The organism is Pseudomonas sp. RGM 3321 (assembly GCF_022836805.1).
GTDB lineage: Bacteria > Pseudomonadota > Gammaproteobacteria > Pseudomonadales > Pseudomonadaceae > Aquipseudomonas.
The window spans coordinates 1-57,671 of the sequence record NZ_JALHBH010000113.1 but is presented as its reverse complement, the minus strand read 5'-3'; the positions used below and the strand labels follow the sequence as shown (position 1 = coordinate 57,671).

Here is a 57,671-nt window from a genome sequence, read left to right as displayed (position 1 = left end):
TTGCGGGTGATGTGTTTCATGAAAACTCCTGTCGTCATAATCAGGTTCAGAACTGGTAACCCACGCCTGCGTAATATCCCCAGCCTTCGGAGCGCGCGCGAAAGTTGCCTTCGCCGAAGTTCAGCTCGCTGCCGTCCTGCCAGTTGCCGCCGTTATGGAAGTAACGACCCACCAGCGTGAAACGCAGGTGGGTAAAGGCGTAAAGCAGCACGTTGGTGGCGACTGTGGAGTTGCCAGTGCGTGCCGGATCGTTCTTGAGGTCCGAGCCGAAATCGAAGTTGGTGAAGCCGATGTAAGTCAGCGAGGCGCCGTTGTCGAATTTGCTGATCGGCACAATGTATTTGAGCTGGGCCCGATAGCCATCCCACGAGTATTCATTGCTGGCACCGTAGTTCTCCCACTGGTAGCGGCCATAGAAATTGGCCGACAGATTGACTCGCGAGTGGGTGTCGATGTCAGTGCCAAGGCCGCTGTACAGGGTGTTAGCGCGGTTGGCCGAGTTGCTGCCGTGGTCGTAGATCCAGTCAAAGGCGACGTACCATTCCTTGAACGGCCCGACGGCCAGACTGCGCCCGGCCAGGTAGTCGATGGAGATACGCGGCTCATGCTCCATGAACAGCGGCGAGCCATGGTCCCAGACGCCTTTGTCATTATCATTGCCGATACCAAGGATCTTCGGCACGTCGACATAGCCATAGAGCTCAAACGGCCCTTTGCGGCCGAAATACTCGTACTCCAGGTAAATGTCATCGTTGGGCTTGGGGCCGAAGCTGATGTCCTTGCTGCCGATCAGCGTCAGGTCCTGGTTGAACCAGTCTGAAAAGTACGCGCCTTTGCCTTCCTTGGGTGAGGCGGGCGGGCTGAGCGCTTCGCCTTGAGCCGAGTCTTCGGCAGCGGCGGGCTGTGCCAGGACGCTGGTGCATGGCAACGCCGCAGCGGCGGCTAACAACAGAGGCATGAGGAATCTTGAGGGCGTTGCGGATCGAGTGAATGGCGGCTGTGGCATTGAAGCTCCTTTTCGTGGGCGCGTACTGCTGATCGCAAACGTTTGCACAGCCCATGCCAAAGTGTTTCAAGATGTTGAATGGCTTGGATATCGTGCACAGAAGATGACCGATCGGGCAGGAAACTGCCCGCAAGCTGTGCGCGGTGTCACCGCCAGTGCCCCGCGATGTTCCGTTTTGCCTCAAAGGCCCGGACGGGCGGCTGCCAATATCACTACTGCCAGGCCGATAATCAGGTTGATGCCGACCAGCCGGCGAATGTGACCGAGTGCTGCTGCGCCGTCGGCCCATTGTTCGGCGTCCACGGCGCGACGCAATTCCGGCAACTGCAATGAATGGATACGCAGGAACAGCGCAACCATCACCACGTACAGGCCCATCATGATCTGCACATAGCGCGGCGCGGTTTCAAAGCCGGTGAAATTCAGCTGGATCATGCCGATGCCGGTAATCGGCAGCAGCACCACGGCCGCCCAGACCCAGACGAAGAAGCGTGGAAACACCTGGACCCACACTTTCAAGCGAGAAGGACCTTCAAGTGCTGCAATGACTGCTGGACGCAAGACCATCCAGGCGAAAAACATCCCGCCAACCCACACCAGGGCAGCCAGCAGATGCAGCGTATAGACGGTAGAAAAAGCGGTCATCAGACACTCCGTTCTGCGCGGATGGATTTAGCGCGCTATGATAGCGCCCACTCAGAACTACTGAAAATTTATCCAGCCTTTTTAGCCGTGCCCCCGAACCGAAGCCAATGATCAGTACCGAACTAAAAACCCAGATCCAGGGCGCTTACTCGCGTTTCCTCGAAGCCAAGAGCCTCAAGCCACGCTATGGCCAGCGATTGATGATCGCTGAAGTTGCCAAGGTGCTGGGGGACATTGACACCGATGAAGAGGGCCGTCGTTCGGGCGATCCTGCGGTCGTGGCTGTCGAGGCCGGGACGGGGACCGGCAAGACCGTGGCGTATGCCATCGCGTCGATCCCCACCGCCAAGGCGGCAGGCAAGCGGCTGGTAATCGCCACCGCGACCGTCGCCTTGCAGGAGCAGATCGTCTACAAGGACCTGCCGGACCTGATGCGCAATAGCGGTCTGAATTTTACCTTCGCGCTGGCCAAGGGCCGCGGCCGTTACATGTGTCTGTCGAAACTCGACGCGTTGCTGCAGGAGAGCGATGCGACCAACGCGACTGCGCAGCTGTTCGAGGAAGAAGGCTTCAAGATCGAAGTCGATGAAGCCAGTCAGAAGCTTTTCACCAGCATGCTGCAGAAACTGGCAGGCAACAAGTGGGACGGAGATCGTGACAGCTGGCCACAGGAACTCGCCGATCAGGACTGGGCGCGGCTGACCACCGATCACAGCCAGTGCACCAACCGGCATTGCCCGAACTTTCAGCAGTGCGCTTTCTATAAGGCGCGCGAAGGCATGGGCAAGGTCGACGTGATTGTCACCAACCATGACATGGTGCTGGCCGACCTCGCGCTGGGTGGCGGCGCCGTGCTGCCCGATCCACGTGACACGCTGTACGTGTTCGATGAAGGCCATCACCTGCCCGACAAGGCTATCGGCCACTTTGCCCATTACACCCGGCTGAAATCCACCGCTGACTGGCTGGAACAGACCGCCAAGAACCTCGCCAAGCTGCTGGCCCAGCACCCGCTGCCCGGCGATCTGGGCAAGCTGATCGAGCAGGTGCCGGAGCTGGCCCGCGAGATCAAGGGGCATCAGCAGTTCATGTTCGGTGCCTGCGAGCAACTGGCAGACTTCCGCGCTGGTGAAGACATGCAGGGCCGCGAGCGGCCCCGTCACCGGTTTGTCGGCGGCGTGATTCCCGAGCACATCCGCGAGATGGGCATTGAGCTCAAGAAGGGCTTTGCGCGCTTGGACGATCTGTTTACACGCCTGACCGAGCTGCTCAAGGAAGGCATGGATGGCGAGGTCAACATCGGTATCGCCAGCCATCAGGCTGAAGAGTGGTACCCGCTGTTCGGCAGCCTGCTGGCCCGCGCGCATGGTAACTGGGAATTGTGGACAGCCTTCACCGCCGAAGACCCGGAAGACAGCCCGCCCATGGCGCGCTGGCTGACCTTGGCCGACAGCGGTGCAATGTTCGATATCGAGGTCAATGCCAGCCCGATCCTGGCGGCGGAAATGCTGCGTCGCAACTTGTGGAACATCGCCTACGGGGCGCTGGTGACTTCAGCGACGCTGACCGCGCTGGGCAAGTTTGACCGCTACCGCATGCGTGCCGGTCTGCCCAAAGGGGCGGTTACCGCCGTGGTGCCAAGCCCGTTCCATCACGCTGATGCTGGTGTGCTGCGCGTACCGGACCTCAAGGCCGATCCGCGTGACTCGGTGGCGCATACCGCAGCGATCATTCGCGACCTGCCCGGGCTGGTGGAAGGTTCGCGAGGCACGCTGGTGTTGTATTCGTCGCGCAAGCAGATGCAGGACGTTTTCGACGGCCTGGACCGTGACTGGCGCAAGCAGGTGTTCATCCAGGGCAATCTGTCCAAACAGGAAACCCTCAACAAGCACAAGGCCCGCGTCGACAGCGGCGAGTCCAGCGTACTGTTCGGGCTGGCCAGCTTCGCCGAGGGTGTGGACTTGCCCGGTGCGTACTGCGAGCACGTGGTCATCGCCAAGATTCCGTTCGCGGTGCCCGACGACCCGGTCGAGGCTGCGTTGGCCGAGTGGATCGAAGCGCGTGGTGGCAACCCGTTCATGGAAATCGCCGTACCCGATGCGTCGTTGCGTCTGGTGCAGGCCTGCGGCCGCCTGCTGCGTACCGAAGAAGACCGCGGCACTATCACGCTGCTGGACCGACGCGTCGTCACCCAGCGTTATGGCAAGGCGATTCTCAACGCATTGCCGCCGTTTCGCCGCGAAATTTCCTGAATAACAGCTGTCGGTTGACTCGGGTCTGTTCCCAAAGCGCCCGATCGCTGGAACAATATGCGCCCATTCGGCCTGTCATCAGGCCCAGTACCGTCAGTCAGGAGTCAGCCGTTGCAGATCCAGGGTCATTACGAACTTCAATTCGAAGCAGTACGTGAAGCCTTTGCGGCGCTTTTTGACGATCCTCAGGAGCGTGGAGCCGCCTTGTGCATCCAGGTCGGCGGCCAGACGGTCGTTGATCTTTGGGCTGGCACCGCGGACAAGGACGCTGCCGAAGCCTGGCACACCGACACCATCGCCAATCTGTTCTCGTGCACCAAGACTTTCACCAGCGTGGCGGTATTGCAGCTGGTTGAAGAAGGCAAGTTGAAGCTGGACGAACCCGTCGCCAGACTCTGGCCCGAATTCGCCGCGGCGGGCAAGGCATCGATCACTTTGCGTCAACTGCTCTGCCATCAGGCCGGTTTGCCTGCGCTGCGCGAGCAACTGCCTGCCGAAGCGCTTTACGAGTGGGATACCATGACGGCGGCGCTGGCGGCCGAAGAACCTTGGTGGACGCCGGGGCAGGGCCACGGTTATGCGGCAATCACCTATGGCTGGCTGGTGGGCGAGGTGCTGCGTCGGGCCGACGGTCGAGGCCCTGGGGAATCCATTGCCGCGCGTATTTCTCGCCCGCTGGGGCTGGATTTTCATGTGGGCCTGGCGGATGACCAGTTTCATCGTGTTGCCCATATCGCTCGCGGCAAAGGCAACACCGGTGACGATGCCGCTCAGCGCGTACTCCAAGCGACGATGCGCGAGCCAGCCTCCATCACTGCCAAGGCGTTCACTAATCCGCCGTCGATCATGACCAGCACCAACAAACCCGAATGGCGCCGCATGCAGCAACCGGCGGCCAACGGCCATGGCAATGCGCGCAGTCTTGCCGGGTTCTATAACGGTTTGCTGGATGGCAGCCTGCTTGAAGCAGACATGCTCAACGAGCTGACCCGTGAGCACAGCCTCGGTCAGGACAAGACTCTGCTGACCTCGACCCGTCTGGGCCTGGGCTGCATGCTTGACCAACCGACCGTTGCCAACGCGACCTATGGTCTTGGCCCCAAAGCGTTTGGCCATCCCGGAGCGGGTGGTTCGGTCGGGTTCGCCGATCCTGATTATGAGGTCGCTTTTGGCTTCGTTACCAATACCCTGGGGCCGTACATTCTGATGGACCCGCGTGCGCAAAAACTGGTCGGGATCCTGCGTGAGTGTTTGCAGTAAGTATCGGCCATAAGTGCTTGTTTCATACCGACTGTCAGTTAAATGGCTGTAACAGGAACCGTACGACGGTTTCTTTTTCCAACTGCATCTTTATGCATGTTATACCGGCGTAGTCACGTCCTTCTGTCTGATCAAAACCGTTGCGGGTTATCCATGTCGTCTAATAAAAGCCTCGTTCTCGCCCTGTGCATCGCCGTTACCGGCTGTGCTCAAACCCCTCAATCCGACTCTGCTGCAACCGGAGGCCATTGGTGGCAGTTCGGTTCAGGCAGCGAGTCTGCTGATGCAGGCGCTGCTGCAAAGGCTCCGGCACCTGCTCCGGTCGCCAAGGCCGCTGCGGCACCAGCAGCACCTGCGGCTGGCGCTGAAAGCAGTGCGCCTTGGTACTGGCCGTTCGGCTCGAAAGATAACGCGCAGGCCAAACCTGATGCCGTGGCCGACAAGCCTGCCGACAAGCCAGCTGCGCCTGCGCTGGTAGCCAAGTCGGAAACCGACAGCAAGTGGTGGTGGCCGTTCGGTAGCGAGGGCAAGAAGGACGAGCCTAAAGCGTTGCCGATGCCTGATCCGAAAGTGACCCAGGCTTGGCTGGACGAGTACGAGCCGCGCCTGCGCGCTGCAATCAAGGACAGCCCGTTCCAGCTGGAGCGCCGCGAAGACCTGCTGGCAATCACTGCGCCAGTCGACAGCTCGTTCAACCCGGACCGCCCAGCAATGTTGCTGCCCAACACACTCGGCCCTATCACCCGACTCGCCAAGGCGGTCGAAGGCGATCAGAAAACTGCCGTGCTGATTCTCGGGCATGCCGACACGTCGGGGCCTACCGAAGCCAACCAGAAGATCAGTCAGGAACGCGCGCAGTCTGTTGCCGCGATTTTCCGTCTCAGTGGCCTGGAGCGTAATCGCCTGAGCCAGCGCGGGATGGGTGCCGTGATGCCACGTGCCGCAAACGACAGCCTGCAAGGCCGTGCACTCAATCGTCGTGTTGAAATCCTCATGACGCCGCAGGACACCATGCGCGCGCTGATGGTCCGTTATGCGCTGCCGCCGGTTGCTCCGGTCATGGTTGCCACCCAGGACGTCAAGCCGGTAGCGCCAGCACCTGCTGCCGCGCCTGCCAAGAAAGCCGCCGTGGCGAAGAAAGACACTGCCAAGAAAGCGCCGGCCAAGGCCAGCACTGCCAAAAAGGCAGCGCCTGCCAAGACCACCGCAGCAGCTAAAAAACCAGCAGCGACCAAGGCCAAGGCGCCCGCCAAGAAAGATGACAGCCAGGCCAGTAACTGAGGCCTGGTTACCTCACGACTTTCGTCTCCACGCTCCGCGCTTTGCGTTGTGCACAAGTCCTGAATAGCCTGAAAAACAAGGCTTTCAGGCTTCTGCCCGGAGGGCGTGGGAGCGAACTTGTTCGCGAAAAGGCCGGTACAGTCTGCGAAACGTATCGTCTGAATCACCGTCTTCGCGAACAAGTTCGCTCCCACGGCCTTCGGCCAGAATCAAAAACAAATGTGTGATAACGGCGAGCGCCGAGCCTCGTAACGAGAGTTAGCTAACGTTCATGATATCTGCGCAGGAATGAAACCATGACTCAGACCCTGGCCGACATGCGCCGTGATTACACCCGCGACGGCTTGACCGAGGCGCAATCACCGGACGAGCCCTTTGCGCTCTTTCACACCTGGTTTGACGACGCTGTAAAAACCGAGCAGCCGCCGGTCGAGGCCAATGCCATGACCCTGGCGACGGTCGATGAGCAAGGACGTCCGCATTGCCGTGTCTTGCTGCTCAAGGGGCTGGACACGCAGGGTTTCACGTTCTTCACCAACTACGAAAGCGCCAAGGGCCAGCAACTGGCTGCACGTCCATTCGCGGCCATGACCTTCTTCTGGCCGACGCTGGAGCGTCAGGTGCGTATCGAAGGCCGGGTCGAGAAAGTCAGCGCGCAGGAATCCGATGCTTATTACCAAGTGCGTCCTCTGGGCAGCCGTCTGGGTGCATGGGCTTCACCACAAAGTCGCGTGATCGCAGATCGTGACGAGCTGGAAGGTTTGATCAGACAGACGGAACAACGCTTCGCAGACACCCAGCCACACTGCCCCGAGCACTGGGGGGGCTACCGCCTTTTGCCTGAGCGAATCGAGTTTTGGCAGGGTCGCTCCAGTCGACTTCACGACCGTTTGAACTATCGTTCGGTAAACGGCAGGTGGACGCGCGAGCGCCTTGCGCCCTGATTGAATTATTCGCCCGGCCCATCGTCTGAGCGTTATGCAGGTGGGCCGCTGTATGCCGCCTGAATGAACTTAAATTGCAGGATCGGGGCCGTGACAGCACCTTTGTCAGGTAGTCTAATGGCCACTGATTCCTCTGGAGATTCCCTTATGCGCAAGTCTGCTCTTCTGGTTGCTTCGTTCACTGCCATGGCATTGATGCTGGGCGGCTGTGCCTCGAACCTGACCGGTGATTCCTATTCCCGCGATGAGGCCAGGACCGTACAGACCGTCCGCATGGGCACTATCGAATCCTTGCGTCCGGTTAAAATCGAAGGCACCAAGACTCCGATTGGCGGTGCTGCGGGTGCGGTCGTCGGCGGCGTAGGTGGCAGCGCTATTGGTGGCGGCCGCGGCAGCATCGTGGCTGCGGTAATCGGCGCGGTGGCCGGTGGTCTGCTGGGTTCAGCGACCGAAGAAGGCCTGACCCGTACGCAGGGTGTTGAAATCACCGTGCGTGAAGATGACGGCAGCATGCGTGCCTATGTGCAGCAGGTTCAGGAAAACGAGATTTTCCGGGTCGGCGAGCGCGTACGCATCATGAGTGTCAACGGCACAAGCCGCGTCACCCACTGATCTGTAACACCGCACAGCAAAACCCCGAGCCGCAATGCTCGGGGTTTTTTATTGCCAGGCGTGAACGAGCGTGAATATCGTGCCAATGCTCACGAAGACGATGTATCTAACGCCCTATTTCTTGGGGGTGTCGCGGCCTCTTCGCGAGCAAGCTCGCTCCCACAAGACTTATGTATAACGATGGTCATTCTGAAGTCAGCCCTCGATCCCCAGCATGTCCCGCACCAGCGCTTCGGCAACCCGAATGCCGTCCACGCCAGCCGAGAGAATCCCGCCCGCATAGCCAGCGCCTTCACCGGCCGGGTAAAGGCCTTTGGTGTTCAGGCTTTGCAGGGTCGGTCCGCGGGTAATGCGCAGCGGTGCCGAGGTACGGGTTTCGATGCCGGTCAGTACCGCATCGTGCAGCGAGAAGCCTTTGATCTGCTTGTCGAACGCAGGCAATGCCTCACGAATGGCTTCAATGGCAAAGGCGGGCAGGGCATCTGCCAGGTCCACCAGTTTCACGCCCGGTTTGTATGAGGGCTCAACGCTGCCTAGTGCTGTCGAGGCCCTGCCAGCGATAAAGTCGCCGACCAACTGCGCCGGTGCTTCATAACTGCTGCCGCCGAGCAGATAAGCGTGAGACTCCAGGCGTTCCTGTAACTCGATACCGGCCAGCGGGCTGCCCGGATAGTCCTGTTCCGGCGAGATACCGACCACGATGCCCGAGTTGGCATTGCGCTCATTGCGCGAGTATTGGCTCATGCCGTTGGTGACCACTCGGCCGGGCTCTGACGTGGCTGCCACGACCGTACCGCCAGGGCACATGCAGAAGCTGTAGACCGAGCGGCCGTTGCTGGCGTGGTGCACCAGTTTGTAATCGGCTGCGCCGAGCTTCGGGTGACCGGCATATTTGCCCAGTCGCGCGCGGTCGATCAGCGATTGCGGGTGTTCGATGCGGAAGCCCACCGAGAACGGCTTGGCTTCCATGAACACGCCACGGCCGTGCAGCATGCGGAAGGTGTCACGGGCACTGTGGCCCAGCGCCAGAATCACGTGCCGGGACTCGAGCTGTTCGCCGCTGTCCAGCTGCACGCCCAGCAATTGGCCGTCCTCGATCATCACGTCGGTTACGCGCTGCTGAAAGCGTACTTCACCGCCCAGCGCTTCGATCTGATGGCGCATGTTCTCGACCACGCCTGTCAGGCGGAACGTGCCAATATGCGGCTTGCTGACGTAAAGGATTTCTTCCGGCGCACCGGCTTTCACGAACTCTTGCAGTACCTTGCGGCCGATGAATTTCGGGTCCTTGATCTGACTGTAAAGCTTGCCGTCGGAAAAGGTCCCGGCACCGCCCTCGCCAAACTGCACGTTGGACTCGGGGTTAAGCACGTTTTTGCGCCACAGGCCCCAGGTATCCTTGGTGCGCTGGCGAACTTCGGTGCCGCGCTCAAGGATGATCGGCTTGAAGCCCATCTGCGCCAGCAGCAGCCCGGCAAAGATACCGCACGGCCCGAAGCCCACGACGATCGGGCGCTCTGTCAGCCCCTCGGGAGCATGACCAACCACTTTATAGCTGACATCAGGCGCCGGGCCGACGTGGCGGTCATCGGCCAGTTTGCGCAGCAGTGCCTGTTCATCACTGACCTGAAAGTCGATGGTGTAGATAAAGCACAGCTCGGATGACTTTTTGCGCGCGTCGTAACTGCGTTTGAAGAGGGTAAAGTCCAGCAAGTCGCTGCTGTCGATGCCCAGGCGCTGCAAGAGTGCAACGCGCAGGTCTTCTTCCGGGTGATCGATCGGCAGCTTGAGTTCGGTGATTCGTAACATTAAGGGGTCCAGTTTTCGGGCCGCAGGTTCAGCCCGACAGCACTACAAGACCGGCGATTATAAGCGCTGAACCCCTTTGGCGGCGAGCCTGCCTGATCACTCGTCGCGCGAACCGCCATAATAACCGCAGCCACGCTGGGCCTGGCCGTTGATACGCAGCTCGGCAGTCAGGTGTTGTACCGAACCATTGACGCTGTCAACGCAGCGTTGCGGTGCCACCCAGATCTCGATGCGCTGGTTGTTGGCTTCGCTGCTGACGCTGAAGCTGCCGTCGGGCAGCTTCTCTTCCACGTAAGGCAAGGCGAGCGGTGCAAGACCTTCGCGCTCCAGCACCATGCCCTTGCCACTGACGTTGACGTTCCAGGCGGGTTTATTGCCATTGACGTGCAAGGTCAGACGTTTGAAATTGGCGTCTTCACAGGCCTGGCCGGGACGCTCGACACGGTACAGCTGATGCAGGTCCAGCTGACCGTCGCTGTTGGCCGCTTTGCTTGCGGCAAAATTACCGCGCAGATCGGCGAATACCGTGCCCTTGCTGTCTGCCAGTGAAGCGGCTTCCTGCAAGATGCCGGTATTGCCGCGATCCTTGACCACATAGCGCCGCTGCTCGTTGCACGGCTTGAACAGCAACTGGCCATTGCTGCCCGTCAGGTCGCCCTGCATACGGAGCATGCCTGCCGTGGATACCTTGGGTTCCTCGGTCTGTTTGCCGAGCAATTGGCACCCGGCGAACAGTGGCAGAAGGGCAAATAACAGGACGGAACGGGCAGCAAACATGATGTGGTCTCCAGACAAGTGCCGTCACGTTACTCAGACTGGAGGTTCATCACAAGGGTCGGGATGCTTATCGCGCGAGCAGTGGCTTTGACTATCGTGCAGGCCTGACTCTGGCAGTAGGAGCGAACTTGTTCGCGAAAGGGCCGTTTTGTTCGATGAAAATACATCGTTAAAACGAACGCCTTCTCGAACAGGCGAAGCATCGCCCGATTCGCTCCTGCAAAACCGTTTCGGCCTCTCGGGACGTGGCGTACGCTTAGCCGCCCAGATACGCGTCCCGCACTTTCGGATCGACCAGCAGTTCTTCGCCTGTGCCTTGCATGACCACACGGCCGTTTTCCAGTACGTAGGCGCGATCAGCGACTTTCAGGGCCTGGTTGGCGTTCTGTTCGACCAGAAACACCGTCACGCCATCACGGCGCAGCTGTTCAACGATCTCGAAAATCTGCTGGATGATGATCGGCGCCAGACCCAGCGAAGGCTCGTCCAGCAACAGCAGTTTGGGCTTGCTCATCAGTGCGCGACCGATGGCCAGCATCTGCTGTTCGCCACCGGACATGGTGCCGCCGCGCTGATTGAAGCGTTCCTTGAGGCGTGGAAAAAGTTGCAGGACCTTGTCCATCTGCTCCTGATAATCAGCCTTTTCCGTGAAGAAACCGCCCATCGCCAGGTTCTCTTCAACGGTCAGGCGCGCAAACACGCGACGGCCTTCCGGCACCACGGCAATGCTCTTGCGCATGATGATCGACGACTCCAGCCCGACCAGTTCTTCGCCCATGTAGCGAATACTGCCGCTGTGCGCGCGTGGTGAGCCGCACAGCGTCATCAGCAGCGTGGACTTGCCCGCACCGTTGGCGCCGATCAGGGTGACAATTTCACCCTGGCGTACTTCCACGTTGACGCTGTGCAGCGCCTGGATCTTGCCGTAGAAGGTGGAAACGTTTTCGAACTGCAGCATTTACGCTTCCCCCAGGTAGGCTTTGATCACATCAGGATTGTCACGAATCTGTTCCGGCGTACCGTCTGCCAGAGGCGTGCCCTGATTGATCACCACAATGTGGTCGGAAATGCTCATCACCAGTTTCATGTCGTGCTCGATCAGCAGGACCGTAGCGTTGTGCTCGCTGCGCAACACGCCGATCAGCGCTTTCAGGTCGTCGGTTTCTCTGGGGTTCAGCCCGGCTGCCGGTTCGTCGAGCATCAGGATGCGCGGGCGCGTCATCATGCAGCGGGCGATTTCCAGACGGCGTTGCTGACCGTAGGCCAGTGTACCGGCAGGGCGGTTAGCGAATTCCTTGAGGTTGACGGCTTCCAGCCAGTGCTCGGCGTAGTCCATGGCTTCGCGTTCGCTGCGGCGGAACGCCGGGGTTTTGAACAACCCGGCCAGGAAGTTGGTATTCAAATGCCGATGCTGGGCAACCAGCAGGTTCTCCACCGCCGTCATTTCCTTGAACAGGCGCACGTTCTGAAAGGTCCGCACCACGCCCTTGCGAGCAATCTGGTGACCGGCCAGGCCTTGAATGGGCTCGCCATCCAGCAGAATAGTGCCTGCGCTTGGCCGGTAGAAACCGGTCAGGCAGTTGAAGACTGTGGTCTTGCCCGCACCATTGGGGCCGATCATCGATACGACCTGCCCTTGATTGACGGTCAGGGCAACGCCATTGACCGCCAGCAGGCCGCCAAAACGCATGCTCAAGCCGGTGGCTTGCAGTAATGGGCGGCTCATTTCGGCAGCTCCGCTTTCAATTTCATTTCGGGGCGCTGCATCGGCAGGAAGCCTTGTGGACGCCAGATCATCATCAGCACCATCAGCGCGCCGAACATCAACATGCGGTAGTCGCTGAACTCGCGCATCAGCTCAGGCAGCAGAATCATCACGATGGCGGCCAGGATCACGCCCAGCTGCGAGCCCATGCCACCCAGCACCACGATGGCCAGGATGATTGCCGACTCGATGAAGGTGAACGATTCCGGGGTGATCAGACCCTGACGTGCAGCAAAGAAGCTGCCTGCGAAACCTGCGAACGCAGCGCCAAGGGTGAAGGCCGAGAGCTTGATCACGGTCGGGTTCAGACCCAGTGCGCGACAGGCGATTTCGTCTTCGCGCAAGGCTTCCCAGGCCCGGCCGATCGGCATGCGCAGCAGGCGATTGATGACGAACAACGCCGCCAGTGCCAGCAGCAGGGCGATCAGGTAGAGGAAGATGACCTTGTTGATCGAGTTGTACGGCAGGCCGAAGAACTCGTGGAAGGTCTGCATGCCTTCAGCAGCCTTGCGCTCGAAAGTCAGGCCGAAGAAGGTCGGCTTGTCGATGTTGCTGATGCCGTTCGGGCCACCGGTCAGCTCGGTGAGGTTGCGCAGGAAGATGCGGATGATCTCGCCGAACCCCAGTGTCACGATGGCCAGATAGTCACCGCGCAGGCGTAGCACCGGGAACCCCAGCAAGAACCCGAACAGCGCCGCCATCAGGCCCGCAATCGGCAGGCAGATCCAGAAGCCGAGCCCATAGTAGTGGGACAGCAAGGCGTAGCTGTAGGCACCGACTGCATAGAAACCGACATAGCCCAGGTCCAGCAGACCGGCCAGACCGACCACGATGTTCAGGCCCAGGCCGAGCATGACGTAGATCAGGATTAGCGTGGCGATGTCCACCGCACCGCGCGAACCGAAGAATGGCCAGATGAACGCCAGCACGATCAATGCGGCCAAGCCCCAGCGTTGGGTTTTCGGCTGGGTCAGGAAGTCGCTGGTTTTTTGCGGGATCAGCGGCTTGTCGGAGCCGCGACGCAGGCCGCTGATCTGCTCGGCAAACAATACGCGCAGAAACAGCAGGACCGAACACACGGCAATGATGGTCAGGGTCAGCGGGCTGGCGTTCTGCACTTGCAGGGTGACGCCGGAAAAGGCCAGCTTCAGGCCGAACACCGGGTAGGCCACAGCCCAGACCAGTGCGGCGCTGAACAGCGCCTGTTTGAAAGACTTGCTCATACTTTCTCAACCTCCGGACGACCCAGGATGCCGGTCGGTCGGAACAGCAGCACCAGAACCAGCAAGCCGAAGGCCACGACGTCCTTGTACTGATCACCAAAAATGTCGGCACCGAAAGCTTCGGCGACGCCCAGTACCAGGCCACCGAGCACGGCACCCGGGATTGAGCCGATACCGCCCAGTACCGCAGCCGTGAAGGCTTTCAGGCCGACGAGGAAACCGGCGTTGGGGTTGATCACGCCGTATTGCATGCTCAGCAGCATGGCGGCGACGGCGGCCAGTGCTGCACCGACCACGAAGGTCAGGGCGATGATGTTGTTGGTGTTGATGCCCAGCAGATTGGCCATCTTCATGTCCTCGGCGCAGGCGCGGCAGGCGCGACCCATTCGCGAGCGGGAGATGAACAGGGTCAGGCCGGTCATGGCCAGCAGGGTGACGACGAACACCACGATCTGCATGTAGGAAATCAGCACTTCCTGCGCGCCACCGGGCCCGAACGAGAGGCTGCCGGGCAGCAGGTTGGGGATGGCGAAGTTGCCGGAGCCCTGGGAAAGCTGGACCGAGTTCTGCAGAAAGATCGACATGCCGATCGCAGAAATCAGCGGAATCAGACGGTTGCTGTTGCGCAACGGACGGTAGGCCACACGCTCGATGCTGTATCCGTAGGCACTGGTCACGATGATCGCAGCGGCAAAACCGGCAATCATCAGCAGCGGCAGGCTGTGAATACCCAGCATCGCCAGACCGGCGAGTGCCATGAAAGCGACATAGGAACCGATCATGTACACCTCGCCATGGGCGAAGTTGATCATTCCGATGATGCCGTACACCATCGTGTAACCGATGGCGATCAATGCATACGTACTGCCAATGGTCAGGCCATTGACCAGCTGCTGCATGTAGTGGAATAACTCGGGCATTTACCGCGCTCCTAAAAACCTGATCTGCATTTCTCTGACCTGCGCCGGGGTGGCATTCTGTCGATGCGTAGCCTGTTGCGCTGTCAGGGAACCGCTGTTGACGGTTTTAAGATTTTCAGGGGGCCTCGTGCATGCAGTTCGGGTCGCCGAAACCTGCGTACGGGCCTGGATTCGTAAAACAAAGCCCACTGCGCTGGCAGTGGGCTTTGAGGGTTAACGCAAGCAGCTTATTTGGCGGCTTCGGTCTTGGGCTTGCCGAAGTGCCACTCGTAGACCACAAACTGGAAGTTCTTCAGGTCACCTTTTTCGTCGTAGCTCAGCTCGCCCATTGGCGTCTTGAAGGTTCCGGCGTGGATGGCAGCAGCCACCTTGGTGGTGTCTTCGGACTTGGCGGCAGCGATGCCGTCAGCAATGACCTGTACGGCGGAGTAGGACGGGTACACGAACGGGCCGCTCGGGTCCTGACTCTTGGCCTTGAAAGCCTCGGTCAGCGCCTGGTTGGCCGGGTCCTGGTCGAAGGATTTTGGCAGGGTAACCAGCAGGCCTTCCGAAGCATCACCCGCGATTTGCGAGATCGACTCGTTGCCGACGCCTTCAGGGCCCATGAATTTGGCACTCAGGCCTTTTTCCTTGGACTGACGCAGGATCTGGCCCAGTTCAGGGTGGTAGCCGCCGTAGTAGACGAAGTCGACGTTGGCCTGCTTGAGCTTGGCGATCAGCGACGAGAAGTCCTTGTCGCCAGCGTTGATGCCTTCGAACAGTGCAACCTTGACGCCTTTTTTCTCCAGCGTTTGCTTGACGGCTGTCGCGATACCTTCGCCGTACTGCTGCTTGTCGTGGATCACTGCAACGATTTTCGGCTTGGCGACGTCGGCAATGTAGTTGCCAGCGGCCGGGCCCTGGGCGCTGTCGAGACCGATGGTGCGGAACACCAGTTTGTAGCCGCGTGCGGTGATTTCCGGGCTGGTGGCAGCCGGGGTCACCATGATGATGCCTTCGTCTTCGTAAACGTCGGACGCTGGCTGGGCGGAGCTGGAGCACAGGTGACCTACCACGTATTTCACGCCGTCGTTGACCACCTTGTTGGCGACTGCAACGGCCTGTTTCGGATCGCAGGCGTCATCGTATTCGACGGCTTCAAGCTTTTTGCCATCCACGCCGCCTTTGGCGTTGATCTGCTCGATGGCCATTTTGGCGCCGTTGAACTGCATGGTGCCGTATTCGGCAACCGGGCCGGTCTTGGGGCCGGCGATGCCGATCTTGATGGTGTCAGCTGCGAACGAATGGCTGGCAACCCCCGCCATAACCAGTGCGGCAAACAGCCTTGAAAGCTTATTGGTACCCTTAGTCATGATGCTCCACTCTTGCGTTGTAGTTTTTATAATCCTGATGGCCAAGGCTCCAGGACCGGATTCGATCACCGGGTTTCCCACGCCGCCAACTGTACCGGAACAGTTTAGAGTGCCGCTCGTTGGCTTGGAAAGCCGGGCGTTTGGGGGCAAACCGATGCGTGTCGCTTAATCGAAAGAAAGTTACAGAATCAAACCGCCGGAGTGTCTGAAATCGCTTCAGATCCATAAGGTTATCTGCACGTCCCTGCGATAAATCACCTGCTACTGGGCTTGCCGGTGGGAAAGTCGGCGCTATCATTGCGCCGATTTTCTTTCTGGTGAAACCCATGACGCAAGAACCTAGCACCCTCTATGCCAAACTGCTTGGCGAAACCGCATCAATCACCTGGACTGAATTGCAACCATTCTTTGCCAAGGGTGCCCTGTTGTGGGTCGAACTGCCCCTGGATTTGATCGAAGTCGCCGAGGCAGTGGCCGAAAATGATGCAGCAAAGGTGTCTGCATGGCTGGCTGAAGGGCAGGTTGGCAAGGTCTCGGAAAGCAAGGCGCTTGAGCTGGTGGAGACCGATCCTGCGCTCTGGGCTGTAGTGGTGGCACCTTGGGTTCTGATTCAAAACAGAGCGCAGAATTGATTTGCGCACCATTGAGGTGCATTGCGGTTTGCCGAAGTGAGTTGGAAGGTAACTGTGCCGACGTCGGCGTAGCGTAAAACCACACCTGCCGATCAGTGACTGTGAAGCAGAGCGTCAGGTACGGATGGGCCTGTGAGTGGCAAAATCGTAATTGTCGGGCAGGTCGGCGAACACGTCATCAGGTTCTGAAACGTCGATGTCCGGGCCGTGCATATGCGGTGGTGGCAGGACAGACCACCGCGTAGTCGGTTCGCGCTCGTTCATCTGCCTGGCAAGGGGCAGGATTCGCTCCAGTGGCTGGGGCTTGCTGAACAGATAGCCTTGTACATAATCACTGCCGAACTGGCTGAGAAACTCCAGTTGAGCCGGGGTTTCCACGCCCTCTGTAACGACTTTCAGGTGCAGGGTATGAGCCATGACGATAATCGCCTGGACGATTTCCATATCCTGTGGGGACTGGGGAATATCAATGATGAATGATCGGTCGATCTTCAGCGTGTCGAGTGGCAGCCGCTTGAGATAGGCAAGCGATGAGTAGCCGGTGCCGAAGTCGTCAATCGACAGCGAGACCCCCAGGCTGCGAATGTGCTTGAGCATCAGGATGGTGTTGCTGATATTGCCCATCAACGCATTTTCGGTCACCTCCAGTTCCAGTCGGCCAGGTGCAACGTCGGCGTCGGCCAGTGCGTGTTCGACCTCTTCGACCAATTCGTCGCGGCCCAGCGTGAGTGCTGAGCAGTTGACCGTGATGATCAGCTGTTCCAGCCCTTCCTGACGCAGTGTGCGAAGGTCGTGACAGGCGCGGCGCAGCACCCAGTTGTCCAGCTCGGCGATCAGACCGTTGGCCTCGGCAATGCCGATGAAGCGCCCGGGAGCCAGCAGACCGTGTTGTGGGTGATTCCAGCGCACCAGTGCCTCCAGCTTGGCAACGTGGCCGGTACGCATGTCGACTATAGGCTGATAGTAAACCTGCAGGCCGGTCTCTTCGCGCAGGGCATTGCGCAGTTCCTCCTCCAGTTGCAGCTCCAGACTCGCCTTGGTCTTCAGCGCGGGGCTGAAGAAATTGACCCTGTTGCGTCCGTTGCCCTTGGACTGGTAAAGCGCGAGGTCTGCGTGCTTGAGCAGTTCATCGCAGGTCGAACCGTCGCGCGGGAACACGGCGATACCGATACTGGTCGTCATGACCATGCGCCTTCCTGCCAGCGCGATGGTTTCCTTCATTTTTTGCATGACCCGATAGGCCAGGTTTCGTGCCTCTTCGTAGTCCGGAATGCTCAGCAGGATGCAGAATTCATCGCCCCCGAAACGGGAGACTACGTCTTGAACACGGGTGGCGCTGCGGATGCGTTCGGCGATCACCTTGAGCAGTTCGTCACCGGCGTCATGGCCCAGGCTGTCGTTGATGCGCTTGAAATGGTCGATGTCCAGAAACATCACCGCAAGCATGCCGTTGTTGTAGGTGTGCTCCTGCAGCTTTTCGGCAAATATCTGATTGAAGCCCCGGCGGTTGATCAGGTTGGTCAAAGGGTCGTAATGGGCCACCTGCTGAAGCGAGACGCGGGCCTGATCCAGTTGGCTGAGCAGCGCGTTGACGCGCTGCAGGTCATGCTCCTTGCCTTGCAGTTTCTTGTCGGCCATTGCCGCGCTGATGCTGCCGGCGATGATAAGCAGCGTGATGGCGGCAATGGTAAGACCTAGCTGCTGGCTGTTTTCGGTGCCGGGGATGTGCAGTGCAGCGCCTTCGGGCATGACCAGTCGCAGTGCCCTCATGCCCATCAAGTGCATGGTCAGCAAACCCGCACCCAGCAGAAGACTCACCCCGTAGCGGAACATCTGATGAAACATGCCGTTGTACTGACGCAGATGTCGGGACAGTGTCAGTAGCGCGATGCTGGAAAGCACCGCGACGAGGATCGACAGCGCGAACATCCGCGGTTCGTAGTACTCCGTGGCAGCGGAGCGCATCGCCGACATGCCCAGATAGTGCATGACACTGATACCTGTGCCCATGACCAGCGAACTGATCAGACAGCGCTTCAGCGTCAGCTCGGGGATGGTCAGGGCTCTCATGGCCACCAGTGCGGTGACCAGCACGATCAGCAGGGAAGCCAGAGTAACCGTCAGGTCGTAAGATATTTTCAGCGGGGCCTGAAACGCCAGCATGCTGATGAAGTGCATCGCCCACACGCCGCCCGCCAGGCATAACGCACCCAGCGCTTTCCACAGGCGACGGCTCTTGATGGCGTCGACCTGGATGACACGGTCGGCAATATCCAGCGTGGCAAAGCATGCAGCGCAGGCCACACCGTAAGCCAGCGCTACCAGAAACAGGTTATGACTGCAGTCGATCAATAATTGCCCGTCCGCTGGGAGGCCAGCGAATACGTTCAAACCCAGCCACTCCATAGCACGCCCTATTCTCACTACAAGAGCGCCAAGCCTCAGGACCTGGCGGTTTGAGCTGAGTATAGAAGCTGTTTACAACCTGCTACCCCAACGAGCTGCCATTTTGATATTGGCTCAATAACGAATAGTTATAAAAGGCCATCATCTACCTTGCGTAGTTACGAATGTTTACAGACAGATAGCGCTTCTGCTTCTAGATTGAAGTTATCGAGAGTCAAGGGATGGATGCCTTCATGAGCACGCTCCAGGCAGAAAACGCTACTCAGGCTGGCAATGCCTGGCGCGTGCTGTTCCTGCTTTTTCTGGCCAATCTGTTCAACTTCTTTGATCGCACCATCCCGGCGATCATCGTCGAGCCCATTCGTCTGGAATGGCATTTGAGCGACTTTCAACTGGGACTGCTGGGGACTGCATTCACGCTGGTCTACGCTGTCGCCGGTCTGCCATTGGGGCGCATGGCTGATAACGGGGCGCGCAAGAAACTCATGGGCTGCGGGTTGGCGGTCTGGAGCGGGTTGACGGCGGTCAATGGCATGGTGGGCAGTTTCTGGACGTTCCTGCTGGTGCGCATGGGCGTCGGCATAGGTGAGGCCAGCTACGCGCCTGCTGCCAACTCGCTGATCGGTGATCTGTTTCCAGCCCATCGACGTTCGCGGGCCATGGGGCTTTTCATGCTGGGTCTGCCGTTGGGTCTGCTACTGGCGTTCTTTACCATCGGCGCTATGGTCAAGGCGTTTGACAGCTGGCGGGCACCTTTCTTTATCGCTGCGGTACCCGGTCTGTTGCTGGCCGTGTTCATCTTTTTCATCAAGGAGCCCAAGCGCGGCGCTGCTGAAAGCGTGCGTATGTCAGAGGCGAAGATTGAAAAGCCGATCCGCCGTGTGCTTTCGATTCCGACCTTTCGCTGGCTGGTGCTGGGCGGTCTGACCTTCAACTTTGCGACCTACGCCTGCAATTCATTCATGGTGCCGATGCTGCAGCGCTACTTTCTGCTGCCGTTGCAGGAAGCTGCGCTGGCGACCGGGGTGATTGTCGGCGTCACCGGGCTGATCGGTCTGACGCTTGGGGGCTGGATAGCCGACAAACTGCATCAGCGCTTTTCCAATGGACGGCTGTTGTTTGCGACCATCAGCATGTTGATCGCCGCACTGGCCACAGGTTATGCGCTGCATGCAGGGCAGATCGGGATCGGTGTATTCGTGGGGGTATTCAGTCTGGGCTGGCTGTTCGCCTACAACTTCTACACATGCGTCTATACCGCTATTCAGGACGTGATCGAACCGCGCCTGCGGGCGACGGCCATGGCGCTGTTCTTTGCCGGGCTTTATTTGCTGGGTGGAGGGCTGGGGCCGGTGGTGGTCGGTTTGCTGTCTGATCACTTTGCCCATGCAGCGATGGGCGTTGCGGGTGTCGAGGTGATGAGCGAAAGCTTCAAGGCCATCGGTTTGCACGATGCCATGTACCTGATCCCGGCAGCGCTGTTTCTGACCTTGCTGTTCCTGTATCAGGCTTCGCGCTGTTTCAGCCGGGATGCCGAGCGGATGAAGGCGAGAATGGCGGCTGACGAGCCGGTGGAAGAGCTGGCGCAGGGGATTGTCGTGGCCAGGCAGTGATTGCGCTGATGCAAGACCGGACGCGGAGCGTCCAGAACGGCGTACCGACGCAGAGCGACGGCACGATGGTCATCTAAAGACTTATGGATAACGCGAGTGTATCAAGGCTTCAGCCCGCAACCAGTACCCGGATCGCTTCCAGGCGCAGAGCTGCTTTTTCAAGCATGGCCAGGCCTTGTTCGCGCTGGGTGCGCAGGGCGACCAGTTCACTGTCGCGCACGGTCGGGTTGACCGCTTGCAATGCCGTCAGGCGAGCCAGTTCCTCTTCAGTGTCGGCTGCCAGACGGCGCTGTGCTTCGGCTACGCGTTCTGCGTGTCTGGGGGTGATTTTCTCTTCGCCCGCATTGATTCTCGGCGTCAATTGGTCACGTTGAGCCTGGATGAACTTGTTGGCGCTGGCACGAGGCACGCTTTCGAGCTGATCGTTGAGGGTGTTGAACGACACACGGCTAGACAGATCGTTGCCATTGGCGTCGAGCAGGCAACGCAGCGCGGCAGGAGGCAGGTAGCGCCCCAGCTGCAAGGAGCGAGGAGCAACCACTTCGCTGACGTAGATCAGTTCCAGCAGGACAGTGCCCGGCTTGAGCGCCTTGTTCTTGATCAGCGCCACGGCGGTGTTGCCCATCGAGCCGGACAGCACGAGGTCCATGCCGCCCTGAACCATCGGGTGCTCCCAGGTGATGAACTGCATGTCTTCGCGAGACAGTGCCTGATTGCGGTCGTAGGTGATGGTAACGCCTTCGTCGTCGCCGAGCGGGAAGCTGGCGTCGAGCATTTTCTCGCTTGGCTTGAGGATCAGGGCGTTTTCCGAATGGTCCTCGCTGTCGATGCCAAAGGCGTCGAACAGGGTTTCCATGTAGATCGGCAGGCTGAACTGGTCGTCCTGTTCCAGAATGGCTTCAACCAGTGCTTCGCCTTCGCCGGCCCCGCCGGAATTGAGCTCCAGCAAGCGGTCGCGACCAGTGTGCAGTTCGCTTTCCAGGCGCTCGCGCTCGGCGCGGGCTTCGTCGATCAGACTTTGCCACTCGTCGTCGTCACCGCTTTCCAGCAGCGGCAGCAGGCGCGGGCCGAACTGATGCTGCAGGGCGTTGCCGGTCGGGCAGGTATTGAGGAACGCATTGAGCGCCTCGTGATACCACTGGAACAGGCGTGCCTGCGGGCTGGTTTCCAGGAAAGGTACGTGCAGCTCGATGGTGTGCTTCTGGCCGATCCGGTCCAGACGTCCGATACGCTGCTCCAGCAGGTCCGGGTGCGACGGCAGATCGAACAGCACCAGATGGTGAGAGAACTGGAAGTTGCGGCCTTCACTGCCGATTTCCGAGCAGATCAGGACCTGAGCGCCGAACTCTTCGTCTGCAAAATAGGCTGCCGCGCGGTCGCGCTCAAGGATGTTCATACCCTCGTGGAAGACCGTGGCTGGAATGCCGGAACGCACGCGCAGCGCGTCTTCCAGGTCCATGGCGGTTTCGGCGTGGGCACAGATGACCAGCACCTTGACGCGCTTGAGCATTTTTAGTGTGTCGATCAGCCAGTCGACGCGTGGGTCGAAGCGCCACCAGCGCTCTTCTTCGCTGACTTCCGACTGCGACTGGAAGCTGACTTCCGGGTAAAGATCGGCGTGTTCGCCAACCGGCAACTCAAGGTATTCCACAGGGCAGGGCAGCGGGTATTGATGCAGCTTGCGCTCCGGGAAGCCCTGCACGGCGGCACGGGTGTTGCGGAACAGCACGCGGCCGGTGCCGTGACGGTCCAGCAGTTCGCGAATCAGGCGCGCCTTGGCTTCGTCGTCGCCGGAGTTCACGGCCGCCAGCAGGGAATCGCCTTCGGCACCCAGGAAGCCATGAATGGTTTCCTGTGCCGCAGCGGACAGCTTGCCCTTGTCGAGCAGCTCCTGAACGGCCTGAGCCACCGGACGGTAGTTCTCGCTTTCGGCGCGGAAGGCCTTGAGGTCGTGGAAGCGGTTCGGGTCCAGCAGGCGCAGGCGGGCGAAGTGGCTGTCCTGACCCAGCTGTTCCGGGGTCGCGGTCAGCAGCAGTACGCCGGCAATGACTTCGGCCAGTTGTTCGACCAGCGAGTATTCGCGGCTGGCCTTGTCTTCGTGCCAGACCAGATGGTGGGCTTCGTCGACTACCATCAGGTCCCAGCCTGCCGCAAACAGGGCATCCTGAGCTTTTTCGTCTTCAACCAGCCATTCCAGCGCAACCAGCGCAAGCTGGGTGTCTTCGAACGGGTTGCCGGCATCGCTTTCCATGAAGCGCTCGGCGTCGAACAGTGCGACCTGCAGGTTGAAGCGACGACGCATTTCCACCAGCCACTGGTGCTGGAGGTTTTCCGGGACCAGGATCAGCACGCGACTGGCGCGCCCCGACAGCAATTGGCGGTGAATCACCAGACCGGCTTCGATGGTTTTACCCAGACCCACTTCGTCAGCCAGCAGAACGCGTGGCGCGATGCGGTCTGCGACTTCACGAGCGATATGCAACTGGTGCGCAATGGGTTGCGCTCGCACGCCACCCAGGCCCCAAAGCGAGGACTGCAATTGGCGGCTGGTGTGCTCCAGCGTGTTGTAGCGCAACGAGAACCAGGACAACTGGTCGATCTGGCCGGCGAACAGACGGTCGGTTGCCAGGCGGAACTGGATGAAGTTCGACAGCTGGGTTTCCGGCAGCGTCACCACTTCGTTCTGCGCGTTCAGGCCGTGGTAGACCAGCAGGCCATCGACATCGTCGACTTCGCGTACGGTCATCTTCCAGTTTTCGAAGTGTGTGATCACATCGCCTGGGGAGAAGCGCACGCGGGTCAGCGGCGCATTACGCAGTGCGTACTGACGTGTTTCGCCAGTGGCCGGATAGAGCACGGTCAACAAGCGGCCGTCCTGTGCCAGAACGGTGCCTAAACCCAGCTCGGCTTCGCTGTCACTAATCCAGCGTTGCCCCGGTTGATACTGCTGCGCCATGCTGCCTGTCTCCCGCTTGAAAAAGCTGAGTATGTTAACGGAACGCGCACCGAAGGCCAAAGGCAGCGTGAAAAAACTCATCTTCAGCGCTGATAACCCATCGAATTTTTAGTTCCATGACACTAATTTCACTGTCAGCGGTCGAAAAAGATCTTATAAACATTTGCTGACTATTTTAGCCCGGTTCAAGTTGCCTCGTGCACGGCCGACACCCCGGTAAGAGGAGATAAAACCATGCTGCAACCTATGCTTCCGCTAAGTGTGGTGCCTGTGACATCACAGATGGACCCGGCCAGACGCATACCGGATATCCCGCCTGTCGCACCGGTGCAGCAAAGCTCCAACGAGACCGCCATCGACCTGCGCAACGAAGATACCGAACGCAGCGCCTTGTTATTGCGTGAAGAGCATCAGCGTCAGCAACAGCAGCAGGGTCGAACCTCTGAAGAGGCTGAGGAATATCAGGGGCTGGTCGTTCCGGGGGATTCTCTGAACGCTGACAACACCGTCCCTGTGGTACCGCTCATCGACGACGAGCCGCGCCAGGGCCTCTGGGTGGATATTCAGATCTGATAAGCGGGAAAGCCCGGTTCTTCGCTGGTCATGGCCGCTGCGATTAAGCATTATTGGCATTGATTTCCAGTGTTCGAGAGCGGCAAGCCATGAGCGACGATGAAAAATTGATCGACCTGGGCGCAGAGCGCGCCAGGCGCGTTCACGATTTGAACGACAAACGCCTCAACGAAGTGCGCAATGCCTTCGAACAGGCAATGCCTTTAAGCAGTAAAAAGCCAAAGAAAAAGCCTAAAAAACGCTGATACTCCCTTTCTGCATCATTGATCTGGATCAAGGTGCCTTCGTGCAACCACGTTTAACCTGATGCCATCGAATACGGCGCAACACGACGACCAGCCAGTCGTCGCCAGCGCAGTATCGGCGGCACAAAAAAGAACGACTGGCCAGGGCCAGTCATTCTGTCAGTGAGCACGCAAGGCATTTCGGGCGACCCAGGTCGCCCTTTTTTTCGTCTGTATTTCAGCCCAGGCCTTTAGGCCACTGTTTTTGCGCCGGCATGAGTCAGGTTGTAGGCTCTGGCTTCTTCGGCTGTTTTCACGTCCCGGTTATAGCTCGGCGACCAGGCGGTCAGCGGTGATTTTTGAGTGAAACTGACGTTACTGCCGATGTCTTTGAAGTGGGCGTCGCCGTAGTCATCCAGCACGCCGGAGTTACTTGCCTTGTTGGCGACATCTATGCCTTTTGCGAAATAGTTGGACTGCGACAGAATCGTTGCATCCCCCGTCGCAGTGAAACCGAGGTGGAATTTGTCGATGGAGTTGTTGAACACGTCAAATTGCCCGTGACGCATCAGGCCGGGGGCTCGAACATCCAGGTTGCTGAAGACGTTGTTGGCAATGGTCATCTGCGGATAGCCCTTGTAGGCGGCTTTGGCGGCTGGAGAATCATCGGGCTGGCCCAGAATCACCCCATATTCGTTGTTCTGAAACTTTGAATTGGTCAGGCTGACTTTATCCGCCGTCCCGCCCACGTAGAGCAGCTTATCCAGCCCTTTGGGGTTCTGATCCTTGGTGCCCGTGTAGGTGTTCTGATCGATCCAGTAATTCTTGCCGCTGCTGATGAACATCTGCATGTCACCGTTTTCACGGTAACGGCTGTCGTGGTTGAAGTTGAGGTTCTGGAAAATATCGTTGCTCGCGGTTTTGCCACTGGCCAGATAGATGTTGTGCAGGGTGTTGCCCTTGTCGGTGCCCAGCAGGGTTTTGTTGGCTCCGAAATTGATGGTCACTTTGCTGTCGGCAGACAGGTTGGCTCCCAGACGCACCGTACGGGCGGTGTCGTCTTCCATATTTTTCTTGAGTTCCGCAACGGTATTCACAGTAACCACTTGGCCGCCGTTACCGCCGGTCGTGCCAGCGTCTTTGGCGAAACCCACAATGCCGGACATGTCCGCGCCCAGGCCGTGTGCGGCCGGTGTGGCGGTTTTTTCTGCTTTAACTGTGCTATCCGGTGTGGCGGTATTGGTGGTCGAGGTTTTCGGCAACGCAGGGTCATGGACCACTGCTGGTTTTACCGTATCGGGCCTGGCCGTTGTCTTGTCTGGAGGGGCACTGCTCCGCTCGGCGGTGCGAGGGGCTGTTTGTGACGGTGGTGTTTGTGACGGTGCTATCTGTGAAGGTGCAGTGGGCGTCGACTCTGTATTTTTTTGCAGTGATACAGGTTTTTCTGAGGGGTGATCGTTCTGCACTACAAAGGGTTTTTCTGCGTTGCCCTGAGGCGTCGAAGGCGATGATGAGGAAGAGGGCGATTGAGCGAGCGTCGGCGTCTGTTCGCGTTGAGTCTGTGCAGGCGGCGTCGCGTCCTGTTGCTGATTGCCGCGCAAGAGAGAGAACAGTTCCTTGAGAAAGTTACGAATGGCTTCCACAAGTTTGTTCAGTATCTGCTCACTGTTACCGCCCGGCATGTTTGAAGACGCGCTTGTATCAGTCGGCTGGACTCTGGAGCTTACTGTGTTCAACGAGGAGTGCGGGCCGTTGGCCTGTTGTGTCAGGCCGAAGTCGATCAGGTTGCTGTTGTGGCCCGGCTTGATGCCCTGGCCTTGCGACTGCGCTTGATCAGTCTGTGCAGTGGCATCCTGCGCAGGAATCCCGGAGACGGGGTAATAGTTTCTGTTGATCATATTCATGGCTGATTTCCCCGCCTGTGGGATGAACAATTCGTGATCCGGATAGAGAGTGCCGCTGGTTTCCTGAGTGGAAAGCGCAGGAAAGCAGTTCCGGATGCATCATGAATTTTTTGTTCAAGCCACTGGCGAGTCTGGCGTGCGCATTGTGTGGCGCACGCCCATGCGCGGTATCAGCCGAAGGTGATCTCGGGCAATACGGTCAGGTCGACGGTCTGCTGCTTGCGTGGGGCGAGGATCTCGGCTTCGCCGTCCACAACCAGCTCATCGTTCTGATTGAAAACGCGGGTTGCGATGCGCACTCGGAACTTCGGCAGTTTTTCCAGGATTTCCAGGCGCACAGTCAGGGTGTCGCCCAGTTTTACCGGTTTCTGGAAGGTCATCTGCTGACCGATGTAAATGGTGCCCGGCCCAGGCAGCTCGCACGCAACGGCCGCACTGATCAACGCGCCACTGAACATGCCATGAGCGATGCGCTCCTTGAACATGGTCTTGGCGGCGTATTCGGCGTCCAGGTGAACCGGGTTGTGGTCGCCGGACATGGCGGCGAACAGTTGAATGTCACGCTCTTCCACAGTCTTGCTATAGCTGGCGGTCTGACCGACTTCAAGGGCTTCGTAAGGCGTGTTGGTGACTTGAGTCATGTGGCTGTCCTGACAATAAAAATGGATTGAAGCGGGCCGGCTTGTGCAATCCGACTTAGCCTTGATTTGTAACACTTGATGACCTGCCGCCGCCAATGCGCGGACAAGATCATTCAGACGCTTGCCGGGGCTACCCGGATCACATTCAGGGCAAATAATAAGCGAATGTCATGAGAATACGGCTGTTGCGGTATCGAGAGCCTGTTGATTAGCGGGCCGCCTGCAATTGGCAGTGTATCGTCGTCGGCAGATTTCAGTCTGAACGGAGGCAAGATTCATGCTACTGATGACGCTCGGCCGATTATTTGCCTGAGACGTTTTAACTGCTAACGTCGGGCAGGCCTATGCAGGGAAGAGGATAAAAATAATGCAAAGTGATTTCTGGGATGACAAGCGTCCGGCAGGTGTCGACTCCGAGGTGGACTTACAGACCTATCAGTCGGTCATTGAGGTATTTGAGCGTTGCTGCAGAAAGTTTGCCGACCGACCCGCATTCAGCAATATGGGCGTGACCCTGACCTACGCCGAACTTGAGCGTCACTCTGCCGCCTTCGCAGGTTATCTGCAGCAGCACACACAACTGGTGCCGGGTGACCGTATTGCCGTACAGATGCCAAATATCCTGCAATACCCGATTGCCGTATTTGGTGCGATGCGCGCCGGTCTGATCGTGGTCAACACCAATCCGTTGTACACCGCACGCGAGATGCGCCATCAATTCAAGGACTCTGGTGCCAAGGCGCTGGTCTACCTCAACCTGTTCGGCAAGCTGGTGCAGGAAGTGCTCCCCGACACGGCAATTGAACACCTGATCGAAGTGAAAATGGGCGATATGCAGTCACCTGCCAAGGGATGGCTGGTCAATACCATTGTCGACAAGGTCAAAAAGCTGGTCCCGTCATTCCATTTGCCCCAGGCCGTCGGCTTCAAGCGTGCGCTTCGCCTGGGGCGTGATAGCCGGATGCAGGTCGTACCGCGAGGTCTGGACGATGTTGCTGTGCTGCAATACACCGGCGGCACCACGGGGCTGGCCAAGGGCGCGATGCTCACTCACGGCAATCTGGTCGCCAACATGCAACAAGTCTATGCCTGCATGCGCCAGCAGCTTCCTGAAGGCGGCTCGCTGTTTGAAGAGGGCACAGAGGTAATGATCGCGCCGTTGCCGCTCTATCACATCTATGCATTCACGGCGAACTGCATGTGCATGATGATCAGCGGCAATCACAACATCCTGATTACCAACCCTCGCGATATCGGCGGCTTCATCAAGGAGCTGGGCAAGTGGAAGTTCACCGCCATGATCGGCCTCAACACGCTGTTCGTGGCGCTCATGAACCATCCGCAGTTCAGGCGTCTGGATTTCTCGGCGCTGAAAAGCACCAATTCCGGTGGTACTGCGCTGGTCAAGGCCACGGCCGAACGCTGGGCGCAGATCACTGGTTGCACAATCGTCGAAGGTTATGGCCTGACCGAGACTTCGCCTGTCGCCAGTGCCAATCCTTACGGTGCTCTGGCTCGTCTGGGTACGGTCGGTATTCCGGTGCCCGGCACCGCGATGAAGGTTATTGACGACGACGGTGCCGAGTTGCCTTTTGGCGAGCGAGGCGAGCTGTGTATCCAAGGGCCTCAGGTCATGAAGGGCTACTGGAACCAGCCGGCTGCCACCGCCGAGTCTCTGGATGCGCAAGGCTGGTTCAAGACTGGTGACATTGCGGTGATTGGCGCCGACGGATTCGTCAGTATTGTCGACCGCAAGAAAGACTTGATCATCGTGTCCGGCTTCAACGTTTACCCCAACGAAATCGAAGACGTGGTCATGGCCCACCCGAAGGTCGCCAACTGCGCCTGTATCGGTGTGCCGGACGAGCGTTCGGGGGAGGCCGTAAAACTGTTTGTGGTGGCGCGCGAGCCGGGGTTGAGCGTTGAAGAGCTGAAGGCCTTCTGCAAGGAGAATTTCACGGCTTACAAGGTACCCAGGCATATTGTCCTGAGGGAATCGTTGCCGATGACGCCGGTAGGCAAGATTCTGCGCCGGGAGCTTCGTGACATCGCCTGAGTCACCTAATCATCTTTATTTGTGTACATGACCCCGTTTGCAGACTGCTGCATGCGGGGTCTTGTTTTTGAAAAACCGTTAATTATGGGGGGCGACCGCTCTGTTCCGGTGCTTTCAAGGTAATAATCAATATTCTTTTAAAGTTTTAAAAATGACTGATTTATGGTTTATGGTCTGTTTGGTGACTGTGCGGCCTTCTTATGCCTCTAGTCGACGTTTGGCAAAGCTGCTACTCTCGGCGCGCTTTTTGATCAGTCATAAAGCGAAAAAAGCGTCTACTGCATAATTCCAAGCACAAGAAAATCATCGCTTCAGGCGATGTGAAGATTCGCTATCGCTACGGAGCCGACTGAATGATTGAAAACTTCTGGAAGGACAAATACCCGTCTGGTATCCCCGCCGATATCAACCCTGACGAGTATCCCAATGTCCAGGCTGTCCTGAAGCTGTCCTGCCAACGCTTCGCCGACAAACCGGCGTTCAGCAATCTGGGCAAGACCATCACCTACGGCGAACTGTATGAGCTGTCCGGCGCGTTCGCTGCCTGGATCCAGCAACATACCGACCTGCAGCCGGGTGATCGCATCGCCGTGCAGTTACCCAACCTGTTGCAGTACCCGATTGCCGTCTTTGGTGCCATTCGCGCCGGGCTGATCGTGGTCAACACCAACCCGCTGTACACCGCGCGGGAAATGGAACACCAGTTCAACGACTCTGGCGCCAAGGCGCTGGTGTGTCTGGCAAACATGGCGCACCTGGCCGAAAAGGTCGTGCCCAAAACGCAGATCAAGCATGTCATCGTTACTGAAGTGGCCGACATGCTGTCGCCGCTCAAGCGGTTGCTGATCAACAGCGTTATCAAGTACGTGAAGAAAATGGTCCCGGCCTATCACTTGCCCAAAGCCGTCAAATTCAATGATGTGCTCGGCAAGGGGCGTGGCCAGCCAGTGACCGACGTGTCGCCCGGCAGCGTCGATGTTGCTGTGCTGCAATACACCGGTGGCACCACCGGTGTGGCCAAGGGCGCAATGCTGACTCATCGCAACCTGATCGCCAACATGCTGCAGTGCCGGGCGCTGATGGCTTCAAACCTTGGCGAAGGGTGTGAAATCATCATCACGCCGCTGCCGCTATATCACATCTACGCCTTCACCTTTCATTGCATGGCGATGATGCTGCTTGGCAATCACAACATCCTCATCAGCAACCCGCGCGATCTGCCGGCGATGGTCAAGGAGCTTTCGAAGTGGAAGTTCAGCGGCTTTGTCGGCCTTAACACGCTGTTTGTGGCCTTGTGCAATAACGAGGGTTTCCGCAATCTCGACTTTTCGGCGTTGAAAGTTACCCTGTCCGGCGGCATGGCCTTGCAGCAGTCCGCTGCCGAACGCTGGAAGCAGGTTACTGACTGCCAGGTCTGCGAAGGCTATGGCATGACCGAGACCAGCCCGGTGGCTACGGTCAACCCCGCTAAAGACGTGCAGATGGGCACCATCGGTATTCCTGTGCCGTCGACGCTGTGCAAGGTTATCGACGATGCTGGCAACGAGCTGGCGTTCGGTGAGACCGGCGAGTTGTGCATCAAGGGCCCTCAGGTCATGAAAGGCTACTGGCAGCGCCAGGAAGCTACCGATGAAATGCTCGACAGTGATGGCTGGCTCAAGACCGGTGACATCGCGATCATCCAGCCCGATGGCTACATCCGGATTGTCGATCGCAAGAAAGACATGATTCTGATCTCCGGTTTCAACGTATACCCCAACGAACTGGAAGACGTGCTGGCCACGCTCCCGGGCGTGTTGCAATGCGCGGCGATCGGCGTGCCGGACGAGAAGTCAGGCGAAACCATCAAGGTTTTCGTCGTGGCCAAGCCGGGCGTTACCCTCACCAAGGAACAGGTCATGGAGCACATGCGTGCCAACCTGACCGGCTACAAAGTGCCGCGCAGCGTGGAGTTCCGAGAGGTCCTGCCAACCACCAACGTCGGCAAGATCCTGCGTCGCGAGCTGCGTGATGAGGAATTGAAGAAGCTGGGTGTGAAGAAGTAGGGTTTTATTTAGCGCGCGCCTATCGTTACCGTAAGTCTTGCTGACTCTCATGCCAATGCCCCGCATTGGCATGCAGCTTGTAATGCAAGGAGCGACTCAAGGAGACAGCCTGTCCTTGGCCGCGTCGTAGATATCCCCGCGCTCGCGCTTACCTACTGCGACTACGGTCACCACTACCCGATCCTCTTCAACTCGATAGACGAGTCTGTATCCCGCGCTGCGCAGCTTGATTTTGTAGTGGTCTGGCATGCCATGGAGCGCATCTCCTGCAATTCTGGGTAGTCCGAGTCGTTCCAGCAGCTTTTTCTTGAGCTGAGCACGAACGGTATGACCCAGTCTTTTCCACTCTTTCAATGCTGAAGGCAGGAATTCGAGCTTAAAGGTCATCGATATCTACCGATACCGGCTTTTCATGTTGGCGAGACTTGATCAGGTCGGCCAGATCAAGGTCATCAAGCCTCTCCATCATTGCTTCAAATACCTCGGCAGGCACCATGTACCCCATGACTTTATTGTGATTGAGCACCGCAACGGGCAAACCATGAGCGCCACTCAGGACGGCCGAAGGATTTTTCTTGAGTTCAGAAACGCTGACCGCTACGTCCGCAAGTATGCTTTGCATAATTTAGTACTCCATTTAGGATGTTATTTTGGTCTTTTTGTGGTTGTCAGCGCAAGAGCAGAATTGATGCGTCATGACCTCAGTGGATAGCCTGACACTCAGGCCATTCGTCACGACCCGCCACAATCTGCGACAATCCGCACCTGCCATTTGAAAAAAGACCCTGCACGCCTGATGACCGACGAATCGCCCTCTATCGACCAACTTCTGAAAAACCTCGACCAGGCGATGATCAGCGAACGTCATCGCCTGCGCCGTCAGTTGCATGACCTGCGCAAAAAGCCTGACGAGGCGAAGCTGGCGCAGTGGGTAGCGCGGGTTCAGGCCTCCTGTGCGCAGGTGACGGCGCGGCGTGAGAGCGTGCCGATGATCCGTTATGACGACAACCTGCCCATCGCCGCCAAGCGCGACGAGATCAAGGAGGCCTTGCTCAAGCACCAGGTGCTGATCATTGCCGGTGAGACCGGCTCCGGCAAGACCACCCAATTGCCGAAAATCTGCCTGGAAATCGGTCGTGGTCAGCACGGTCTGATTGGCCATACCCAGCCGCGCCGGATTGCCGCACGCAGCGTGGCCAGCCGGGTGGCCGATGAGCTGGGCACACCATTGGGCGCGCTGGTCGGTTATCAGGTGCGCTTTGAAGATCAGAGCGACAGCAACACACTGATCAAGCTGATGACCGACGGTATTCTGCTGGCCGAAACCCAGCATGACCGCTTTCTTGAACGCTACGACACGATCATCGTCGACGAAGCCCATGAGCGCAGCCTGAACATCGACTTCTTGCTCGGCTACCTGAAAACCCTGCTGCCACGTCGCCCGGACCTGAAGGTCATCATCACCTCCGCGACCATCGACCTGCAGCGCTTTTCCGAGCACTTCAACGATGCGCCGGTGATCGAAGTGTCCGGGCGCACGTTCCCTGTAGACCTCTGGTATCGCCCGCTGACCAGCGAGCAGGACGAGGAGGGCAACAGTGTCGAAGAAGACCTGACAGTCGATCAGGCCATCCTGGCCACGCTGGATGAACTGGCGGCCTTTGAACGTAGCGAGCGCAAGAGCCCGGGCGACGTGCTGGTGTTTCTGCCCGGCGAACGCGAGATTCGCGATGCCGCCGAGGTACTGCGCAAGGCGCAGCTCAGGCACACCGAAATTCTGCCGCTTTACGCGCGCCTTTCGCCTGCTGAGCAGCAGCGTATCTTTCAGTCGCATCCCGGTCGGCGTGTGGTGCTGGCTACCAACGTCGCTGAAACCTCGCTAACCGTGCCGGGCATCCGCTATGTGATCGACACCGGTACGGCGCGCATCAGTCGCTACAGCTATCGCGCGAAGGTCCAGCGCCTGCCGATCGAGGCGGTGTCGCAGGCCAGCGCCAACCAGCGTAAAGGCCGTTGCGGGCGTGTCGAGCCCGGTTTGTGCGTGCGTCTGTACAGCGAAGAAGATTTCAACGGTCGGCCGGAATTCACCGACCCCGAGATCCTGCGCACCAACCTGGCAGCGGTCATCCTGCAGATGCTGCACCTGCGTCTGGGTGAGATCACCGATTTCCCGTTCATCGAGCCGCCGGATGGCAAGGCGATCAGCGACGGCTTCAACCTGTTGCAGGAGCTGTCGGCAGTCAATCGCGAAAATCAGCTGACCCCGCTGGGCCGTCAACTGGCGCGCCTGCCGGTAGACCCGCGCATGGGCCGCATGCTTCTGGAAGCTGCGAAGCAGGGCAGCCTGCAGGAAGTGTTGATCGTGGCCAGCGCCATGTCCGTGCAGGATGTGCGTGAGCGCCCACCCGAGCGTCAGCAGGCGGCTGATCAGGCCCATGCGCAATGGAAAGACGCCGACTCGGACTTCGCCGGGCTGGTAAATCTGTGGCGCGGTTTTGAAGAGCAGCGCCAGACCCTGACGGCCAGCCCGCTGCGTAACTGGTGCCGGCGCAATTTCCTGAATTACCTGCGCCTGCGCGAGTGGCGTGATTCTCATCGGCAGTTGAGCCTGATCTGTCGCGACCTGCAACTGACGGTCAATAAGGAACCCGCCGATTACCCGAAATTTCACAAGGCCATTCTCTCCGGCCTGCTGAGCCAGATCGGGCAAAAGACCGACGAGGGCGATTACCTTGGCGCACGGCAGCGGCGCTTCTGGATTCACCCGTCTTCCGGGCTGGGCAAGAAGCGCCCGCAGTGGTTGATGACCGCCGAACTGGTGGAAACCACCAAGCTCTACGCGCGCATGGTGGCCAAGATCGATTCGGACTGGATCGAGCCGCTGGCTGGCCACCTGATCAAGAAAAATCATTTCGAGCCGCACTGGGAGAAGAAGCGCGGGCAGGTCGTAGCGTTCGAGCAGATCACCCTGTTCGGCCTGATCGTGGTCGGTCGCCGTCCGGTGCATTACGGGCCTATCGACCCGGTGGTGTCGCGCGAGCTGTTCATTCGTGAAGGCCTGGTGCGTGGCGATATCCTGTCGCGGGCCAAGTGCCTGAGCGCCAATACCCGCTTGCTGGAACAGCTCGACGAACTGGAAGCCAAGGCTCGACGCCGCGATATTCTTGCTGACGAAGACACCTTGTACAGTTTCTATGAAGCACGCATTCCGGCCGAGATTCATCAGACGGCCACGTTCGACAGTTGGTACAAGACCGAAAGCCAGAAGAACCCGCAACTGCTGATCATGCGTGAAGAGGACGTGCTGGCCCGCGAGGCCAGTGAAGTTACTGCCGCGCAGTATCCGGATACCTTGCACCTGGGCGACCTCAGTCTGTCGCTGAGTTACCACTTCGAGCCCAACCACCCACGTGACGGCGTGACCTTGCGGGTCCCTGCGCCCCTGTTGCTGTCGCTGCCTGCCGAGCGCCTGGAGTGGCTGGTGCCTGGCTTGCTCGAGACCAAGAGCATTGCGCTGGTGCGCAACCTGCCCAAGGCGGTGCGCAAGAACTTCGTGCCGGTCCCGGATTTCATCAAGGCCGCGTTGCAACGTATTACCTTCGGCAAGGGCTCATTGCCCCAGGCGCTGGGGCGTGAACTTCTGCGCATGACCGGCGTGCGGGTCAGCGACGAGGGCTGGGCCGAAGCTGCGCAGCAGCTTGAAGGTCATCTGAAGATGAACCTGGAAATCGTCGATGGCAGCGGCAAGTTTCTCGGTGAGGGGCGTGATCTGGCCGAGCTGACAGCGCGCTTTGCCGAGGCGAGCCAGGCCGCACTGGCCGTGCCGCAAACCGCAAAAAGCCAGCAGCCGGTGCAGGCCAAGGCCTTTGCTGCGGTGGCGCAAAAGACTCAACAGAACATCGCCGGGCTGTCGATGACGGTTTATCCCGCGTTGGTCGAAGAGGGCGGAGCGGTCAAGGAAGGCCGGTTCTCCACGCAGGCCGAAGCTGAATATCAGCATCGCCGTGCTTTGCAGCGATTGCTGCTGCAACAGCTGGCTGAACCGGCGAAGTTTCTGCGCAACAAATTGCCGGGGCAGACCGAGCTGGCCTTGTTGCACCGTGAACTGGGCCGCATCGATGCGCTGATCGAGGACATCCTGCTGGCTAGCCTCAACAGTTGCGTACTGGAAGGCGAGGCCGAGCTGCCGCGCGACGGTGCCGGCCTGTTGTCGCTGGCTGAGCGCAAGCGCGCTGACTGGACCGAACACGCCGAACGGTTGGCGAAGCTGACGCTGGAAATTCTCAAGCTGTGGCACGGTCTGCAAAAGCGCTTCAAAGGCAAGATTGATCTGTCTCAGGCGGTTGCCCTCAACGATATCAAGGCACAACTGAGCAAACTGGTGTACCCCGGTTTCGTGCGTGAAACCCCGGCGGTGTGGCTCAAGGAACTGCCGCGTTACCTGAAGGCTATCGAGATGCGTCTGGAAAAACTGCCAGGTCAGGTGCAGAAGGACCGGGTATGGAGCATCGAGCTGGCAGGCCTGTGGACGCAATACCAGGCGCGTGCCGACAAGCATGCCCAGGAAGGCAAACGTGACCCGGAACTGGCGCTGTACCGTTGGTGGATGGAGGAGTACCGCGTCTCCCTGTTCGCTCAGCAGTTAGGCACCAAAATGCCGGTGTCGGACAAACGGTTGAGCAAGCAGTGGAGTCAGGTGGAGGGCTGATCCAGCGTCGGCCCTCAGTACAGTCAATTGCCGCTATCGGGCCTATATTCATTGGCCCGATAGCGCCAAAACCGGGCTCTGTGGCACACTCCGCGCCTGTCTTCACCGTGTCATGAAATGCTGCTCTCTGTTGCGGGCCGCTTTTACAGTCGCACTGGTACGTTGGTCCCAAAAACAGTGGGCCTCCGGACACCGTGCCTGAGCAGGTGTTTACCTGCAACTCAATAAGAGAGGAACGACCGTGCACAACGTCGTCATCAGCGGCACAGGCCTGTTTACCCCGGCCAACAGCATCTCCAACGAAGAGCTGGTGCAGTCTTTCAATGCCTATGTCGCACAGTTCAACAGTGACAACGCAGCGGCTATCGAACGTGGTGAAGTGCAAGCGCTCAGTGAGTCCAGCGCCGCGTTCATCGAAAAGGCATCGGGCATCAAAAGCCGCTTTGTCATGGACAAGCAAGGCATTCTCGACCCGCAGCGCATGAAGCCCAACCTGCCGGAGCGCAGCAACGATGAATGGTCGATCCTCTGCCAGATGGGGGTTGCTGCGGCCGAGCAGGCTTTGCAGCGTGCAGGCAAGACGGCTGCCGACATTGATGGTGTGATCGTCGCGTGTTCCAACCTGCAGCGCGCCTATCCGGCGATTTCCATCGAGATTCAGGAAGCGCTGGGTGTCGCGGGCTATGGTTTCGACATGAATGTGGCCTGCTCTTCGGCGACCTTCGGCATTCAGGCGGCTTGCAATAGCGTGCAGCTGGGTCAGGCACGCGCCTTGCTGGTGATCAGCCCGGAAATCTGCACCGCGCACCTTAATTTCCGTGACCGTGACAGCCATTTCATCTTCGGCGACGGGGCCACAGCCGTTGTGGTCGAACGTGCGGATCTCGCCACCTCGCCTTACCAGTTCGATATTGTCAGTACCCGCTTGCTGACTAAATTCTCCAACAACATCCGCAACAATTTCGGTTTCCTCAACCGTACTTCGGACCAGGGCCAGAACGCCGCGGACAAATTATTCGTGCAGGAAGGCCGCAAGGTATTTCGCGAGGTCTGCCCGATGGTGGCCGAGCTGGTCGCTGCGCATTTGCAGGATAACGGCATCAACATCACTGACATCAAGCGCTTTTGGCTGCATCAAGCCAACCTGAGCATGAACCAGTTGATCGTCAAGAAACTGCTGGGCCGCGACGCCACGGTCGAAGAAGCGCCGGTGATTCTCGACACGTATGGCAACACCAGCTCGGCTGGCTCGGTCATTGCGTTTCATACTTATCAGGATGATCTGCCGAAGGGCGCGCTGGCTGTACTCAGTTCGTTCGGCGCCGGGTACTCGATCGGCAGCGTGATTCTACGCAAACGCTGATTACTTTGGATGGGTAGCGCTTGAGCCGCGAGCGTTACCTGTCATATCCCGTTATGTCACTCGCAACCTCTCGGGTCTTTATCGTGTTGGCTTTAAACCAAGCCATCACGGGTATCGACCATGTTCTCTGTCAACATCACATCCGAAACGCAGGCGGTGCCAGGCAGCCGGCTTTCCGTGCACCCCTCCGACTCCGCGCCCTTCGAAACAGACCACCCCAATGCACAGTTCATTCGGGGCAATCTGCCTGCCTGGTATCTGAACGCACCGGCAACCTTGCGCCGGGCACTGCAGGCCAGTCAGCAGAAAACCATGCGCTCCTGGCATGTGCTGGAGCCCATCCGTAATCGACTGTTATCGGCACAGGAATTTGCTGCACCGCTGCTTTCAAAGGCATTTTTCGAGCGTTTCAAGCTCAGGCTGGACGTTGAAGCGTTCCAGCTGATGACCTGGCGCTACGACAAGAGCTGGAATCCCGATCCCCTTGAACAGACGCTGCTGCAGGCTGCGTTGCAGAACTTCGCTGTCGGCAATCGAAGCCGGTTCGATCCCTATTCGGCCATCCTGCGTACAGGGGGGCTGCGTTACTGGCTGATTGATAGCTCCGAGCGAAGATACCGGGTCGAATACAGGGACCGCATCAATATCAACCTTGAGCAGTTCGCCGATTTCTGCCATGAACTGGATCTCGGGGGCCGTTATCAGACCCATCTGGACAGCGTATTCAAACCCGCTGCCGCAGAGGCTGCTAGCTCGGTTGCTGCCGCGTTCATCGCCAGTGAGCGTGATGCCGTCGAGGTGCTCGCGCACATTGCCATGATGAAGGGCGACCTCACCGATGCCGCTTATCAGATGCTGCTGAGCGTAGTGAAGCCCGCTGAGCGTCCACAATGGGATGGCAAGGGTGTGCGCTACTGCCAGTTACATATGCTCGATACCTACGCTTTTTCAGGCTGCCTGTTACGCGGTGCCTTGTTGATCCAGCAGGATATTCCTGAACCTGATGGCGGGCCTTGCGTGGTCTATATGCCTTCCGAACCCTCACATCCGATCAAGCAGTTCGCGTCACTTCAGGCGTTCAGCGCCAGCCTTGCAGGAGCGCTCGGCAGCGAGCGTTATCGGCAATATTTCAGCCGCTTTGTCAGTCTGAGCAAAAGCCCGGAGTTCTTTGCCAAACTGAAATCGCGTCTTTATCCCGCTCAAGGGTCGACGCTGGACGTCAATGCTGACCTGGTCTTGCAGGCGCAGCCCTTTTCGAAACCTCCGTTCGAGTTGCTTTACGACCACTTGCTGGCTAAAACCTACGGCGATTCAAGGGCAATCGCAGTGCCTTCGACCCAGGCGGATCACATTGCCCGCGACGCACTGCTTGCAGCGCTGAAAAGCAACGGCATGGATATGCTCGATGCGGCCGGGCTTTTTGTGCCGGTGCTGGGTGAGGTCATGGCAGTGGTCGCTCTCTATCAGCTTGCCAGTAAAGCATTCGTTGCCTATCAGGACTGGACGCACGGTGAAGTGGAAGAGGCGATGCAGCATGTTTACGAGATAGGGGAAGACGTGGCCCAGATGCTGGTGACAGGCAGCGTCATCGGTGCAGTGGAGCGCTTTGAGCCGTCGATGTTCATTGAAAGTCTGGTGCAAAAGAGGGTGGATGGATCAATCCGTCTTGGCAAACCGACTATCGATGCCTATGCAGATACCGTCAGTTTACCGGATGGCCTGACTGCCAATGCCCTGGGGCTCTACGAGCTCGACGGCAAGACCTGGCTGCCTCTGGGACGCAAGCTGTATCGCGTAGAGGCAGATGCGGCGCGCGAAAACTGGCGCATCAAACACCCGGTGAATGAGGGCTCGTACTCGCCAAGGCTGAAGCACAACGGCAACGGCATTTGGCACCATGAATGGGAAAACCCCATGGGTTGGGATGAGGTAACGGCTTTCCGGCGTTTGAGCCCGAGCTGCGATGCATTTACCGAGGACGAAATTCAGAAGGTCATGCGCATTACCGGCACCAGCGAGGGTGTGTTGCGCCAGATACATGTCGATAGCCTACAGCCTCCGGCCCTGTTGAAAGATGTTATTCAGCGCGTGGCAATCGAACGGGAGTTGCAGAGCTGTATCGAGGCACTGAAGGCCGAAGATTCGTCGCAGGTAAAGGTTGCTCGTATCGAGCCATGGATGAAGCTGCTGGCTTCGTCGCCGCGCTGGCCCAGGGAGCGAGGACTTTTACTGCTCGATGCTGACGAGACCATGCTCGATGCCTGGAACACAGGTTCGCAGATGACACTTTCCTCTCATGTCACGGGGCCGACGGGAAACCTGACGCATGTGCTGGGCCAATTGCTGGAGGGGCTTGCACCCGATGAAATCAGCCTTCTGACTGGAAGCGGCAGCACGGACACAACTGCCCGGGTCAACGGCTTCAAACGCTATCTTGCCGAGTACGCGCAACGTCATGTGGAGCAATTGCTTGATGGACTTCATTCATTGGCAGAGCGCAGCAGCGATCCATTGGTCAAGCTGATCCAGCGCGACTTCGCCAAGTTGCCGGATGGCGTCGCCCTGGAGCTCCTCGGCATGGCAAGTGGCGCAGATAAAGCCCGGATGACATCAGAGAAACGTGTGCCGCTTTCGCTTGCCGAGCATGCTCGTGAGTATCAGCAGCAGTTGAGACTGAACAGGGCCATCGAGGGCTTCTACCGAAGCGTCACCGACAACCCCGATACCCATGCTGCGGGGCTCGGCATATTGCACGATGTGCCGGGCTGGCGCGGAGATATGTCAATCGATCTACTCAAGGACACGCTGGAGGGGGAAGTAATCGCGAGCCTTGAACGTGGCGAGGCGACCGCCGTGCACCGGACTCTGGTCAAGACCAGTGAGGGATTTCAGCCCTTCAATCATCTGGGCAATTCTCTGGGGGAGGCCGACCCGCTTTTTTTCGGCGCTTTGCTCAAGACGCTTACTGATGCAGTACGCATCGATATCGAGCTGCCGTTGAATGCCGACGAGCAGCAACTGCGCAGTCTGGCGGGCCGTACCGCAGCTGCTCGTCGCGACCGGGTCGCTGGCATTCTACGTATGCAACCTATCAAGCCCGCAGTCAAATGGCCGCAACGTTTGCCTGATGGTCGTATGGGTTATCCCATGAGTGGACGCTTGCGTAATTTATTTCGTCGGTTGGGGATTGGTGCGTCCAGGCATTCGCCTGAGCTTGCGGTGAAGAGCCTGTACCCGCACTTTACCGACAACGAGGTGTCGAGCTTTCTTGCTGAGTTACGGGCCGAGTATGTCGGTTCAGACCGGCAATTGCAGAGCTTCGTTCGGCAGCGGCTGCGGACCCTGGCCGATGAGTTGCGCACCCTGCAGACCACCCTGGACAAGTGGGTCGAGCAAACGCCTTTTTCCTCCTTGCGCAGATCAAGGGAAATTGCGGCAAGGCGCATTCAGGGATGCTGGAAGAGACTCAGCGCTCACTGCAGAAACTACCAGGGTGAGTTCTTGGGCTACGCGCTTGATCTGGATGGTCTGCGCATAGGACAACTGCCTGATATAGCCGCCAGTTTTGCTCACGTGGCAGTGCTGAAAGTGCGCAACATGCAGCTGACTCAATCACAAGCGGATGCATTGCTGACAAAATTCAATAACTTGCGATCATTGAGCCTGGACTTCAACGATCTTCAATCCATGCCGGAGTCGATAGGGAGAATGACCCCGCTTGCAGAATTGTCACTCAGCCACAATCCCTTGTACTGGACCGAGGCTTCCAACATCATTTTACAGAACCTGAACCGTCTGGAGATCCTCGACCTCAACTATTGCGCCCTTGGTGCAGGGGCGGATATTCGGGCGATTAACGCCCTGCGCCTGCTGTTCTTGCGCGGTACAGGTATTGAAAGGTTGCCCCGGTGGAATTGGTCGAGGTCGGATTTGATTCGTATTGATGCGCGTGATAATCGCATCTCGGAAATCTCCATCGAGGAGCTCGAGGATATCGACCGCTCCTTCAGTTCATCGCGCCTGCACATGCATCTGCAGGGCAATCCGTTGAATCAATCCACGCTGGAGCGTATCCGACTGTTTCGCGAGGGCAGGTTGCAAGCGCGATGGGTCGTCAGCCGTAACCCTCCGCCACTTGAGCCCAGGCCCGACAGCACGCCTTGGCTTGCAGGCATGAAGCCTGACCAGGCAAGTGTTCGCACCACGCTTTGGCAGGACCTGCAAGCGTGTGCAGGGTCCACGGATTTTTTTCAGATGTTGAGCGATCTGGCGTACTCGGCTGACTTTTCAAGTAACCGCGCAGAGCTCACCGCGCGAGTCTGGGCGATGATCGAGTCAGCCTCTGCAAACTCAGAGTTGCGTGTCCAGTTGTTCGATCTTGCCGCGCACCCCCAGACGTGCGGCGATGGCCTGGCTCTGGTCTTTGGCGACATGGAAATACGTGTACAGTTGTTCTCGATCATGTCATCCACGCCGGAGGCCGCGCAGCCAGAGGCACTGTTCAAGATGGCCAGAGGCCTGGAGCGCCTGGATCAGGTGGAAAAAATTGCGTTACGCGACATTACGCTTCGTCAGGCGATCGGCGAAACGGTGGATGAGGCTGAAGTGCGTCTGGCTTACCGCGTCGGCCTGCAAGCGCGGCTTGAACTGCCGGGGCAGGCGAGAACCATGCTGTTCAGCAATATGGCGAACGTGGGTGAAGCTGACTTGCAGATGGCGTACAACGAGATAATCGAGCGCGAGGGGACCCGGGCGTTTTTGGAGTCGATGATTGCCAGGGAATTCTGGATGAGTTATCTGGAAGTCCGTTACGCTCCCGTTTTCGAGCCGGTAAAGCGACCGTTCAATGAGCGTCTGGCTGTGCTGGATGAGTTGCCGGCGGATCAGCAATCCGATCAACAATACCTCGACCGGATTGCCCTCATCGCCAGCCAGCGTACGCAGGCGCTCAATCAATTGGCGATCAATCTTTCCATGCAGATTGTGGAGGCGGTGAACACGGTGCCTCAATAAGGGATATTCTTCACCCTGTCTGCCTATCGGGGAACCTGCATGCCTGTTCACGTTATCGACAGCCTCGGCACCGTCGCGCCAGCCCAATGGGATGCGCTGGTGCCAGGCAACCAGCCATTTCTGCGGCATGCATTTCTCAGTTCACTGGAGGACAGCGGCAGTCTCGGGCCTCGTTCGGGCTGGCGTCCCGAGCATGTGCTGCACTATGAGAACGATCAACTGGTTGCGGCATTGCCGGCCTACCGAAAGTGGCACTCGTACGGCGAATACGTGTTCGATCACGCTTGGGCAGACGCTTGCCGCCGTGCCGGAATCGCCTATTACCCCAAACTGTTGGTAGCCGTGCCGTTCAGCCCGGTTGGCGGCTCACGCATTCTGAGTGCAACGCCTCAAGGCGGCATGGAGCTGCTCAGCGAGCTGCCGGCCTATCTGCAGAGTGAGGGGCTGTCGAGCGCCCATGTGAACTTCACCGACCCGGCTGCCGATGCCTTGCTTGAGTCGCAACCGGGCTGGCTGCAGCGCTTTGGTTGTCAGTTTCATTGGCATAACCGGGGCTACCGCGACTTTCAGGACTTTCTGGACGCATTGAGTTCGCGCAAACGCAAGCAGATGCGCAAGGAGCGTGAACAGGTGGCGGGGCAAGGCATCGAGTTTGAATGGCTTGAAGGCGCGCAAATGAGCGAAGTGCTGTGGGACTTCGTCTATGCCTGCTATTCCAACACCTACGAAATTCGCGGGCAGGCGCCATACCTGACACGCGAATTCTTCAGTCTGCTGGCCGAGCGCATGCCCGAATCGATTCGCGTGGTCATCGCTTTGCAGGGCTCACGACCTGTGGCGATGGCTTTCAGCCTGATCGGCGACGACAGTTTCTACGGGCGCTACTGGGGCTGTCTGGCCGAGTTTGACCGACTGCATTTCGAGACCTGTTTCTATCAGGGTATGGACTACGCCATCGCCCACGGCCTGCAACGATTCGATGCAGGCGCTCAGGGTGAGCATAAATTGATTCGCGGCTTCGAACCGCAGATCACCCGGTCGTGGCATTACCTGATGCATCCTGGGCTGAAAGACGCAGTGAGCGAGTTTCTCGAGCAGGAACGGGTCGGCGTACTGGCGTATGCCGATGAGGCGAGGAGTGCGTTGCCGTATCGGCAGGCGGACTAGCGGAGGATATGCCTTCCCGCGTGGAGCATCGGCGCGAGACCTGAATCTCGTTCCTCCGCGTGGGAATGCAGTTCTGGACGCTCTTGACTGTGCGAAGCGGCGCAGACTTTTGACGCAGAGCGTCACGAAATGCATGCCAACGCGGAGCATTGGCACGATAGTCATTAGTGGATGGCAGGCGCGGCAGCGGGTAGATCACTGGCCCTGAAGATCTTGTGGGAGCGAGCTTGCTCGCGAAGAGGCCAGCAAACTCCCCCTATTCAATCCACGCCTACAAACCCGCCGGTCTGATGCTGCCACAGACGGGCATACAGCCCGCCGCGAGCCAGCAGTTCGGCGTGCGTGCCGGTTTCGGCGATCTGGCCTTTTTCCAGTACCACCAGGCGATCCATACGGGCGATGGTCGACAAGCGGTGCGCGATGGCTATGACGGTCTTGCCTTGCATCAAGGTTTCCAGGCTTTCCTGAATGGCTGCCTCAACTTCCGAGTCAAGTGCCGAAGTGGCTTCGTCCATGATCAGGATCGGCGCGTCCTTGAGCAGCACACGGGTGATCGCGATACGCTGGCGCTGACCTCCGGACAGTTTGACGCCGCGCTCTCCCACATGGGCATCAAAACCGGTGCGGCCTTCGGAGTCCGACAACTGCGGGATGAACTCTTCGGCACGGGCCTTGCGGATCGATTCCCAGAGTTGTTCGTCAGTGGCGTCAGGATTGCCATACAGCAGGTTTTCGCGAATGGAACGGTGCAGCAGCGACGTGTCCTGGGTGATCATGCCGATCTGCGCACGCAGGCTTTCCTGGGTTATTTCGGAAATATCCTGACCGTCGATCAGGATCCTGCCGCCTTGAACGTCATACATGCGCAGCAGCAGGTTCACCAGCGTCGATTTGCCTGCGCCTGAAGGCCCGATCAAACCGATTTTCTCGCCCGGTTTAATGTCCAGGTTGAGGTTGTGAATGATCCCGTTGCCATTGCCGTAGTGGAAATCAACGCCATCGAACCGGACGCCGCCGTTTTCGATCTTCAGCGGCATTGCGCCGGGCTGGTCATTCACCGTGACAGGCTGCGAGATGCTCTGCAGACCGTCCTGCACGGTGCCGATGTTCTCGAAAATGCCATTGACCACCCACATGATCCAGCCGGACATATTGACGATACGAATCACCAGGCCTGTCGCCAGCGCGATGGCACCCACCGAGACCATCGACTGGGTCCATAACCACAGGGCCAGCCCGGTGGTGGTAACGATCAGCACGCCGTTCATGGTGGTGATGGTGGTGTCCATCGACGTGACGACACGGCCAGCCAACTGGCTTTTCTCGGTCTGGTCACGCATCGCTTCACGCGCGTATTGCTGTTCATGATTGGTGTGCGCGAACAGTTTCAGGGTGGTGATGTTGGTGTAGCCGTCGACTATCCGGCCCATGAGCCTGGAGCGCGCATCGGACGAGTCCACCGAGCGTTGCTTGACCCTGGGGACGAAGTACATCAGCGAGAGTATGAACGCCACGATCCAGGTGCCCAGCGGGATCATCAGGCGCCAGTCGGCCTCGGCGAACAGCACCATGGCGCTGATCGCGTAGATCAGTACATGCCACAGCGCGTCTACCGACTGCACTGCCGAGTCGCGCAGCGAGTTGCCGGTCTGCATGATGCGTTGGGCAATACGCCCGGCGAAATCGTTCTGGAAGAAGTTGACGCTCTGCTTGAGCACGTAGCTGTGATTTTGCCAACGAATAAGGTTGGTCATGCCGGGACTGATGGTCTGGTGCACCAGCAGGTCGTGCAGGCCGACGAAGATCGGGCGCAGCAGCAGGGCTACCACCACCATCCAGATCAGTTCCGGGCCATGCACGCTGAAAAAATCCTTGGGCGGCGTGGTTTGCGCCAGGTCGATAATGCGGCTCAGGTAGTTGAACAGCGATACCTCGATCAGCGCACCGATCAGCCCCACGACCAAAAGCGCGAGAAACGTCGGCCATACCTGACGCAGGTAATACATGTAAAAAGCGAAGACGGTGTTGGGTGGGGCGGCGGTAGGGGCGTCTTTGAAGATATCGATCAGTTTTTCAAAACGACGATAAAGCATTGGCTATCACACCCACGCGACGTGGGTTCTCCTTGATAAGTGGAGGCTCTCCCGTCCGGCCCGCACAAAGCCCGAAGGCTTCATGCGGCGCAGGTTTCCTGATTAGTCGACGCGTTTGGCGGACTTGATCAGGATCGGGTCGATTGGCACGTTTTGCATGCCTTTCTGAGTGCTGGTCTGGGCGTTGACGATGTTGTCGACCACGTCCATGCCCTTGACGACTTTACCGAACACCGCATAACCGAAGTCACGTGTGCCGTTGTCGAGCATGGCATTGTCGTTGGTGTTGATGAAGAATTGACTGGTGGCCGAGTTAACGTCCGAAGTACGGGCCATGGCAATGGTCCCACGTACGTTATGCAAACCGTTCTGTGCTTCGTTCTTGATCGGGTCCTTGGTCTGCTTCTGAACCAGCTGCTGAGTGAAGCCACCGCCCTGCACCATAAAGCCCGGAATCACGCGGTGAAAGATAGTGTTGCTATAGAAGCCGCTGTCGACGTAGCCCAGAAAGTTCTGGGTGCTGACAGGTGCCTTGGCGTCCGAAAGCTCGATTTCAATCTGGCCGAAGCTGGTATCGAGTACCACGTGCGTGGCTTTATCCGGGGCAGCCATAAGGTTGGCGGCGAACAATACGGAGCAGGCGGCGAGAGCGATTTTTTTCAGCATGTGGCAACACGTCCTTCATTAAGAGATATCGACTGTGACCGGCAAGGTAACCACGTTTGGCGTTCTTTGCCCAGCGTGTTAGAGGGTTTGCGAGGCTTCATGCCATCAGCCAGCGCAGCCATAGCCTGCACAAGGTTTTCAGACTCCGATGCTGGCGATGAATTCCAGCAGCTTGCGATTGAATTGCTCGGGCTGGTCCAGGGGCGTGGCATGCCGGGAGTCGTTGATGACTACCAGCCGCGCATTGGGCAGGCGTTTGACGTAAGCCTCCTTGAGCGAGACCGGTGTGTAATCGTGTTCGGCCGCGATGATCAGCGTCGGGCAGGTAATGCGCCCCAGTTTGTTTTCCACGCCCCAGCCGACAATGGCATCGAAACTGGCCAGATAGGCGCGCTTGTCGTTCTTGCCCCAACGCTCGGCCATCTTGCGCCGCAGGTCGGCCTGCTCCGGCTTTGGAAACAACAGCTTGCCCAGCGCCTCGCCCATGGTCTGCATGCTGACGATGCGTGACAGGGTCCAGCGTCTGGCCAATTGCCAAAGGTCGCCTGCGCTTCTGACCTTGACCTGTGGCGCGCTGTTGACGATGCACAGGCTCTTGAGCAGGTGCGGTTGATCGACCGCCAATTGGAAGCCGATCATCCCGCCCATCGACAGGCCGATCAGGTGCACCGGGCCCAGACGAAGGTGTTCGATCAGCGCCTCTACGTCATTGCTCATGGCCTGAATGCTATAGCGCCCGTAGGGTTTGTCCGAGCGACCATGGCCACGCATGTCCATGACGATGACGCGGTATTGCCTGGCCAGTGCCGGGATCTGATATTCCCAGTCCTGACAGCTCGAACCCAGGCCATGCAGCAACAGGACGGGTTCGCCCCGGCCATACTCTTCGTAGTGCAGCGAGCAGTCGTCGTGTTCGAAAAAAGCCATGTGCCTACTCCTGTCAGGCGTGTTGGGGAGCGATGAGTGCCGTGGTCAGTGGTGCGGTGTCGAACGTGCGGATCAGGTCGATCAGAATCTGCGTGGCCGGGCCCAGCGACCTGTCCTTGCTGGAGTAAAGATAGAAGGTCGGGTTGCGGCTGCCGCCCTTGTCCAGGCGCAGCGGCTTGAGCAGCCCCTCGCGTAGTTCACGTTCGATCATGTGGCGAGGCAGCCAGGCGAAACCCAGACCGTTGCTGACGAAGGTGGCGGCTGTACCGAGGCTACCGACCGTCCAGCGCTGCTCTGCGCCCAGCCAGCCGAAATCCCGCGGTTGCTGTCTGCCTGAATCGCGAATCACCACCTGCAACTGGCTTTCCAGGTCCTGAAAGGTCAATTCGCGATTGGCCTGGTGCAGGGCGTGGTCCGGATGCGCGACGGCGACGAACTCGACGGAGCTCATCTCGGTGCCCAGATGCCCGGCAATGCTGTAGCCGCTGATGGCCAGGTCCGCGACGCCTTCGAGCAGTACCTCCTCGACACCCGAGAGCACTTCTTCACGCAACCGCACCCGGCAGCCGCGGCTTTGCGGCATGAACGCGGTCAACGCCCTGACCAGGCGTGCCGAAGGATAGGCCGCATCAATCACCAGCCGCACTTCCGCCTCCCAGCCCTGTTCCATATGGTGGGCGAGGTCTTCCAGTTGACTGGCCTGTTTGACCAGTTGCCGTGAGCGGCGCAGCAGTACACCACCGGCCTCGGTCAGCACAGCCTTGCGTCCGTCAATGCGTAACAATGGCACGCCGAGCTGTTCCTGCATGCGCGCCACGGTGTAACTCACCGATGACTGCGACCGGTGCAGCGCCTCGGCGGCCTGAGCAAAGCCACCGTGGTCGACTACGGCTTGTAATGTGCGCCACTGGTCGAGAGTCACGCGGGGCGCTTTCATGCTGTAATTCCTCTTAATGTGCTGGCTATTTGTTCTACTCTGACAATCCCGCTTTGGAGATCGCCGAATGAATCGACTGTGCTGTGTACTGCTGGTCATGTTGCCTGTGACGGCTTTCGCGTACCCCATTGAGGTGGAAAAGCAGTATCAGGGTGTGAAGATCGATTACGTGACGCACGACGTCTATCACAACATCGGGTCAATCACCGTCAGCAACTATGGAGATGTAGACGCAAAATGTTCGGTCGTGTTCGTCAACGGGCCAGAGGCACCGCGGACCCGGCGTGTGCAGGTTGGTGCAGGTCAGAGTGTCGACGCTTCATCCACGTTCAATCGCAGCATCATCAAGTTGCGAATCAGGCTCACCTGCCAGCCAGCCTGAGAGTAGAGCGCTCTTATGGATAAAACAAATTTATGGATGAGTTGAGCGAGGGTGTTGAAGTTTTTAATCGATAAATCGATTTTATAACGGTGTTCCCATTGCGATATACGCAATTCTGGCCGGAGACCGTGGGAGCGAACCTGTTCGCGAAAGGGCCGGTATAATCGCCGAAAGTGCATCGGCTGAAACACCGTCTTCGCGAACAGGCGAAGCGTCGCCGCTTTGCTCCCACGCCCTTGGGGCAGAAGCCTGAAAACCCGGTATTCCGAGCTCTCAGGACTTGTGCAATACGCTGGGCATCATCAGGCGATGATGTCTGCCGCTTGCAGACTCTGCACGCCGGTCAGCTGGATTTCAAAGTCCGCGCCGATGTTGTCATCGATGTTGCCGTACAGCACCCCATCGGCGAAGCGAAGCTCGCCGGTGTTGTTGGCGCTGAACGCTGCGTTACCGATGAACACGAACGCATCGTGGGTATCGGTCAGCGGTCGGGCATCGAAGCCTGTGAAGTCCAGCTTGTCGCCTTCGGCTGCCTTGAAGCCGTTGATGATATCGCGCAGGCCACCCAGGCCTGTCTCGTTGCTGTTGTTGAACACATAACGGTCTGCGCCGGTGCCACCGATCAGCGTATCCGCGCCTGATCCGCCGATCAGCACGTCGTCGCCCGCGCCACCGGACAAGGTGTCATTGCCATCGCCGCCACTCAGGGTGTTGGCGCTCTTGTTGCCGGTCAGCGTGTCGGCAAACTGGCTGCCGATCAGGTTTTCAGTGCCTTTCAGCGTGTCCAGACCCGAACCTCCTGTGGCTTGCTGAGCGCTGGTGTTCAGCGCAACGGTGACGCCGGCAGTGGCGAACAGATACGACACGGTGTCATTGCCGTCGCGGCCGTCCATGACGTTGTCGCCCGCGCCCGCATAAATCAGGTTATCCAGGGCATTGCCGGTGGCGTTGGCAGCCCCGCTGCTGTTGATGACGAGGTTTTCCAGATTGGCCCCCAGCGTGTAGCTGGCCAGCGAGCTGTACACTGTATCGACGCCGCCCACCTGTGCGTCGGCGTTGGTCTCGACCACCCGGTCGGCGGCATCGTCAACGTAATAACTGTCCGATCCGTCGCCGCCGGTCAGCAGGTCGGCACCCGCTGCGCCGTCGAGAATATTGTTGCTGGCATTGCCGGTGATGACGTTTCTCAGCGCATTGCCGGTGCCGTTGATGGCAGATACGCCGGTAAGCAGCAGGTTTTCCACGTTAGCCCCCAGCTGCCAGCTGACGGAAGACACCACGGTATCAACCTGTGATGGCGAGTCATTGCTCTCGGTGACAGTATCGAGTGCGTTGTCCACTACATAGATGTCGTTGCCGTCCCCGCCGGTCATGTCATCTGCGCCCTGATCGCCATCCAGCACGTCATTGCCGGCGCTGCCCACCAGGGTGTCGTCATCACTGGTGCCGAAGATGTTGCCGCCTTCGTTCTGGCCACCCTCGAAAATGGCCGCCGGGTCGTTGTTGTCGCTGGCATCGCCACGAAAGCCCAGGTCATCGGCAATGAAGTCGGCCAGGCGTTGACCGACGATTTCGGCGGACTCTTCGTGCAAGTGCCAGACGTCATCGGGGTAGACCAGCGGGTTGACCTCGTAACGCAAGGGCAGGTCGGTGTAGTCAACTGCCAGCTTGACGTCGGCACGCTCATTGGCGATGGCTTCCTGAGCGTTTCTGACGTATCCGGCACCCTCGACAATAGCGTTGATCTTTTCTTCGGTGTAGCCGCGCGCCTTGGCCGCTTCGGTCTGATAGTGGCCGGTTTCGGCCATGTACACGGTGAAGTCGCCTATCTGCGCGTGCAGGTAATCGAACACCTTCAGGGTCGAGGCTTTGTACAGGTCGGCTGCAGCCTGCTTGTCCGTGGCGCGGGCTATTTCCTGCGCGGCTTCTTCACCCTGACCCCAGATAATCCCTGTGGTCACTTTATCGATAGCCGTCAGCGACGCCAGTTGCGACTTGAGCAGTTCGGTCGCGCGTAGCAGCGCAGGGCCTGGCTCATCGGTGTCGACTAGCCACCAGGAAACACGCTGCTCTTCTTGAGTGCCGGTCGAGTAGCCAACCACGGTGCTGCCGCCAACAGCCAGGTCGATGCCATCACCGTTGGCGTCGGTGAACTGGCTGCGCACGTCGTAATCGGTGTAGCGGGTCAGGTCCTTGACCATTTCCGAGGTGCCGGACTGGTTATCGTCTTCGGTCATGCGCAGCAGGCGCGCATTGGACTGGCCCAGTGTCGGCAGGTAGAGAATCTCCTGCGCCTCACGCTGGCCGAAGACGAAGTCCGCATCGGTCAGGGTGTCGATCAGGTTGCCGCTCAGGGCGATTTCGAAGCGATTGCCGTCGGCATCCGCCGTGGCGGACTTGATGTAGGTCTTGTCGCCCGTTTCGTTGAGGGTCATGTACAGCGTGTGATCTTCGCCATTGCCCAGCCCCAGGAAACCCAAAGCAGAAACGTCTATTTTGTCTTGGCCGGGGGTGAAGTCATAGATTGTGTCAGTGGCCGTCAACCCGCCAGCATCGTAATCGCGGTAGCTGTCGGTGAGTGCGCTGTAGACGAACGTGTCGGCATCGGCGCCACCGTACAGGGCGTCGCGTCCTGCGCCACCGTTGATGATGTCGGCGCCGGAATCGCCGCGCAGCGTGTCGTCACCGCCCAGGCCCAGAATCGTGTCGTTGCCTTCGGTGCCATACAGCGCCTCGGCGTTCTCGGTGCCGGTGAGGGTCCCCGGCGTCACGTTGCCCACATTGATGGCAAAACTGTCGGCCACCGAAGCGCCGGTGGCGTCGCTCGCGGTCAGCAATACCGAATAAAGCCCCGATGCCGTGCCGCCCGGTGTGCCGCTGAAGGTCAGGGTCTTGCTGTCGAACTTCAGCCACTCGGGCAGGGCGCTGTTATCGGCCAGGGTCGCGCTGTAGGTCAGCGTGTCGCTGTCCGGGTCGCTGAAACTGCCCGGCTGCACGGCGTAGGAGAACGCCTTCAGCTCTGTGACGTTCTGGTCCATCAGCGGCGTGTTGAGGACTGGCGCCTGATTGGCGGCTGAGGCGGTAGAGAAGATGAAGTTGGACGCACTAAGTTTGTCGGCCAGGTTACCTTGCAAGGCGATCTCGAAGCGATTGCCTGTGCTGTCGACCGCATCGGTCTTGATGTAGGTCTTGCTGCCGTCGGCATTGACCGACAGGTAAATGGTGTTGGCGCTGCCATCGCCTATGCCGCGCAGGCCGATGCTGGACAGGTCGATACGGTCTTCGGCAGGGTTGAAGTCGGTGATCGTATCGCTTTGCTTGGTGCCGCTGGCGGTGTAATTACGATAGCTGTCCAGGCGCGAGTTGTAGATGAACAGGTCCGCGCCCGCTCCACCGGTCAGGGTGTCGGCATCGGCTCCACCGGTGATCGTGTCTGCGCCCGCGCCGCCATCGATACGGTCCGTGCCGGCGTTACCGTTGATCACGTCATTGCCGTCAGTGCCGGTCAGGGTATCGCCGCCCGCAGTGCCTTCGATGACCCGCTGGAAGATGAAATGGCTGGCATTGAGCGTGTCTTTCAGGTCGCCGCTAAGGCCCAGTTCGAACCGGTTGCCGCTGGCATCGGCGTCGAGTGATTTGACGTAAGTGCGATCAAGTGTGGCGTTATAGCTGATATTCAGCGTGCCGCCCTTGCCGCTGCCCAGACCGCTGAAACCCAGGTTTGACAGGTCGATACGGTCCTGGCTGACGTCGAAGTCAGTGACCAGATCGGTGGCGCTGGTGGTCGCCGTCCGGTAGCTGTCGGTCAACTGATCGAAGCGAAAGGTGTCAGCCCCCGCGCCGCCGGTGAGCTTGTCGGCTCCCGCACCGCCGACCAGAATATCGTCGCCCGCAGCGCCGTTGAGCGTGTCCTTGCCAGCCAGCCCGAGAATCATTTCATTGGCTGCGCCGCCGGTGATCGCATCGTTGGCGTCTGTGCCCTGCACGGTGACCAGCGGAAACGAATCGCCCGCAAAGCTGCCGTCGCCATACACCAGCGTCAGGCCTTTGCTGGTGTGGCTGATGGTGTTGCCCACGATGCTGTTGCGATCGGTGCCATCTTCGTTGCGCTCGGCAACGCCGTAGGTGGAGTTGTCGCTGCCGGTGATCACGTTGCCGCGGATCAGGTTGTCGCTGCCGTTGAAATACTTGCCGGAAACGCCCGAGGTGTCGTCGTAAGACTGGATGATAATCTCCGGCACCGGGGCGCCGAGGGAGTTGTTGCTAAGGGTGTTATCAAACACATCCACCCCGGAACTGCCGTAGATGCGCACACCGGCATTGCCGTTGTCGTGAATGTCCAGGCCACTGACAGAGACCTGACTGGACAGCTTGATCAGCACGCCTTCGGCACCGTTGCCATAGACCGCGCCGCCGGTGATGGTGATATTGGCAGGCGAGGGGATGTTTTCACTGCCGCGCTGCACCACGATACCGGTGCTGCCATTGCCGTAGGCGACGTTGTTGCTCAGGGTGAAATCGTGAGTGCTGGTCACCACGTTGAAGCCGTGACGATCGTTGTTATACGCAACGTTGTTTTCAAACACGCTGTCGCTCAGGTAATCGGCCACGAAGCCGTCCAGGCCGTTGCCATGTGACACGCTGTTTTTGATCACCATGTTGACGGTCTGCTCGTGCGGGTCGAAGCCGTAGCCCGAGCAGTCCTTGATCTCGACGCTGTCGAGCGTAACGTTCGAATCCTTGCCGTCAGAGCCTGGAATGTAACCGTTGAACCAGCCGTCCACTTTGCCGGTGGTCGCGTCCCGGTTACCGTCCAGTGTCAGATTTTTCATGCCGAAGTCGTGAGTCTCTTCGCCGTAGGCGGAACGCACGATGCCGGTGACCTTGGTGTCCGAGCCATCCGCCAGCTTGATGACCGTCTCGCCCATCCCTGCGCCCGACAGGGTCACGTTGCTTTTGAGCATCAGACAGCCATCGGAAGGCTCCTCGCCACCGGACACAATGTAGGTCCCGGCTGCCAGCACAACTTCCCCACCACCCGCCGCTGCAGCTGCATCAATAGTTGCCTGAATGGCGGCCGTATCGTCAGTGACGCCGTCGCCCACTGCTCCGAAGTCTTTTGTGTTAAATATCATGGTGTTACTCCAGGTGGCGACGAATGTGGATGAATTTAGTCAATATTGCAGCGTCCGGATGATAAGACCTTTTGTTCAGGAAAAGTTGCCGATATAGGCCATATTTTCGTCGAAACCGACGACATGTACGTCAATAATGCGACTGTCATATTTGTGACGGGTAACGCGGAGCGCGGCGACGGGTTGGCGTCAAAAATTGGCGGCCGTCGAGTGGACAGTGAGTGACGCAACCGCTATGGTCGCGCCCTTCAAAAATGGGGGGCGGGCATGGGTTATCTACTTTTCGTCACACTGATTCAGGCGTTTTCGTTCAGCCTGATCGGTGTCTATCTGGCCGGGCACGTCGACAGCTATTTCGCGGTGCTGGTCCGCGTGGTGCTGGCCGGTCTGGTGTTCATTCCGCTGACCCGCTGGCGTCAGGTCGAACCCCGCTTCATGCGCAGCATGCTGCTGATCGGCGCGCTGCAATTCGGCGTGACCTATGTCTGCCTGTACCTGAGCTTCAGGGTGCTGACGGTGCCGGAAGTGCTGCTGTTCACCATCCTCACGCCACTGCACGTAACGTTGATCGAAGACGCGCTGAACCGACGCTTCAACCCTTGGGCATTGCTGGCAGCGGTGGTCGCGGTGCTGGGTGCAGGGGTGATTCGTTACGATGGCCTGGACGGCGACTTCCTTGGCGGTTTCCTGCTGCTGCAGTTGGCCAACTTCACCTACGCCGCCGGGCAGGTGCTGTACAAGCATCTGGTGGCACGCCACCCCAGCGATCTGCCGCATTACCGACGCTTCGGCTACTTCTACCTCGGCGCACTGGCGGTGGTCCTGCCGGCGTTCCTGATATTCGGCAACCCGCAACACCTGCCCGAAGCGCCGACCCAATGGATCGTGCTGTTATTTCTCGGCCTGTGTTCGACGGCGCTGGGCATGTACTGGTGGAATAAAGGCGCGTGCATGGTCAACGGTGGCACCCTGGCGGTGATGAATAACCTGCATGTGCCGCTGGGGCTGTTGATCAATCTGCTGATCTGGAACCAGCATGAGGACTTCACCCGCCTGCTGATCGGCGGCGGGGTGATTGTCGCTTCGGTATGGGTCAGCCGGTTGGGCGTGCGGCGTGTGCCGGAGAGCGTTTCCGGTACCCGTTAAGTCAGACGTGCTGACCGCCGTTGACGTGAATCTCCGCACCGTTCACGTAGGACGCGCCCGCCGTACACAGGAAGTAGATCAGCGAAGCGACTTCCTCGGGCTTGCCCAGCCGGTGCATCGGCACCAGCCGCTCGACAATCTCTGCGGTGCCGGGTGACAGGATCGACGTATCGATCTCGCCCGGTGCGATGGCATTGACCCGTATCCCGTGCGGGCCGAAATCGAAGGCCATTTCCCGGGTCAGCGCCGACAGGGCCGCCTTGGACGTGGCATAGGCAACCCCGGCAAAAGGGTGAACCTTCGAGCCGGCGATCGAGGTGACATTGATGATGCTTCCCTTGGCTGCCTTCAACTCGTCAAACAGCCCGCGAGCCAGCAGGGCCGTGGAGAACAGATTGACGTTGAACACCTTGATCCAGGTGCTGTAATCCGACTCCAGCACACCCATGCGCCCGCCGTCCTCGGTCTTCGGTGAAACGCCGGCATTATTGACCAGCGCATCGAGCCGCCCGCCGAGCTTGTCCTTGATCGCTGACATGCTCTCGCTGACGCTGTCGATATTTTCCAGGTCCAGGTGAATGTGGTTGAGCAGGCCTTCAGCCCACGGGCAGTCAGCGACCCAGTTCTGCCGCGATGCGGTAAACACCTCCCAGCCAGCGGCATTGAAATGCTTGACCGTGGCATGACCGATACCCCGGCTTGCGCCAGTCAGCAAAAGCTTTTTCTTGTCGCCCATGATTGCGTTCCGGTTTTTAGGGTGGATGCATCATGTTTTTTGGTGGGTGGGGTGTCAACGCTGTTTGTCTGGTGTCAGGCCGCAGAACGCATGCGGTTAATCCGCTTCAATATCCTGCGCCACAGCGCCCGCTTCGGCCGGGGTGTTGCTTCGGTCACCACATTCGGCATGTCCCGCAAGCGAATCCAGGTTTCACTGCGCCAGTGCAGCACGCTCAGCGAGGTGCCCGGCCACTGCAACTGGCTCATTCTGGGGTTATCCAGCGTCACGTTCTGCTGATCATGCAGCACCGTCAGCACCTCATGCGTCAGCCACTGACGCAGCGCGCGGTTCTCCGGCACGTAATGATGAACCAGCAACGCCAGCACGCCGGATTCACTGATCATCAGCTGCCGCTGGCATTCGCCATTAGCTTGCAACCAGACCTCGCGACGCTGATCGGCATCAAGCTTGAGCGTGGCGCGCTCGTCCAGCGCCTTGCCCATTAGACGGGCGAGGTCGGCGAGGCAAAACCATGCCTGGGCGTCGGTAAAAATGGCGCGCAGCATGCGGCTGTGACGGAGGAAGAGGGTGGCTTCGAAATGGGGTGTTCGTGGCATACAGGGGGTTACGTTGAACATGGGTGCAGCTCCTGGATATGAGACTGCCACAAGACGTCGCTAAACGAATGGGTGGCAGCTGTACGAAGGTTAGCGAACCGGTATCCAGGAAACCGGCAGACCCGAAGGTCTCCGACGTACAGCCGCCATAGCACGTGCCTCAAGTCTGGCTCGAAGCAGTGGGTGGGGCGCTGACACGCCTGGATAGAACGGATCGCTAAATCCGGCCGCTGATTTGGCAGCGAACGGCGGGGAGGTTAGCGTGGTGAGGGTGGGGTGGCAAGGGTGTGGGGTTGAAGCGTAGGAAACGGCATTTTTTGCGGCGGCTGCGATGCGTGAGGTTTTATGCTGTGTTCAGATAGTGTGTCGTCGCTTGATGTTTATTATTGAAGCGCGCCCATCTGCATGGGTTAGATGAGGTCACGCTACCCGGTAACGCCTCCATCACCCTCGACAACCCCACACAGGAGGCAACATGTTTGACAAAGGCATCTGGCTGAACGAGCCCCGGCACTGGAACGTGGCGGAAGAGCGCCTGACGGTCACCACAGACCCGCAAACCGATTTCTGGCAGCAAACGCACTACGGCTTCTGCCGCGACACCGGTCATTTTCTGGGTGTTTCGGTGACGGGTGATTTCACTGCGCAAGTGCATATTCAGGGTGATTTCAAGACGCTTTACGATCAGGCGGGCTTGATGGTCCGCATTGACGAGCGCAACTGGGTCAAAACCGGCGTTGAAGTCAGCGACGGAGCCCTGATGCTGGGCAGCGTTTTAACCTGCGGACAATCCGATTGGGCAACGGGTGTATTTGATGATTCGTCATCCGGCCTCTGGTTGCGAGTCACCGTCGCCAAGGGCGTACTGCGCATTCAGCACTCCAGCGACGGCCTGCGCTGGCCATTGCTGCGCCTGGCACCATTTCCAGCGAGTGATGTTTATACCGTAGGCCCTATGTGCTGCAGTCCGGAACGGGGAGTGCTGGAAGTGGTGTTCTCTCATTTCGAGATCATGCCTGCACTGGGCAAGGATTTGCATGATTTGACGTGAGTGGCTCTTCAGCGAGCCATTGCAGGCTCGCTGAGGATCGACAGGGTTATTTCGTGTTACTGAACGACAGTGAACTTGCAGTTTTCAGCTGATGTTTTTTCACACACGTTATAGACCAGACCAAAAGGCCCATCTTCTTTCTTCCAGGCATTGCCTGCAGTTTTTATAGTGAAATTCTTATTGTTTTTAGCGATGAAACGCATGTCCAGCGCCTCGCGCCCACCGATGTTGTAGGTGCAGTGTTGCAACATCTGAGGTGCGTCTGCACCCTCTTGAATAGCGATGGCCAGGTCAAACGACTGCACAGGCATTTTCTTCGTCACAACGCCTTGCAGCACGCCGTTCCACTCACCGTCATTGCCGCTAGCCCGGTAAACACCGGGCGAGACCTGCTCGATCTTCGAGACAGCAGGGCAGTTTTCCGCTGCTTGAGAGGTCAGGGATATACCCAGCAGGGAGGTGGCAATTGCGACGCCGATCAATAATTTTTTCATGATGTTCCTTAAGTTGATTTAATTCTTGATGTGTATATAAACGTATGTGTAGGTTTTTACGAAGTTATGCCGAGCGAGCTTGTTTTCCAAGACCGCTAGTTGCTTGCGTATGGCTATCTGGTGTGTGGCAAGAAATGTGTTGCTTGTTATCTCGTTATTAAGCGAGGTGCGTGCTTCAGTAGTAACTTGATCGCATCCAGTGGGATGGGTTTATCGTAGGCGTTAGTCTGTCTGACCTTGCCCCTGAAAAACGTATCCCTTGCCAGGTGCCTCAATAGCCGCAAGGATACGACATGACTAAGCTCAAGACAGACCGCGTTAAATACACCCTCGAGTTCAAGCTTGAGGCCGTGCGACT

42 protein-coding genes and 1 pseudogene (1 of these 43 running past the window's edge) are annotated in these 57,671 nt (G+C 58.7%); 18 read left to right on the top strand and 25 right to left on the bottom strand.

Annotated elements, in window-relative coordinates; all coding sequences use genetic code 11:
* The 3 genes from RGM3321_RS16715 to RGM3321_RS16705 form a co-directional block, all read right to left on the bottom strand.
* Positions 1–20 carry the beginning of a purine nucleoside permease gene (locus RGM3321_RS16715; protein ID WP_244393996.1) on the bottom strand. Its footprint begins 1,021 nt before the window's first position, so only the first 20 of its 1,041 coding nucleotides appear in the window; it begins with the start codon at positions 18–20; its stop codon lies off the left edge, out of view.
* Positions 21–46: 26 nt separating this feature from the next.
* A complete protein-coding gene (locus tag RGM3321_RS16710) occupies positions 47–958 on the bottom strand; it encodes a nucleoside-specific channel-forming protein Tsx (protein ID WP_244393995.1) in 912 nt (303 codons plus the stop codon).
* Between the two features lie 228 nt (positions 959–1,186).
* Entirely contained in the window at positions 1,187–1,651 is a 465-nt protein-coding gene (locus RGM3321_RS16705; protein ID WP_244393994.1) for a DUF2269 family protein, read from the bottom strand.
* Between the two features lie 107 nt (positions 1,652–1,758).
* Here RGM3321_RS16705 and dinG point away from each other — a divergent pair, with 107 nt between their 5' ends.
* From dinG to RGM3321_RS16680, 5 genes are all read left to right on the top strand, one after another.
* Complete coding sequence (gene dinG / locus RGM3321_RS16700) at positions 1,759–3,903, top strand: ATP-dependent DNA helicase DinG (protein ID WP_002554813.1); 2,145 nt, start codon at positions 1,759–1,761, stop codon at positions 3,901–3,903.
* A 111-nt stretch (positions 3,904–4,014) separates the two neighbouring features.
* Positions 4,015–5,163: a serine hydrolase domain-containing protein gene (locus RGM3321_RS16695; RefSeq protein WP_244393993.1), complete on the top strand. Its 1,149-nt coding sequence runs from the start codon at positions 4,015–4,017 to the stop codon at positions 5,161–5,163.
* A gap of 153 nt (positions 5,164–5,316) precedes the next feature.
* Positions 5,317–6,444 carry an OmpA family protein gene (locus RGM3321_RS16690; RefSeq protein WP_244393992.1) on the top strand — a complete coding sequence of 376 codons (1,128 nt, stop codon included), beginning with the start codon at positions 5,317–5,319 and terminating at the stop codon, positions 6,442–6,444.
* Between the two features lie 296 nt (positions 6,445–6,740).
* Positions 6,741–7,388: a pyridoxamine 5'-phosphate oxidase gene (gene pdxH, locus RGM3321_RS16685; RefSeq protein ID WP_244393991.1), complete on the top strand. Its 648-nt coding sequence runs from the start codon at positions 6,741–6,743 to the stop codon at positions 7,386–7,388.
* Positions 7,389–7,535: 147 nt separating this feature from the next.
* The gene (locus tag RGM3321_RS16680) at positions 7,536–8,000 is read left to right on the top strand and encodes a glycine zipper 2TM domain-containing protein (protein ID WP_004657512.1); all 465 of its coding nucleotides are present in this window, start codon (positions 7,536–7,538) and stop codon (positions 7,998–8,000) included.
* A gap of 195 nt (positions 8,001–8,195) precedes the next feature.
* Here the strand turns inward: RGM3321_RS16680 and RGM3321_RS16675 are convergent, their stop codons facing one another.
* The 8 genes and pseudogenes from RGM3321_RS16675 to RGM3321_RS16640 form a co-directional block, all read right to left on the bottom strand.
* Entirely contained in the window at positions 8,196–9,809 is a 1,614-nt protein-coding gene (locus tag RGM3321_RS16675; protein WP_244393990.1) for an NAD(P)/FAD-dependent oxidoreductase, read from the bottom strand.
* A gap of 96 nt (positions 9,810–9,905) precedes the next feature.
* On the bottom strand, positions 9,906–10,586 hold the full coding sequence (locus tag RGM3321_RS16670; protein WP_244393989.1) for a hypothetical protein: 681 nt from the start codon (positions 10,584–10,586) through the stop codon (positions 9,906–9,908).
* A 256-nt stretch (positions 10,587–10,842) separates the two neighbouring features.
* The gene (locus tag RGM3321_RS16665) at positions 10,843–11,544 is read right to left on the bottom strand and encodes an ABC transporter ATP-binding protein (protein WP_002554807.1); all 702 of its coding nucleotides are present in this window, start codon (positions 11,542–11,544) and stop codon (positions 10,843–10,845) included.
* Positions 11,545–12,312, bottom strand: coding sequence for a high-affinity branched-chain amino acid ABC transporter ATP-binding protein LivG (livG, locus tag RGM3321_RS16660; RefSeq protein WP_002554806.1), 768 nt, complete (start codon positions 12,310–12,312; stop codon positions 11,545–11,547).
* Positions 12,309–13,574 (bottom strand): high-affinity branched-chain amino acid ABC transporter permease LivM, encoded by a 1,266-nt coding sequence (locus tag RGM3321_RS16655; RefSeq protein ID WP_244393988.1) that lies wholly within the window; start codon positions 13,572–13,574, stop codon positions 12,309–12,311. The genes livG and RGM3321_RS16655 overlap by 4 nt, the downstream gene beginning before the upstream one ends.
* A complete protein-coding gene (gene livH, locus RGM3321_RS16650; protein ID WP_010432468.1) occupies positions 13,571–14,494 on the bottom strand; it encodes a high-affinity branched-chain amino acid ABC transporter permease LivH in 924 nt (307 codons plus the stop codon). Before livH ends, RGM3321_RS16655 begins: the two co-directional genes overlap by 4 nt.
* A gap of 227 nt (positions 14,495–14,721) precedes the next feature.
* Positions 14,722–15,846, bottom strand: a complete 1,125-nt coding sequence (locus tag RGM3321_RS16645; protein WP_244393987.1) for a branched-chain amino acid ABC transporter substrate-binding protein — start codon at positions 15,844–15,846, stop codon at positions 14,722–14,724.
* A gap of 73 nt (positions 15,847–15,919) precedes the next feature.
* Positions 15,920–16,174 (bottom strand): annotated as a pseudogene (locus RGM3321_RS16640) (hypothetical protein); the annotation flags it as partial.
* Between RGM3321_RS16640 and RGM3321_RS16635 the strand changes: the two are divergent.
* Positions 16,173–16,478, top strand: a complete 306-nt coding sequence (locus RGM3321_RS16635; RefSeq protein ID WP_244393986.1) for a DUF2288 domain-containing protein — start codon at positions 16,173–16,175, stop codon at positions 16,476–16,478. The pseudogene RGM3321_RS16640 and the gene RGM3321_RS16635 overlap by 2 nt on opposite strands.
* A gap of 114 nt (positions 16,479–16,592) precedes the next feature.
* Here the strand turns inward: RGM3321_RS16635 and RGM3321_RS16630 are convergent, their stop codons facing one another.
* Complete coding sequence (locus RGM3321_RS16630) at positions 16,593–18,884, bottom strand: EAL domain-containing protein (RefSeq protein WP_244393985.1); 2,292 nt, start codon at positions 18,882–18,884, stop codon at positions 16,593–16,595.
* A 233-nt stretch (positions 18,885–19,117) separates the two neighbouring features.
* Here RGM3321_RS16630 and RGM3321_RS16625 point away from each other — a divergent pair, with 233 nt between their 5' ends.
* On the top strand, positions 19,118–20,497 hold the full coding sequence (locus RGM3321_RS16625; RefSeq protein ID WP_244393984.1) for an MFS transporter: 1,380 nt from the start codon (positions 19,118–19,120) through the stop codon (positions 20,495–20,497).
* A 109-nt stretch (positions 20,498–20,606) separates the two neighbouring features.
* Here RGM3321_RS16625 and rapA read toward each other — a convergent pair whose 3' ends face one another.
* Positions 20,607–23,453, bottom strand: coding sequence for an RNA polymerase-associated protein RapA (rapA, locus tag RGM3321_RS16620; protein ID WP_244393983.1), 2,847 nt, complete (start codon positions 23,451–23,453; stop codon positions 20,607–20,609).
* Positions 23,454–23,687: 234 nt separating this feature from the next.
* On the opposite strand from rapA, the gene RGM3321_RS16615 reads away from it, so the two are divergent.
* Both RGM3321_RS16615 and RGM3321_RS16610 read left to right on the top strand, forming a co-directional pair.
* Positions 23,688–24,026, top strand: a complete 339-nt coding sequence (locus RGM3321_RS16615; RefSeq protein WP_244393982.1) for an aspartate-semialdehyde dehydrogenase — start codon at positions 23,688–23,690, stop codon at positions 24,024–24,026.
* A gap of 89 nt (positions 24,027–24,115) precedes the next feature.
* Positions 24,116–24,271, top strand: coding sequence for a hypothetical protein (locus RGM3321_RS16610; protein ID WP_005743242.1), 156 nt, complete (start codon positions 24,116–24,118; stop codon positions 24,269–24,271).
* Positions 24,272–24,501: 230 nt separating this feature from the next.
* Here RGM3321_RS16610 and RGM3321_RS16605 read toward each other — a convergent pair whose 3' ends face one another.
* Positions 24,502–26,154, bottom strand: a complete 1,653-nt coding sequence (locus tag RGM3321_RS16605) for a type III helper protein HopAK1 (protein ID WP_244393981.1) — start codon at positions 26,152–26,154, stop codon at positions 24,502–24,504.
* A gap of 170 nt (positions 26,155–26,324) precedes the next feature.
* The gene (locus RGM3321_RS16600; RefSeq protein ID WP_005743244.1) at positions 26,325–26,795 is read right to left on the bottom strand and encodes a MaoC family dehydratase; all 471 of its coding nucleotides are present in this window, start codon (positions 26,793–26,795) and stop codon (positions 26,325–26,327) included.
* Positions 26,796–27,162: 367 nt separating this feature from the next.
* On the opposite strand from RGM3321_RS16600, the gene fadD2 reads away from it, so the two are divergent.
* On the top strand, positions 27,163–28,851 hold the full coding sequence (gene fadD2, locus RGM3321_RS16595; RefSeq protein ID WP_244393980.1) for a long-chain-fatty-acid--CoA ligase FadD2: 1,689 nt from the start codon (positions 27,163–27,165) through the stop codon (positions 28,849–28,851).
* A gap of 353 nt (positions 28,852–29,204) precedes the next feature.
* Positions 29,205–30,896, top strand: a complete 1,692-nt coding sequence (fadD1, locus tag RGM3321_RS16590; protein WP_244393979.1) for a long-chain-fatty-acid--CoA ligase FadD1 — start codon at positions 29,205–29,207, stop codon at positions 30,894–30,896.
* A 96-nt stretch (positions 30,897–30,992) separates the two neighbouring features.
* Here fadD1 and RGM3321_RS16585 read toward each other — a convergent pair whose 3' ends face one another.
* Complete coding sequence (locus tag RGM3321_RS16585; protein WP_244393978.1) at positions 30,993–31,283, bottom strand: type II toxin-antitoxin system RelE/ParE family toxin; 291 nt, start codon at positions 31,281–31,283, stop codon at positions 30,993–30,995.
* On the bottom strand, positions 31,273–31,518 hold the full coding sequence (locus RGM3321_RS16580) for a type II toxin-antitoxin system Phd/YefM family antitoxin (protein WP_058400097.1): 246 nt from the start codon (positions 31,516–31,518) through the stop codon (positions 31,273–31,275). The genes RGM3321_RS16585 and RGM3321_RS16580 overlap by 11 nt, the downstream gene beginning before the upstream one ends.
* Positions 31,519–31,692: 174 nt before the next feature.
* Between RGM3321_RS16580 and hrpA the strand changes: the two genes are divergently transcribed.
* From hrpA to RGM3321_RS16560, 4 genes are all read left to right on the top strand, one after another.
* Entirely contained in the window at positions 31,693–35,604 is a 3,912-nt protein-coding gene (hrpA, locus tag RGM3321_RS16575) for an ATP-dependent RNA helicase HrpA (protein ID WP_244393977.1), read from the top strand.
* 241 nt (positions 35,605–35,845) lie between these two features.
* Entirely contained in the window at positions 35,846–36,967 is a 1,122-nt protein-coding gene (locus RGM3321_RS16570; RefSeq protein ID WP_244393976.1) for a beta-ketoacyl-ACP synthase III, read from the top strand.
* A 120-nt stretch (positions 36,968–37,087) separates the two neighbouring features.
* A complete protein-coding gene (locus RGM3321_RS16565; RefSeq protein WP_244393975.1) occupies positions 37,088–41,980 on the top strand; it encodes an NEL-type E3 ubiquitin ligase domain-containing protein in 4,893 nt (1,630 codons plus the stop codon).
* Positions 41,981–42,019: 39 nt separating this feature from the next.
* A complete protein-coding gene (locus tag RGM3321_RS16560) occupies positions 42,020–43,147 on the top strand; it encodes a GNAT family N-acetyltransferase (RefSeq protein WP_244393974.1) in 1,128 nt (375 codons plus the stop codon).
* 260 nt (positions 43,148–43,407) lie between these two features.
* Here RGM3321_RS16560 and RGM3321_RS16555 read toward each other — a convergent pair whose 3' ends face one another.
* The 4 genes from RGM3321_RS16555 to RGM3321_RS16540 all read right to left on the bottom strand — a co-directional run bounded on the left by RGM3321_RS16555 (position 43,408) and on the right by RGM3321_RS16540 (position 47,770).
* Positions 43,408–45,240: an ABC transporter ATP-binding protein gene (locus tag RGM3321_RS16555; RefSeq protein WP_244393973.1), complete on the bottom strand. Its 1,833-nt coding sequence runs from the start codon at positions 45,238–45,240 to the stop codon at positions 43,408–43,410.
* A 102-nt stretch (positions 45,241–45,342) separates the two neighbouring features.
* On the bottom strand, positions 45,343–45,906 hold the full coding sequence (locus RGM3321_RS16550; RefSeq protein WP_244393972.1) for a peptidylprolyl isomerase: 564 nt from the start codon (positions 45,904–45,906) through the stop codon (positions 45,343–45,345).
* A 138-nt stretch (positions 45,907–46,044) separates the two neighbouring features.
* The gene (locus tag RGM3321_RS16545; RefSeq protein WP_244393971.1) at positions 46,045–46,833 is read right to left on the bottom strand and encodes an alpha/beta hydrolase; all 789 of its coding nucleotides are present in this window, start codon (positions 46,831–46,833) and stop codon (positions 46,045–46,047) included.
* Between the two features lie 13 nt (positions 46,834–46,846).
* Positions 46,847–47,770 (bottom strand): LysR family transcriptional regulator, encoded by a 924-nt coding sequence (locus RGM3321_RS16540; RefSeq protein ID WP_058400104.1) that lies wholly within the window; start codon positions 47,768–47,770, stop codon positions 46,847–46,849.
* A 67-nt stretch (positions 47,771–47,837) separates the two neighbouring features.
* On the opposite strand from RGM3321_RS16540, the gene RGM3321_RS16535 reads away from it, so the two are divergent.
* Complete coding sequence (locus RGM3321_RS16535) at positions 47,838–48,152, top strand: hypothetical protein (RefSeq protein ID WP_005743256.1); 315 nt, start codon at positions 47,838–47,840, stop codon at positions 48,150–48,152.
* A gap of 302 nt (positions 48,153–48,454) precedes the next feature.
* Here the strand turns inward: RGM3321_RS16535 and RGM3321_RS16530 are convergent, their stop codons facing one another.
* A complete protein-coding gene (locus RGM3321_RS16530) occupies positions 48,455–53,287 on the bottom strand; it encodes a glycosyl hydrolase family 28-related protein (RefSeq protein WP_244393970.1) in 4,833 nt (1,610 codons plus the stop codon).
* Positions 53,288–53,554: 267 nt separating this feature from the next.
* Between RGM3321_RS16530 and RGM3321_RS16525 the strand changes: the two genes are divergently transcribed.
* Complete coding sequence (locus RGM3321_RS16525; protein WP_244393969.1) at positions 53,555–54,433, top strand: carboxylate/amino acid/amine transporter; 879 nt, start codon at positions 53,555–53,557, stop codon at positions 54,431–54,433.
* A gap of 1 nt (position 54,434) precedes the next feature.
* On the opposite strand, the gene RGM3321_RS16520 is transcribed toward RGM3321_RS16525, so the two are convergent.
* Both RGM3321_RS16520 and RGM3321_RS16515 read right to left on the bottom strand, forming a co-directional pair.
* Positions 54,435–55,169, bottom strand: coding sequence for an SDR family oxidoreductase (locus tag RGM3321_RS16520; protein ID WP_244393968.1), 735 nt, complete (start codon positions 55,167–55,169; stop codon positions 54,435–54,437).
* 74 nt (positions 55,170–55,243) lie between these two features.
* On the bottom strand, positions 55,244–55,789 hold the full coding sequence (locus RGM3321_RS16515) for a Bro-N domain-containing protein (protein WP_244393967.1): 546 nt from the start codon (positions 55,787–55,789) through the stop codon (positions 55,244–55,246).
* A gap of 454 nt (positions 55,790–56,243) precedes the next feature.
* On the opposite strand from RGM3321_RS16515, the gene RGM3321_RS16510 reads away from it, so the two are divergent.
* Entirely contained in the window at positions 56,244–56,819 is a 576-nt protein-coding gene (locus RGM3321_RS16510) for a DUF1349 domain-containing protein (RefSeq protein WP_244393966.1), read from the top strand.
* 56 nt (positions 56,820–56,875) lie between these two features.
* On the opposite strand, the gene RGM3321_RS16505 is transcribed toward RGM3321_RS16510, so the two are convergent.
* Positions 56,876–57,313, bottom strand: a complete 438-nt coding sequence (locus tag RGM3321_RS16505) for a DUF3757 domain-containing protein (protein ID WP_244393965.1) — start codon at positions 57,311–57,313, stop codon at positions 56,876–56,878.
* Between the last annotated feature and the right edge of the window lie 358 nt (positions 57,314–57,671).

What these genes read in the sequence shown, in the direction of transcription:
- RGM3321_RS16670 (WP_244393989.1), bottom strand. Translation starts at nt 10,586, where the DNA reads ATGTTTGCTGCCCGTTCCGTCCTGTTATTTGCCCTTCTGCCACTGTTC.
- RGM3321_RS16525 (WP_244393969.1), top strand. Translation starts at nt 53,555, where the DNA reads ATGGGTTATCTACTTTTCGTCACACTGATTCAGGCGTTTTCGTTCAGC.
- RGM3321_RS16710 (WP_244393995.1), bottom strand. Translation starts at nt 958, where the DNA reads ATGCCTCTGTTGTTAGCCGCCGCTGCGGCGTTGCCATGCACCAGCGTC.
- RGM3321_RS16510 (WP_244393966.1), top strand. Translation starts at nt 56,244, where the DNA reads ATGTTTGACAAAGGCATCTGGCTGAACGAGCCCCGGCACTGGAACGTG.
- RGM3321_RS16680 (WP_004657512.1), top strand. Translation starts at nt 7,536, where the DNA reads ATGCGCAAGTCTGCTCTTCTGGTTGCTTCGTTCACTGCCATGGCATTG.
- RGM3321_RS16545 (WP_244393971.1), bottom strand. Translation starts at nt 46,833, where the DNA reads ATGGCTTTTTTCGAACACGACGACTGCTCGCTGCACTACGAAGAGTAT.
- fadD1 (WP_244393979.1), top strand. Translation starts at nt 29,205, where the DNA reads ATGATTGAAAACTTCTGGAAGGACAAATACCCGTCTGGTATCCCCGCC.
- RGM3321_RS16610 (WP_005743242.1), top strand. Translation starts at nt 24,116, where the DNA reads ATGAGCGACGATGAAAAATTGATCGACCTGGGCGCAGAGCGCGCCAGG.
- RGM3321_RS16505 (WP_244393965.1), bottom strand. Translation starts at nt 57,313, where the DNA reads ATGAAAAAATTATTGATCGGCGTCGCAATTGCCACCTCCCTGCTGGGT.
- fadD2 (WP_244393980.1), top strand. Translation starts at nt 27,163, where the DNA reads ATGCAAAGTGATTTCTGGGATGACAAGCGTCCGGCAGGTGTCGACTCC.
- pdxH (WP_244393991.1), top strand. Translation starts at nt 6,741, where the DNA reads ATGACTCAGACCCTGGCCGACATGCGCCGTGATTACACCCGCGACGGC.
- RGM3321_RS16520 (WP_244393968.1), bottom strand. Translation starts at nt 55,169, where the DNA reads ATGGGCGACAAGAAAAAGCTTTTGCTGACTGGCGCAAGCCGGGGTATC.
- hrpA (WP_244393977.1), top strand. Translation starts at nt 31,693, where the DNA reads ATGACCGACGAATCGCCCTCTATCGACCAACTTCTGAAAAACCTCGAC.
- RGM3321_RS16560 (WP_244393974.1), top strand. Translation starts at nt 42,020, where the DNA reads ATGCCTGTTCACGTTATCGACAGCCTCGGCACCGTCGCGCCAGCCCAA.
- livH (WP_010432468.1), bottom strand. Translation starts at nt 14,494, where the DNA reads ATGCCCGAGTTATTCCACTACATGCAGCAGCTGGTCAATGGCCTGACC.
- RGM3321_RS16615 (WP_244393982.1), top strand. Translation starts at nt 23,688, where the DNA reads ATGCTGCAACCTATGCTTCCGCTAAGTGTGGTGCCTGTGACATCACAG.
- RGM3321_RS16535 (WP_005743256.1), top strand. Translation starts at nt 47,838, where the DNA reads ATGAATCGACTGTGCTGTGTACTGCTGGTCATGTTGCCTGTGACGGCT.
- RGM3321_RS16665 (WP_002554807.1), bottom strand. Translation starts at nt 11,544, where the DNA reads ATGCTGCAGTTCGAAAACGTTTCCACCTTCTACGGCAAGATCCAGGCG.
- rapA (WP_244393983.1), bottom strand. Translation starts at nt 23,453, where the DNA reads ATGGCGCAGCAGTATCAACCGGGGCAACGCTGGATTAGTGACAGCGAA.
- dinG (WP_002554813.1), top strand. Translation starts at nt 1,759, where the DNA reads ATGATCAGTACCGAACTAAAAACCCAGATCCAGGGCGCTTACTCGCGT.
- RGM3321_RS16625 (WP_244393984.1), top strand. Translation starts at nt 19,118, where the DNA reads ATGAGCACGCTCCAGGCAGAAAACGCTACTCAGGCTGGCAATGCCTGG.
- RGM3321_RS16635 (WP_244393986.1), top strand. Translation starts at nt 16,173, where the DNA reads ATGACGCAAGAACCTAGCACCCTCTATGCCAAACTGCTTGGCGAAACC.
- RGM3321_RS16550 (WP_244393972.1), bottom strand. Translation starts at nt 45,906, where the DNA reads ATGCTGAAAAAAATCGCTCTCGCCGCCTGCTCCGTATTGTTCGCCGCC.
- RGM3321_RS16580 (WP_058400097.1), bottom strand. Translation starts at nt 31,518, where the DNA reads ATGCAAAGCATACTTGCGGACGTAGCGGTCAGCGTTTCTGAACTCAAG.
- RGM3321_RS16530 (WP_244393970.1), bottom strand. Translation starts at nt 53,287, where the DNA reads ATGATATTTAACACAAAAGACTTCGGAGCAGTGGGCGACGGCGTCACT.
- RGM3321_RS16605 (WP_244393981.1), bottom strand. Translation starts at nt 26,154, where the DNA reads ATGAATATGATCAACAGAAACTATTACCCCGTCTCCGGGATTCCTGCG.
- RGM3321_RS16585 (WP_244393978.1), bottom strand. Translation starts at nt 31,283, where the DNA reads ATGACCTTTAAGCTCGAATTCCTGCCTTCAGCATTGAAAGAGTGGAAA.
- RGM3321_RS16565 (WP_244393975.1), top strand. Translation starts at nt 37,088, where the DNA reads ATGTTCTCTGTCAACATCACATCCGAAACGCAGGCGGTGCCAGGCAGC.
- RGM3321_RS16630 (WP_244393985.1), bottom strand. Translation starts at nt 18,884, where the DNA reads ATGGAGTGGCTGGGTTTGAACGTATTCGCTGGCCTCCCAGCGGACGGG.
- livG (WP_002554806.1), bottom strand. Translation starts at nt 12,312, where the DNA reads ATGAGCCGCCCATTACTGCAAGCCACCGGCTTGAGCATGCGTTTTGGC.
- RGM3321_RS16600 (WP_005743244.1), bottom strand. Translation starts at nt 26,795, where the DNA reads ATGACTCAAGTCACCAACACGCCTTACGAAGCCCTTGAAGTCGGTCAG.
- RGM3321_RS16540 (WP_058400104.1), bottom strand. Translation starts at nt 47,770, where the DNA reads ATGAAAGCGCCCCGCGTGACTCTCGACCAGTGGCGCACATTACAAGCC.
- RGM3321_RS16555 (WP_244393973.1), bottom strand. Translation starts at nt 45,240, where the DNA reads ATGCTTTATCGTCGTTTTGAAAAACTGATCGATATCTTCAAAGACGCC.
- RGM3321_RS16705 (WP_244393994.1), bottom strand. Translation starts at nt 1,651, where the DNA reads ATGACCGCTTTTTCTACCGTCTATACGCTGCATCTGCTGGCTGCCCTG.
- RGM3321_RS16690 (WP_244393992.1), top strand. Translation starts at nt 5,317, where the DNA reads ATGTCGTCTAATAAAAGCCTCGTTCTCGCCCTGTGCATCGCCGTTACC.
- RGM3321_RS16515 (WP_244393967.1), bottom strand. Translation starts at nt 55,789, where the DNA reads ATGTTCAACGTAACCCCCTGTATGCCACGAACACCCCATTTCGAAGCC.
- RGM3321_RS16645 (WP_244393987.1), bottom strand. Translation starts at nt 15,846, where the DNA reads ATGACTAAGGGTACCAATAAGCTTTCAAGGCTGTTTGCCGCACTGGTT.
- RGM3321_RS16675 (WP_244393990.1), bottom strand. Translation starts at nt 9,809, where the DNA reads ATGTTACGAATCACCGAACTCAAGCTGCCGATCGATCACCCGGAAGAA.
- RGM3321_RS16655 (WP_244393988.1), bottom strand. Translation starts at nt 13,574, where the DNA reads ATGAGCAAGTCTTTCAAACAGGCGCTGTTCAGCGCCGCACTGGTCTGG.